Origin of the sequence: Streptomyces sp. NBC_00457, assembly GCF_036014015.1 — a bacterium.
Lineage (GTDB): Bacteria > Actinomycetota > Actinomycetes > Streptomycetales > Streptomycetaceae > Streptomyces.
This window is the reverse complement of sequence record NZ_CP107905.1, coordinates 4,988,407-5,046,077: the sequence shown is the minus strand read 5'-3', so window position 1 is coordinate 5,046,077 and position 57,671 is coordinate 4,988,407. Positions and strand designations below refer to the sequence as shown.

At 68.8% G+C, this 57,671-nt stretch carries 50 protein-coding genes, 1 tRNA gene and 1 pseudogene (2 of these 52 only partly in view); 22 read left to right on the top strand and 30 right to left on the bottom strand.

The features are described 5' to 3' along the window. Positions 1–203 carry the beginning of a hypothetical protein gene (locus tag OG828_RS22845; protein WP_328502160.1) on the bottom strand. It extends 1,789 nt beyond the left edge of the window, so 203 of the gene's 1,992 nt are visible here — the first part of the coding sequence; it begins with the start codon at positions 201–203; the stop codon falls past the left edge of the window. 852 nt (positions 204–1,055) lie between these two features. Here OG828_RS22845 and OG828_RS22840 point away from each other — a divergent pair. The 4 genes from OG828_RS22840 to OG828_RS22825 all read left to right on the top strand — a co-directional run bounded on the left by OG828_RS22840 (position 1,056) and on the right by OG828_RS22825 (position 12,760). After that, entirely contained in the window at positions 1,056–4,592 is a 3,537-nt protein-coding gene (locus tag OG828_RS22840; RefSeq protein WP_328504917.1) for a LamG domain-containing protein, read from the top strand. A 200-nt stretch (positions 4,593–4,792) separates the two neighbouring features. Next, positions 4,793–11,341 (top strand): RHS repeat-associated core domain-containing protein, encoded by a 6,549-nt coding sequence (locus tag OG828_RS22835; protein ID WP_328502159.1) that lies wholly within the window; start codon positions 4,793–4,795, stop codon positions 11,339–11,341. A 108-nt stretch (positions 11,342–11,449) separates the two neighbouring features. After that, complete coding sequence (locus tag OG828_RS22830) at positions 11,450–11,860, top strand: hypothetical protein (protein WP_328502158.1); 411 nt, start codon at positions 11,450–11,452, stop codon at positions 11,858–11,860. A 507-nt stretch (positions 11,861–12,367) separates the two neighbouring features. Then, positions 12,368–12,760 (top strand): hypothetical protein, encoded by a 393-nt coding sequence (locus tag OG828_RS22825; protein ID WP_328502157.1) that lies wholly within the window; start codon positions 12,368–12,370, stop codon positions 12,758–12,760. A gap of 311 nt (positions 12,761–13,071) precedes the next feature. On the opposite strand, the gene OG828_RS22820 is transcribed toward OG828_RS22825, so the two are convergent. From OG828_RS22820 to OG828_RS22790, 7 genes are all read right to left on the bottom strand, one after another. Next, entirely contained in the window at positions 13,072–13,896 is an 825-nt protein-coding gene (locus OG828_RS22820; RefSeq protein ID WP_328502156.1) for a phosphotransferase, read from the bottom strand. Then, complete coding sequence (locus OG828_RS22815; RefSeq protein WP_328502155.1) at positions 13,877–14,785, bottom strand: aldo/keto reductase; 909 nt, start codon at positions 14,783–14,785, stop codon at positions 13,877–13,879. Before OG828_RS22815 ends, OG828_RS22820 begins: the two co-directional genes overlap by 20 nt. Further along, entirely contained in the window at positions 14,782–15,969 is a 1,188-nt protein-coding gene (locus tag OG828_RS22810; protein WP_328502154.1) for a cupin domain-containing protein, read from the bottom strand. The genes OG828_RS22815 and OG828_RS22810 overlap by 4 nt, the downstream gene beginning before the upstream one ends. Before the next feature lie 16 nt (positions 15,970–15,985). Then, positions 15,986–16,132, bottom strand: a complete 147-nt coding sequence (locus OG828_RS22805; RefSeq protein WP_328502153.1) for a hypothetical protein — start codon at positions 16,130–16,132, stop codon at positions 15,986–15,988. Positions 16,133–16,307: 175 nt separating this feature from the next. Continuing rightward, a complete protein-coding gene (locus OG828_RS22800; RefSeq protein ID WP_328502152.1) occupies positions 16,308–16,451 on the bottom strand; it encodes a hypothetical protein in 144 nt (47 codons plus the stop codon). Positions 16,452–16,487: 36 nt separating this feature from the next. Further along, positions 16,488–16,904, bottom strand: coding sequence for a hypothetical protein (locus tag OG828_RS22795; protein WP_328502151.1), 417 nt, complete (start codon positions 16,902–16,904; stop codon positions 16,488–16,490). After that, positions 16,904–17,323 carry a hypothetical protein gene (locus OG828_RS22790; RefSeq protein ID WP_328502150.1) on the bottom strand — a complete coding sequence of 140 codons (420 nt, stop codon included), beginning with the start codon at positions 17,321–17,323 and terminating at the stop codon, positions 16,904–16,906. The genes OG828_RS22795 and OG828_RS22790 overlap by 1 nt, the downstream gene beginning before the upstream one ends. 119 nt (positions 17,324–17,442) lie before the next feature. On the opposite strand from OG828_RS22790, the gene OG828_RS22785 reads away from it, so the two are divergent. The 4 genes and pseudogenes from OG828_RS22785 to OG828_RS22770 form a co-directional block, all read left to right on the top strand. Then, the gene (locus tag OG828_RS22785; RefSeq protein ID WP_328502149.1) at positions 17,443–18,486 is read left to right on the top strand and encodes a helix-turn-helix domain-containing protein; all 1,044 of its coding nucleotides are present in this window, start codon (positions 17,443–17,445) and stop codon (positions 18,484–18,486) included. Next, on the top strand, positions 18,483–19,172 hold the full coding sequence (locus tag OG828_RS22780) for a YdcF family protein (RefSeq protein ID WP_328502148.1): 690 nt from the start codon (positions 18,483–18,485) through the stop codon (positions 19,170–19,172). The genes OG828_RS22785 and OG828_RS22780 overlap by 4 nt, the downstream gene beginning before the upstream one ends. Next, positions 19,114–19,908: a WbqC family protein gene (locus tag OG828_RS22775; RefSeq protein ID WP_328502147.1), complete on the top strand. Its 795-nt coding sequence runs from the start codon at positions 19,114–19,116 to the stop codon at positions 19,906–19,908. The genes OG828_RS22780 and OG828_RS22775 overlap by 59 nt, the downstream gene beginning before the upstream one ends. 30 nt (positions 19,909–19,938) lie before the next feature. After that, positions 19,939–20,379, top strand: a pseudogene (locus OG828_RS22770) (flavoprotein); the annotation flags it as partial. On the opposite strand, the gene OG828_RS22765 reads toward OG828_RS22770, so the two are convergent. From OG828_RS22765 to OG828_RS22745, 5 genes are all read right to left on the bottom strand, one after another. Further along, positions 20,380–22,047 carry a mobilization protein gene (locus OG828_RS22765; protein ID WP_328502146.1) on the bottom strand — a complete coding sequence of 556 codons (1,668 nt, stop codon included), beginning with the start codon at positions 22,045–22,047 and terminating at the stop codon, positions 20,380–20,382. After that, entirely contained in the window at positions 22,044–22,544 is a 501-nt protein-coding gene (locus OG828_RS22760; protein ID WP_328502145.1) for a plasmid mobilization relaxosome protein MobC, read from the bottom strand. Before OG828_RS22760 ends, OG828_RS22765 begins: the two co-directional genes overlap by 4 nt. Before the next feature lie 349 nt (positions 22,545–22,893). Next, a complete protein-coding gene (locus OG828_RS22755; protein ID WP_328502144.1) occupies positions 22,894–24,183 on the bottom strand; it encodes a hypothetical protein in 1,290 nt (429 codons plus the stop codon). Between the two features lie 85 nt (positions 24,184–24,268). Further along, positions 24,269–24,967 (bottom strand): ATP-binding protein, encoded by a 699-nt coding sequence (locus OG828_RS22750; RefSeq protein WP_328504916.1) that lies wholly within the window; start codon positions 24,965–24,967, stop codon positions 24,269–24,271. Next, positions 24,964–25,884 carry a hypothetical protein gene (locus tag OG828_RS22745; RefSeq protein ID WP_328502143.1) on the bottom strand — a complete coding sequence of 307 codons (921 nt, stop codon included), beginning with the start codon at positions 25,882–25,884 and terminating at the stop codon, positions 24,964–24,966. Before OG828_RS22745 ends, OG828_RS22750 begins: the two co-directional genes overlap by 4 nt. Before the next feature lie 503 nt (positions 25,885–26,387). Between OG828_RS22745 and OG828_RS22740 the strand changes: the two genes are divergently transcribed. From OG828_RS22740 to OG828_RS22725, 4 genes are all read left to right on the top strand, one after another. After that, positions 26,388–26,675, top strand: a complete 288-nt coding sequence (locus OG828_RS22740; protein ID WP_328502142.1) for a helix-turn-helix domain-containing protein — start codon at positions 26,388–26,390, stop codon at positions 26,673–26,675. A gap of 44 nt (positions 26,676–26,719) precedes the next feature. Then, positions 26,720–27,085: a helix-turn-helix domain-containing protein gene (locus OG828_RS22735; protein WP_328502141.1), complete on the top strand. Its 366-nt coding sequence runs from the start codon at positions 26,720–26,722 to the stop codon at positions 27,083–27,085. A gap of 39 nt (positions 27,086–27,124) precedes the next feature. After that, positions 27,125–28,642 (top strand): LacI family DNA-binding transcriptional regulator, encoded by a 1,518-nt coding sequence (locus OG828_RS22730; protein WP_328502140.1) that lies wholly within the window; start codon positions 27,125–27,127, stop codon positions 28,640–28,642. Between the two features lie 140 nt (positions 28,643–28,782). Beyond that, positions 28,783–29,400 (top strand): hypothetical protein, encoded by a 618-nt coding sequence (locus tag OG828_RS22725; protein WP_328502139.1) that lies wholly within the window; start codon positions 28,783–28,785, stop codon positions 29,398–29,400. A 340-nt stretch (positions 29,401–29,740) separates the two neighbouring features. On the opposite strand, the gene OG828_RS22720 is transcribed toward OG828_RS22725, so the two are convergent. The 5 genes from OG828_RS22720 to OG828_RS22700 form a co-directional block, all read right to left on the bottom strand. Then, positions 29,741–30,574, bottom strand: coding sequence for a hypothetical protein (locus OG828_RS22720; protein ID WP_328502138.1), 834 nt, complete (start codon positions 30,572–30,574; stop codon positions 29,741–29,743). Between the two features lie 88 nt (positions 30,575–30,662). Continuing rightward, positions 30,663–31,352 carry a DUF488 family protein, N3 subclade gene (locus OG828_RS22715; protein WP_328502137.1) on the bottom strand — a complete coding sequence of 230 codons (690 nt, stop codon included), beginning with the start codon at positions 31,350–31,352 and terminating at the stop codon, positions 30,663–30,665. 243 nt (positions 31,353–31,595) lie between these two features. Next, positions 31,596–31,669, bottom strand: a tRNA-Pro gene (locus OG828_RS22710). A gap of 34 nt (positions 31,670–31,703) precedes the next feature. Next, positions 31,704–32,501, bottom strand: coding sequence for a Pr6Pr family membrane protein (locus OG828_RS22705; RefSeq protein WP_328502136.1), 798 nt, complete (start codon positions 32,499–32,501; stop codon positions 31,704–31,706). Between the two features lie 174 nt (positions 32,502–32,675). Next, positions 32,676–33,602: a metallophosphoesterase gene (locus OG828_RS22700; RefSeq protein WP_328359816.1), complete on the bottom strand. Its 927-nt coding sequence runs from the start codon at positions 33,600–33,602 to the stop codon at positions 32,676–32,678. Positions 33,603–33,717: 115 nt separating this feature from the next. Between OG828_RS22700 and OG828_RS22695 the strand changes: the two genes are divergently transcribed. Further along, positions 33,718–34,182, top strand: a complete 465-nt coding sequence (locus tag OG828_RS22695) for a GatB/YqeY domain-containing protein (RefSeq protein WP_210580705.1) — start codon at positions 33,718–33,720, stop codon at positions 34,180–34,182. Positions 34,183–34,318: 136 nt separating this feature from the next. Here the strand turns inward: OG828_RS22695 and OG828_RS22690 are convergent, their stop codons facing one another. Beyond that, entirely contained in the window at positions 34,319–36,610 is a 2,292-nt protein-coding gene (locus OG828_RS22690) for a transglycosylase domain-containing protein (RefSeq protein ID WP_328502135.1), read from the bottom strand. Positions 36,611–37,141: 531 nt separating this feature from the next. On the opposite strand from OG828_RS22690, the gene wblA reads away from it, so the two are divergent. Then, positions 37,142–37,480 (top strand): transcriptional regulator WblA, encoded by a 339-nt coding sequence (gene wblA / locus OG828_RS22685; protein ID WP_067033339.1) that lies wholly within the window; start codon positions 37,142–37,144, stop codon positions 37,478–37,480. A gap of 23 nt (positions 37,481–37,503) precedes the next feature. On the opposite strand, the gene OG828_RS22680 is transcribed toward wblA, so the two are convergent. Next, on the bottom strand, positions 37,504–38,889 hold the full coding sequence (locus OG828_RS22680) for an ArsA family ATPase (RefSeq protein WP_328359807.1): 1,386 nt from the start codon (positions 38,887–38,889) through the stop codon (positions 37,504–37,506). Then, a complete protein-coding gene (locus OG828_RS22675) occupies positions 38,886–39,863 on the bottom strand; it encodes an ArsA-related P-loop ATPase (RefSeq protein ID WP_328502134.1) in 978 nt (325 codons plus the stop codon). The genes OG828_RS22680 and OG828_RS22675 overlap by 4 nt, the downstream gene beginning before the upstream one ends. Positions 39,864–39,958: 95 nt before the next feature. On the opposite strand from OG828_RS22675, the gene OG828_RS22670 reads away from it, so the two are divergent. The 4 genes from OG828_RS22670 to OG828_RS22655 all read left to right on the top strand — a co-directional run bounded on the left by OG828_RS22670 (position 39,959) and on the right by OG828_RS22655 (position 42,550). Then, positions 39,959–40,117, top strand: a complete 159-nt coding sequence (locus tag OG828_RS22670) for a DUF4177 domain-containing protein (protein WP_003991873.1) — start codon at positions 39,959–39,961, stop codon at positions 40,115–40,117. Further along, entirely contained in the window at positions 40,114–40,578 is a 465-nt protein-coding gene (locus tag OG828_RS22665; RefSeq protein ID WP_328359801.1) for a RidA family protein, read from the top strand. Before OG828_RS22670 ends, OG828_RS22665 begins: the two co-directional genes overlap by 4 nt. A 51-nt stretch (positions 40,579–40,629) precedes the next feature. Continuing rightward, positions 40,630–41,496 carry an NUDIX hydrolase gene (locus tag OG828_RS22660; protein ID WP_328502133.1) on the top strand — a complete coding sequence of 289 codons (867 nt, stop codon included), beginning with the start codon at positions 40,630–40,632 and terminating at the stop codon, positions 41,494–41,496. A gap of 223 nt (positions 41,497–41,719) precedes the next feature. Next, positions 41,720–42,550 (top strand): MBL fold metallo-hydrolase, encoded by an 831-nt coding sequence (locus OG828_RS22655; protein WP_328502132.1) that lies wholly within the window; start codon positions 41,720–41,722, stop codon positions 42,548–42,550. Here OG828_RS22655 and OG828_RS22650 read toward each other — a convergent pair. Together OG828_RS22650 and OG828_RS22645 are read right to left on the bottom strand one after the other, a co-directional pair. Then, on the bottom strand, positions 42,547–43,362 hold the full coding sequence (locus tag OG828_RS22650) for a nucleotidyltransferase domain-containing protein (protein WP_328502131.1): 816 nt from the start codon (positions 43,360–43,362) through the stop codon (positions 42,547–42,549). The genes OG828_RS22655 and OG828_RS22650 overlap by 4 nt on opposite strands. Before the next feature lie 8 nt (positions 43,363–43,370). Further along, a complete protein-coding gene (locus tag OG828_RS22645; RefSeq protein WP_155056914.1) occupies positions 43,371–44,045 on the bottom strand; it encodes a Crp/Fnr family transcriptional regulator in 675 nt (224 codons plus the stop codon). 273 nt (positions 44,046–44,318) lie between these two features. On the opposite strand from OG828_RS22645, the gene nth reads away from it, so the two are divergent. From nth to OG828_RS22630, 3 genes are all read left to right on the top strand, one after another. Continuing rightward, complete coding sequence (gene nth, locus OG828_RS22640) at positions 44,319–45,215, top strand: endonuclease III (protein WP_443062428.1); 897 nt, start codon at positions 44,319–44,321, stop codon at positions 45,213–45,215. A 61-nt stretch (positions 45,216–45,276) separates the two neighbouring features. Beyond that, entirely contained in the window at positions 45,277–45,972 is a 696-nt protein-coding gene (locus OG828_RS22635) for an NUDIX hydrolase (RefSeq protein WP_328359789.1), read from the top strand. Positions 45,973–46,095: 123 nt separating this feature from the next. Then, a complete protein-coding gene (locus OG828_RS22630; protein WP_328359786.1) occupies positions 46,096–47,295 on the top strand; it encodes a MarP family serine protease in 1,200 nt (399 codons plus the stop codon). Positions 47,296–47,307: 12 nt separating this feature from the next. On the opposite strand, the gene OG828_RS22625 is transcribed toward OG828_RS22630, so the two are convergent. The 6 genes from OG828_RS22625 to OG828_RS22600 form a co-directional block, all read right to left on the bottom strand. Continuing rightward, positions 47,308–47,487, bottom strand: coding sequence for a hypothetical protein (locus OG828_RS22625; RefSeq protein ID WP_210580731.1), 180 nt, complete (start codon positions 47,485–47,487; stop codon positions 47,308–47,310). A gap of 129 nt (positions 47,488–47,616) precedes the next feature. After that, the gene (locus OG828_RS22620; protein WP_328502130.1) at positions 47,617–48,546 is read right to left on the bottom strand and encodes an alpha/beta fold hydrolase; all 930 of its coding nucleotides are present in this window, start codon (positions 48,544–48,546) and stop codon (positions 47,617–47,619) included. Further along, on the bottom strand, positions 48,543–49,031 hold the full coding sequence (locus OG828_RS22615) for a phage holin family protein (protein ID WP_328359776.1): 489 nt from the start codon (positions 49,029–49,031) through the stop codon (positions 48,543–48,545). The genes OG828_RS22620 and OG828_RS22615 overlap by 4 nt, the downstream gene beginning before the upstream one ends. Positions 49,032–49,129: 98 nt before the next feature. Further along, a complete protein-coding gene (gene nhaA / locus OG828_RS22610) occupies positions 49,130–50,542 on the bottom strand; it encodes a Na+/H+ antiporter NhaA (protein ID WP_443060168.1) in 1,413 nt (470 codons plus the stop codon). A gap of 216 nt (positions 50,543–50,758) precedes the next feature. Continuing rightward, entirely contained in the window at positions 50,759–52,714 is a 1,956-nt protein-coding gene (acs, locus tag OG828_RS22605; RefSeq protein WP_328502129.1) for an acetate--CoA ligase, read from the bottom strand. A gap of 202 nt (positions 52,715–52,916) precedes the next feature. Then, the gene (locus OG828_RS22600; protein WP_328502128.1) at positions 52,917–55,274 is read right to left on the bottom strand and encodes a bifunctional SulP family inorganic anion transporter/carbonic anhydrase; all 2,358 of its coding nucleotides are present in this window, start codon (positions 55,272–55,274) and stop codon (positions 52,917–52,919) included. A gap of 336 nt (positions 55,275–55,610) precedes the next feature. Between OG828_RS22600 and OG828_RS22595 the strand changes: the two genes are divergently transcribed. Further along, the gene (locus OG828_RS22595; RefSeq protein ID WP_328502127.1) at positions 55,611–56,882 is read left to right on the top strand and encodes a hypothetical protein; all 1,272 of its coding nucleotides are present in this window, start codon (positions 55,611–55,613) and stop codon (positions 56,880–56,882) included. A 6-nt stretch (positions 56,883–56,888) separates the two neighbouring features. On the opposite strand, the gene OG828_RS22590 is transcribed toward OG828_RS22595, so the two are convergent. Then, positions 56,889–57,671, bottom strand: the 3' portion of a protein-coding gene (locus OG828_RS22590; RefSeq protein WP_328502126.1) for an ATP-binding protein. 198 nt of this gene lie beyond the right edge of the window; the window shows 783 of its 981 coding nt (coding positions 199–981); its start codon lies beyond the right edge, outside the window — the gene reads right to left on this strand; it ends in the stop codon at positions 56,889–56,891.

The window sequence follows — 57,671 nt, the reverse complement described above, 5'->3', positions numbered from 1 at the left end:
AGCGTCTCGATCAGCAGGGACGGATCGCCGCTTCGGTGCCAGGCTCGGGCCGCGGCACTGGGCAGGAGGACCGGACCCTCGCGGGAGAGCAGTCCTGATCGAACGAGTCGTTGTAACTGGGACCGGTTCAGGCCACCGGCCTGGGGCAAGGAGGTGTGTCCGTTCGGAGACACGGCTTGGTTGGCAGTCAACTCCCCGATCACGTCTCGGAGCGTGCCGATCCACTGTGACCGCTTGCCCGGCAACACGGGCATGCCTATGGTTCGTTCCGCCCACGCCCGAGGGCGTATCAGGTGTCCCATAGCCGCCGACAGTACACCTGACGTGGCGTCAGTGTGCCGGTTGCTAGGAATCATGTTGACGGATATGGGCCATTCTGTTTACGGCATCGGACCGATGCTGGGGCCGGGGGCAGGGGCAGGAACGCCGGCCGAAGAGCGGCATCTGTCGGCCGATCCCCGCCGGAGGCATCGCCGTTGACCGCGTCCTGAGCACTGCGGACACCCGATCCAAAGCCCCGGCCGCATGCACACCTAGGCTGCGGTTGCTGGCGACTGGTGATCAGAGCAGTGTGGCGACGTAGCTGGTCCTGAGGCTTTGGGGTGGCCGTCGTGTGGCGTCTCAACCGCAACTTGCACTCATGGCCTGGAAGTTGACGGCTACTAGGGCGGGCACCTTGCTGGATGCGGTGAAACCCTAAGGGGTGTCAGAAAATCTCCAGCCTCGCTGGCACGTGCTGCCAGCAAGACGGAACCCAGCGCCATGTGATGTGCGACACCATTGACCAGCCCGTTCGGTCAACACATGATCCTCACAGCTTCTTTGTAATGAAGAATTAAGGGGTGGGTGGGGGCGTGTTTACGCGAAGACGGCAGCGCGGCTGGCGTCAGGTGGTGCGGAGTGGGGCGGTAGCCGTCACGCTCCTGGGGGGTGCGGTTCCGGTGACCGGGGTCGGGGCGACTCCGTCCTTCGCCGGTGACGGGGCGGCCTCGGTAGCGGCTGACAGGACTGCGGAGTCGGAGGCGAGTGCGCTCGCGGCCGAGACCGGTGAACGCGTGGCGGTGGACGCGGCGATTACCGAGTCGTCCCAGGTCTTCGCCAACCCGGACGGCACCTTCACACAGGAGATGAACGCGGCTCCAGTCCGTGCCAGGAAAGACGACGGCAGTTGGGCCCCCGTCGACACCACCCTCGTGCGCGAGGCCGACGGCGCTGTGCGGGCGAAGAACACGACGGCCGATCTCACGTTCTCGGGCGGTGGCAGCGGGAACGGACTGGTCACGCTGGAGGATGAGGGGCACAAGCTGCAACTCGGCTGGCCCACCGCGCTTCCTGAGCCCCGGCTCGACGGCGGCACCGCCACCTACCCCGGCGTCCTCCCGGACGTTGACCTGGAACTGACCGCGCTGAGTTCCGGCTATACCTCGGTCCTCGTGGTCAAGACCGCTGAGGCGGCAAAGAACCCGGCGCTCGCGACGATCAGGATGACCGTCTCCGGCGGCGGCATGAACATCGCCCCGACGGCCGACGGTGGTTTCGTCGCGCGCGACGGCGACGGCACCCCGGTCTTCGAGAGCCCGGCGGGGCGCATGTGGGACTCGGCCGGTGACACCCCGGCCAACGTCACCACGCAACTCGTCCGCACTGCTTCTTCAGCAGAGGCGGATGCCGACGCTGAGCCAGAGGCCACGGAGGGGGTCCCGCTGCCTGCCGCCGAAGGTGAGCCGGCCCCGTCGGAAGGCCCCGGCAGCGGGGACGCGGCGGCCGAGATCCCGCTCAAGGTCACCGGCACCACCCTGGAGATCACGCCCGATCCGGCCCTGCTCCACGGCGAGGACACCGTCTTCCCGCTCTACATCGACCCGCCGACCAAGGGCATCGCGCTCGGCGACTGGACGGCGCTGGCCTCCAACGGCACCAAGTACTGGGAGTTCGACGGGGACAAGGGAGTCGGGCGCTGCTCCAACTACGCCGGCTACCTCTGCTCCAACAGCCCGTACACCCAGCGCATGTACTTCGAGTACCCGCTGTCGTCGATCCACGGCAAGAAGGTCCTGGACGCGACCATGGAGGTGTATCAGGAATGGACGTTCACCTGCGATCCGCGCTGGTACGACTTGAGCCGCGTGGACAAGAGCATCTCCTCCAGCACCACGTGGTCGTCCCGCCCCAACGGGGTGGATCTGATGGGCGACCGGAACGTGGCCTACGGGCGGGGCGGACTGTGCACCCCGCCGCAGCCGGCGAACTGGGTGCGCTTCAGCGACAACGTGGGCGAGGAGACCAATGAGAACCTGACGACCACCGTCGCGTCGCACGCCGCCAACAAGGAATCGCAGATCACCTTCTCGCTGAGTGCGCACGATGAGTCCAACGCCGCCGCGTGGGCGCGGTTCCGCAACGACGCCAAGCTGTCAGTGACCTACGTGTCCTACCCGTCCAAGCCGACCTCGTACGGTGTCCAGCAGGGCACCACCGGGCGGGCCTGCAACGCCTCCACACAGCCCTTCGCGACCAGTTACACCTCGCCGAAGATGCTGGCCACGGTGCAGTCGGCCGACGGCTCCAGCTCCCAACTGCGCGCCATGTTCGAGGTTTGGAAGGCCGACGGCTCCAGCCGTGTCTGGTACGAAGCCTCGCCGGACGGCGCCTGGGTGGCCGACAACGCCTCCCGCACCGCGTCGACCAACGTCCTGCCGGCGCAGACGGACTACAGGATGCGCGTCAAGACGCAGGCCTACTACAAGACGGACCGGGGCGTCAGCGGTGTCCTGGACTCGTCCTGGTCGTCCTGGTGCTACTTCCGGGTCGACACCGACTCGCCGCCGCCTCCGGTGGTGTCCAGCGCGGACGGCGTCTACAAGCCGGCCGAGACCGACCCGGCTGCGGGTGGAGTGGGTACGGCGGGCAAGTTCACGTTCACCCCGGCGGACACCAACGCCACAACGGCTGGCATCCAGTCGGACGTCGTCAGCTACAAGTTCAAGCTGAACAGCGGCGCGGTGTCCCCTCCGATCCCCGTCGCCAAGGGGGCTGCCACCACTCAGACGATCACGCCGAACCAGGCCGGCGAGAACACCATCCAGGTCTGGGGCTACGACGCGGCCGGCCACAGCTCGCTCACCGGCTACTACAGCTTCCTGGTGAAGGGCGCCGAGATGCCCTCGGGGATCTGGCACCTCGACAACGCCCTCACTGACGCCACCACCGCGACCCAGCACCCGCTGACCTCCTCGGGTGCCACCTGGGACACCCTGACCCGCAACGGCTCCGGCGCGGCGAAGCTCAACGGCACGAGCGCGTACCTATCAAGTTCCGGCGCGGTCCTGGACACCACAAAGTCCTTCACCGTCTCGGCCTGGGCGCGTCTGCAGAAGAAGGACGTCAACTACACCCTCCTGTCCCAGGCGGGCACGAACGCTTCCGGGTTCCAGCTGTACTACTCGACGGCCTACAACGCCTGGGTCTTCAACCGGCACCAGACGGACGTCACCAGTCCCGCGATCACCCGCTCGATCGGCACCAAGCCGCCGGTACTGAACGCCTGGACCCACCTCGCGGGCGTCTACGACGCGGCCGCACAGACAATCCAGCTCTACGTAAACGGCGTCCCGCAGGGCGAGCCGGTGCCGTTCACGGTGACCCCGTGGAAGGCGTCCGGCGGCCTGCAGGTCGGCCGGTTGTGGGCCTCGGCGACCGGCAAGGAGAACTTCGCCGGCACCATCGACGAGGTTAAGGTCTGGTCCCGCGCTCTCGCGGACACCGAAGTCGCCCACGACGCCTGGCTGGAGGACGAGGACATCAGCGACGGCACCGCCGGCGACCCGGTCCCGACGCTCGTGGCCAAGTGGGACGCCACGGACATGGCCAACGCGACTGGCACCACGGTGAAGGACACCAGCGGCTTCGGCCGGAACCTCACCCTCAACGGGGCCGCGCTCACCCAGTTCAGCACCGGCGACCCGGAGATCGGCGAAGAGGTCACGACCACGCAGACAATGACCCTGAACGGCACCAGCGCGTACGCCACCGCCACAGGCCCGGTCGTCGACGACTCCGGTTCGTTCACCGCGACCGCCTGGGTCACGCTGGACCCCGCCAAACTCGCCGACACCAGCAAGTCGTACGCGGTGCAGGTATTCGGTCAGTCGGGGACGAGCCAGTCCTCCTGGGGCGTCTGGTACGAGCAGCCGACCGGCAGCACCCAGGGGCGGTGGACGTTCGGTCGTCCCAACAAGGACGGCACCGGGGCGGTCTGGACCGAGAGCGAGTCCACCGCATTCACCACGGCCCAACTGGACGTACCGGTCATGCTCTCGGTCGTCTACGACGCCCAGGCGGCAGCCGACCCGGACGACACCTCCAAGCTCGGCGCGCTCAGGCTCTACGTCGACAGCGCTCTGATGGGCGACGAGGACGGCGTGCCGTACTTCGCCCCCTGGCAGGGCGGCGGAGCGTTCGAGATCGGCCGGGCGAAGATCAACGGCGCCGCCGCGCGCTACTTCCCCGGAAAGATCGACAGCGTTCGCGTCTGGGCCGGAGCCACCTCCACCGACACGATCGCCAACCGGCGCAACACCGAGCAGCAGTAGGAGCGAGGCGGGGTAGGGCGGGCCTTCTGGCCCGCCCTACCCCGCCCTACCCCACCCTGCCTTCTTCCGCTCTGGTCCGTTCTGCTCGAACGCGCCGTGTGTCTGCGCGGACGCGCCATCGAGATCCGGCGTTTCGGGCACCGATGCCGCTGCCCGGGCGCTTCCTGCCCATTTCCATTTCCGAGAACCGGGAAAACACCGTGTCTTCAAGACCCTTCCGCAAGCGGTTGCCAGGGGCGGTCGTTCGCCGCTGGCTCGGCCGTGGCGCGGTCGTCGCCTCCCTTTCCCTCCTGCCACAAGTCGTGGTTCCTTCGGGTTACGACTTCGCCGCGCAGGCCCAATCCCCGGCTGCTCGCAAGAAGTTGGAGGACCGGCCCGAGGCGAAGATCGACAAGGTGGGCGTGCTCAGACCGGGCACATCCAAGGCCCCGAAGGACAAGGCCGCACCGGCCTCCCACAAGACCCGTGAGCGGCTGAAGAAGGCCGCGTGGCCGAAGGCCGGGAAGGCCACCGCCGACGTCCCGGCCATCGGCGGGGCGTCTGTCACCGTCGGGGGGCTCGGCGTGAGCTTGGCCCAGAAGCCCGGAGCACCGGCGGCCAAGTCATCGAAGAACAAGGCAAAGGCCACCGGCCCGGCCGAGAAGGTGGCTCTCAACCTCCACTCCCCGTCGGCCGCGAAGAAGGCGGGTGTCAACGGCGTCCTGCTCACCGTCGACCCGGCGAGTGCCGCATCCGGGCGCTACGGCGGTGATTCGGACAAGCTCCGGGTCTCCTTGGACTACTCCTCCTTCAACGATGTCTACGGTGGCAACTTCGGCCCCCGTCTGCGCCTGGTGAAGCTCCCGGCGTGTGCCCTGACCACCCCGGCGAAGAAGTCCTGCCGCACCCAGACCCCGGTGACGAGCGCGGACAACGACACGGAGTCCCAGACCCTGACGGGCACCGTCTCCGCCCGCACCGTGAAGGCCGGCACCCCGATGCTGCTGGCAGCGGCAGCCGACAGCTCGGGAGGCGGAAGCGACTACAGCGCCACCTCGCTGTCGCCGACCGCGACCTGGGAGGCCGGCGGCAGCACGGGTGACTTCAACTGGAACTACCCGCTGCGGGTTCCCCCGGCGACGGCCGGCCCGTCCCCGAGCCTGTCCATCTCCTACAACTCCGGCTCGGTGGACGGCCGCACGGCTGGTGAGAACAACCAGACCTCCGTGATCGGCGAAGGATTCTCGATCACCGAGTCCTACATCGAGCGCAAGTACGGCTCCTGCAAGGACGACGGCCAGTCCGGCAAAGGCGACCTGTGCTGGAAGTACGCCAACGCCACCCTGGTCCTCAACGGCAAGGCCGTCGAGCTGGTCAACGCCTGTGCCGACAAGACTGCCTGCGACAGCGCCGCCCTGTCTCAGGCGTCCGGCGGGACGTGGAAGCTGAAGAACGAGGACGGCACCCGCGTCGAGCACCTGACCGGCGCCACCGGCAACGGCGACGACAACACCGAGTACTGGAAGGTCACGGACGCGTCCGGCAACCAGTACTTCTTCGGCAAGCACCGCCTGCCCGGCTGGAGCGACAAGGGGACCACCGACACCGCCGACGACGACCCGGCCACCAACTCCACCTGGAATGTCGCGGTCTACGGCGACGACTCCGGTGAACCCTGTTACAAGTCCACTGGCTTCGCCGACTCCTCCTGCAACCAGGCATGGCGTTGGAACCTGGACTACGTCGTGGACACGCACGGCAACGCGTCCGCCTACTGGTACAGCAAGGAGATCAACTACTACTCCAAGAACGCTGACACCACGGTCAATGGCACCGCTTACGCCCGGGGCGGCTACCTCAACCGCATTGACTACGGCCTGCGCAGCGACCTGATCTACACCAAGCCCGCCGCTCAGCAGGTCCGCTTCACCTATGCCGAGCGCTGCGTCGTCTCGGGCGGCTGCTCCAGCCTGACGGCGGACACCAAGGCCAACTGGCCCGACGTGCCCTTCGACATGATCTGCGCGGCCAACACCAAGTGCACCACCCAGATCGGCCCGGCCTTCTTCACCCGCAAGCGCCTCACCGACATCACCACCTCGGTATGGACCGGCACTGGCACCACCCGGCGGGACGTGGACACCTGGCACCTGGAGCAGAGCTTCCCCGACACCGGTGACGCCTCCTCGCCGAGCCTGTGGCTGAAGTCCATCCAGAACACCGGCAAGGCTAACAGCACCACGGCCGCCATGCCGCCGATCGTCTTCGGCGGCATCCAGAGGTCCAACCACGTCGAGGGCAGCGGCCCGGACACCCTGCGCTACATCAAGTGGCGCGTGCGCACCATCAAGTCCGAGACCGGCTCGACCATCACGGTCAACTACTCCGACCCGGACTGCATCTGGGGCACCAGCATGCCGGCGAACATCGACAAGAACACCCGCCGCTGCTACCCGGTGAAGTGGTCCCAGTCCGGGGCGACCCCGGTCACCGACTGGTTCCACAAGTACGTGGTCACCTCGACCTTCCAGGACGACCCCTACGGCCACGGCGACACCAACGAGAAGTACTACGCCTACGAGAACGCCGGTTGGGGTTACGCCGACGACGAGGGTCTGACCAAGCCGTCCAACCGCACCTGGTCGCAGTGGCGCGGCTACGCCAAGGTCGTGGAGACCTCCGGTAACTCCGAGGGCCCGCGCTCCAAGAAGTCCACCCTCTACATGCGTGGTCTCAACGGTGAGAAGGAACTCGACGGCACCGCCCGCGTCGAGAAGGTCACCGACTCCACCGGCACCGCCATCGACGACTCCCGCCAGTACGCCGGCTTCGTCCGCGAGACCATCGCCTACAACGGCACCGAGGAAATCAGCGGCACCATCAACACCCCCTGGTCTCACAAGACCGGCAGTCACACCTACAGCTGGGGCACCACCGACTCCTGGATCGTCCAGGCCGGTGAGACCGTCACCCGCCAAAAGACGTCCACCGGTACTCGCACGGTCAAGCAGAAGACGACGTACGACACCAAGTACGGTATGCCGATCACCGTCGAGGACAGCGGCGACGCCGCCAAGACCGGCGATGAGTCGTGCGTGCGGACCAGCTACGCCCGCAACACATCAGCCTGGCTGGTGAACGCGGTCTCGCGTACCGAGACCTACTCGGTACCCTGCGCGACCATCCCGGCGGTCCCGGACGACGTCGTCTCCGACATCACCACCGCCTACGACGGCCAAGCGGTCGGGGTGGCGCCCACCAAGGGCGAGATGACCGCCTCCTACCGGGTCGCCAGCTACGACGTGGTGGACAAGGCCCCCGTCTACCAGCAGGTCTCCAGCTCCACCTACGACAAGTTGGGCCGCCCGCTCACGGCGACCAATGCCCTCAACCGCACGATCAAGACCACCTATGTCCCCGACGACACCGGCTACGGCCCGCTGACGTCCAAGACCACCACCGACCCCAAGCTCTACACCTCCACCACCGACGTGGACCCGGCCTGGGGCACGGCCACCAAGACCGCCGACGCCAACGGCAACATCACCGAGTGGTCCTTCGACGCGCTGGGCCGCCTGCGGTCGGTCTGGAAGCCGGACCGCTCGCGCACGCTCGGCGACGCCGCCAGCATCGTCTACGCCTACAGCATCAACAACGACAAGGAGACCTGGGTCCGCACCGACGCCCTCAAGGCGGACGGGCAGACCTACAACAGCTCCTACGAGATCTTCGACGGCCTGCTGCGGTCCCGCCAGAAGCAGGTCCCCGCGCCGAACGGCGGCCGGGTGATCTCCGAAACCCTCTACGACGACCGCGGCCTGGCGTACATCTCCAACACTCAGGTCCACGACAACCTCGCCCCCTCAGGCACCCTGGCCAACACCTACCCCGGCTCCGTCCCCGCCTCCACCGAGACGGTTTTCGACGCCGCCGGCCGCGCCACCGAATCGATCTTCCGGGTCTACGACCAGGAGAAATGGCGCACCAAGACCGACGAGCAGAGCGACCGCACCGCCGTCACCGCCGCCGCGGGCGGCACCGGCACACTGACGATCGTCGACGCCCGCGGCCGAGTCACCGAGCGCCGCGAGTACAGCGGCCCCGTCCCGACCGGCACCGACTTCACCCGCACCCAGTACGAGTACACGCCGGGCGGTCAGCTCAAGAAGATGACCGGTCCGGACGGGGCGGTGTGGACGTACGGCTACGACCTGCGCGGCCGCAAGATCACCTCCACCGATCCCGACAAGGGCAAAACCGACACCACCTACAACGACGTCGACCAGCCGCTGACGGTCACCACGACCCTCGACGGCGTCTCCCGCAACCTGATCACCGACTACGACGAACTCGGCCGCAAGACCGGCACCTGGGACGGGGTGAAGGACAACGCCCACCAGCTGACCAAGTTCACCTACGACTCCCTGGCCAAGGGACAGCCGACCGCCTCGATCCGATATGTGGGCGGCACCACCGGCAAGATCTACTCCCAGGTCGTCACCGGCTACGACGCGCTCGGTCGCCCCAAGGGCACCAAGACCGTCATCGCCGCCACCGACGCCCTGGTTGCCGACGGCGGTGCGCCGCAGACGTTCACCACCTCCACCACCTACAACATCGACGGCACCGTCCAGTCCACCTCGATGCCAGCGGTGGCCGGTCTGCCCGCCGAGGCCGTGACCAACAGCTACAACGGCCTCGGCCTGCTCACCGGCACCGACGGCATGACGGACTACATCCAGAACATCGGCTACTCCCCGTACGGCGAGATCGAGGAGACCCGCCTCGGCACCTCCACGGGCGCCAAGCAGCTCCAGATCCTCAACCGCTACGAGGACGGCACTCGCCGCCTGTCCAACACCCACACCGTCGACCAGACCAACACCGGCAACACCAGCGACGTCGACTACTTCTACGACGCCACTGGCAACGTCAAGTCGATCACCGACAAGGCCAACGGCAAGGACACCCAGTGCTTCGCCTACGACGGCTACCGCCGCCTGACCGAAGCCTGGACCCCGTCCTCCAACGACTGCGCCACCGCCCGCTCGGCGACCGCCCTCGGCGGCCCGGCCCCGTATTGGACCAGCTGGACCTACAAGCCCGGCGGCCTGCGCGACACCCAGATCGAGCACAAGGCCACTGACACCACGACCGCCTACGGCTACCCCGCCGTCAACGCCAACGGCACCGGCCAGCCCCACACCATGACCTCGGTCACGGTCAACGGCGGCACCGCCAAGTCGTACACCCACGACGAGCAGGGCAACACCACCAAGCGCTACAGCTCCACCGGCACCGCGCAGAGCCTCACCTGGGACATCGAAGGAGAACTCACCCGCCTCACCGAAGGCACCAAGACCACCGACTACCTCTACGACGCCAACGGTGAACTCCTGATCCGCCGCGGCCCCGTCAAGACCGTCCTCTACCTGGCCGGTCAGGAACTCCACTACGACACTGCCGCCAAGAAGTTCACCGCCCAGCGCTACTACCCGGCAGGCGACGCCACCGCCGTCCGCACCGAGACCGGCCTGTCCTGGATGGTCGACGACCACCACGGCACCGCCTCGATGACGGTGGACGCCACATCCCAGGCCGTCACCCGCCGCTACACCAAGCCCTTCGGTGAGGCACGCGGCACGACACCGCCGGCCTGGCCCGACGACAAGGGCTACCTCGGCAAACCCGCCGACGCCGACACCGGACTCACCCACATCGGCGCCCGCGAGTACGACCCAGCCACGGGACGATTCCTCTCCGTCGATCCGGTCCTCGCCCCCGACGACCACGAGTCCCTCAACGGCTACGCCTACGCCAACAACACCCCCGTCACGCTCGCCGACCCCACAGGCCTCCGTCCTGACGGAATGTGCGGCGGTGCCTCAAGCTCCTGCAACGGCGGCACCGAAACCTGGACCAAGAGCAGCAGCGGCTGGAATTGGTCGTATACGAAGACCTACTCCCAGACGTTCACGTACCAGAAGGCAGGCGGCGGTACCGGAAGCGGCACCATGACCGTCACTGTCCGCACAGACGGGGGCCACAAGTCGGCGGAGATTGTCTTTAAGAAGGGGCCTGACCCGAAGCCCGAGAAGAAGGAAGGGGTCTTCCACGGCTGGGCGATGGGCACCAACCCGAATTACGACCCGACCGTGAGCGACGACATCGACCGGGGCAAGCTCTCCACCTTTCAGAAGATCCTTCTCGGTGCTGTCACGGTCGTAGGACTAGGAGTAGCCGTTGCTCCTGTGGTCGCCGCCCTAGCCCCGGGATGCCTGGCCACAGCGCCCGTGTGTGCCGCCACGATCGCGGAAATGGCCACCGGCGGCGCCTCCGGCGGAAGCCTGGCGGTGGGTACCGGAGTCTCCTTCACCTGGGCCGGCAGCAAGGTCCGGTACAGCGAGACTGCCACGGCCATCGGTGACGACGCCAACACGATCCAGAATTTCCTGAGGTCGACCGGCGCCAAGGGGCACGACGTGATTGTCCACGGAGACGAGGCGGGCAATTTCCGGGTGGACGGCCTGATTACCCACCCCCAACAGATAGCCCAGCTCGTCAGAGAGAATCCGCATTACAACGGCGGCCCAATTCAGATCGTCTCCTGCCATGCTGGCTGCGGTTCCGCCCGAGAGCTCGCGGAAGCCATGGGAGTAAAAGTCACAGGCGCGAGCAAGCACCAGGTGGACCTCGACCCCCTCGCAGGCACTGTGAGGGAGTGGCCGGACGGTTCCCAGGGCAATCCGGTCCCCTGGGGTATGCGGTAGGCAGTAGGATGTGATGAGCAATATTGTGATGTCGCTCCACCCTTCGGCGGTGAGACGGGCCACTGTCTCCCCGCCGAAGGGGTCACGCCTACTGTCGGGAAATCTCGCATGACGAACATCACACCCCTGGGGATATTCGGCAGGATCGCAAGCCAGTCCGCCTTTTCGGGAAATGCCGATGAGCTCCGGCGGCTGGCGGGTGTGATTCCCGAGGGGGAACGGGGAAGGATCGCCGAATACCTTCGCTCCGGCACGCCCATCATTGCTCTGATGGGATTCTCGGAGGATATCCTGGGTAAGAAGTTCTCCCGGTCCGGCGGCACCGCCATCATGAGTGACGGCCGGTTCTTCTGGAGGCTCGATGCGGCTGACTATGTGGAGCACTACGGGATCGAGCTGCCGGAAGAGTTCATTTCTCACGGTAATTCTCGGCAGTGGGTCCCTCCCGTCCTTTCCCGGGAAGAGGTGGTGTCCGTTGACCGGCACCTCTGCCATTTGAAGGAAATCGGGGTGCTGTGACCTTTCCCGGCGCCTGGGGCTGGCAGGGCTTCGCTGAGTGGGCCACGCACCCACATGGGATGGCCTATTCGTGGATTATGGCAAATCGATGCTTTCGGAAGTAGAGGGCCGCTTGGTTGCAGAGGGATTTCTCCAGGCAAGCCGAAAGGCCGGCGAACCTGAACTGGCGATTGACTGGAATAGGGTGCGGGTGAAGGAGGGGTTCTCATTGCTCCGTACAATTCATCTCAATTCTTGACCAGTAGAAAAGTCGAGCATCAATTGCTGGACTGCTGGCCAATTTTGGTCGATCTCTCCTCAGGGCGAGCCCGCTTCGGCGAATTGGAGGAGCGGGCCTTCTGGAAGGGATCTTAGTAGCCATCTTTTCTGCTGGCCCGTCGAGTGGCGGGCCAGCAGGAAATGGGATCGAATTCCAGGTGATTTGGCAGCCGATCTGTCGCGCCTGAATCCTGTGGACCGCCCGTCCAGACCGAACCACGGAAATTTCGGAGGTTAAAGGTGCGTGTGGTGTGGTCGTCCAAGTCACTGGAGTCTGGGCGGTGCCAACCAGGCGAGAGAGGCTCGGAACTGCGCGATCTGACGGGCGACTTCAACGAACTGCGCTCCCGGGGACAGGGTCATCTGGAATTCCGGTTGACGGACAGCGAATTTCCTCAATTGACTCTGAGTTTCCGAGATGATCACGCCATCATTCATCTCTTCACCTCTGAAGAAACTGTGTCTCTTCTCGCCGGGGATGGCACCGTCCCACCGGATGCGACAGCGGACGTCCCAATCATGGATGAACTATCAGTTTTCACGGGTGAATTCGTCCTGAGTGTCGATCGCGCGTGGGATATTGTGCAGAATTTTGTTCGGACAGGGGTGTTTGAGGAGCTTGGGGAGTGGTGCGAGTTGTAGCGAAAGGGCGGACGAGGGCAGATATCCGCCTCTGGCGTAAGCGCGGCGGTGGTGGGGGTTTGGGTTGATAGAGCGGCTCGCACTACCCGACTGCGCAGTAGGTACTGCACCCTCGGAGCGGTCGCCAGCGCCCGGGTTGACTCCGGGCGCTGGGGGCCGCTTTCTGCGCTCACGCCCGTCCGCTACACACCGAAGCAATTGTGGAGTGCGGCGAACTGCCGCGCCTGACCCCGCGGAACGGCACAACGCCACGGTCCCTGAGCGCCCCTCTGCTTCCTGACGGAGCGGGAATGCTCTTGAGTGCTGCTTGGTCAACCGAGTTCTGCCGCCAGGGCGCGCAATGCGGGGACAAGCTCGGGATGGTCCCCGCGCGAAGCCGACTGCAGCACCTCGGTGATGACGATGATCTGTGCGACGCGTCCGGGCTCTGTCTTGAGCACGGGAAAGGTGTCACGGATGCGGTGGGCGAATGCGGGGACAAGGAGCGAGTACGCCAACAACGTGGCGGCGTCGTAGCCGACTGGTGCCAGGCCGAAGCCTTCCCAGTCGAGGAGATAGGGCGTGGCGGCGGTGAGGTTGGCGGTGTGCAGGTCGCCGTGGGCCGTCGTCCAGTCCGTGATCCGAGGGCCGGGGATGTGGAGGAAGCGGGGGACGGTGCGATCAACCCACTCCTGCCGTACGGCCACGCGGTCGGTGGGGGTGCTGCTGACGTACTCCAGGTCTGCGCGCAGCGACTCCCACCACCTGGCCAGGGGGTTCGGATCTGTGCGCGGCACTGGGTCGGTGGAGACAACAGGTTCGGCAACGTACTGGTGCACCTCAGCCCGGTACGCGTAGCCGTTGCTCCTCGACTGCGTGCTGTCGTACAGCAGCGGTTTGCAGACGCGCCCGTCGAAGAGCGCGGCGGCATCGCGGTTGCCCTCCCAGATCTTTCCAGTGGCCTTGTCTTCCGGGGCCGAGAGCAGCCGGAGCCAGCAGGCTCTGTCATCCGGGTACTGGGCGCGGGCGCTGAGGGTTCGGCCGTGCCAGCCCCAGACTTCGGGGCCCGTGACCGTAGCGCCCAGCGTTTCCGCTGATCGCGCGAAGGCCCGGCGCATGCGCTGCTGGTCCGAGGGGTCAGTCGGGGGCGAGTACATCCAGCACCTTTCGCAGCGTGGGGGCTGGGATGGCAGGTGTCCGCAGGGCTTCTTGTGCCTCGGCCCAGTGTGCCGGGGTGGAGGCGGAGAGCAGAATTCGTGTCACCCCCGGGCAGGAGGCTGTTGCGAGGAGGCATGCCTGGGCGGTGGTGAGTTCGGGGTTCAGCAGTGCGGCGAGTTCGCGCGTGGCCAGGTTCGGCAGTTCCCCGCCGAATAGGGGCGCCGAGGCGTACACCTGCCATCCGAGTTCGGCGGCCTGCGCAACGGGGCCTTCCCCGTCCAGGGCTTGTGCGAAGGCGGTGGCGGTGACGAGGGATACGGGTAGCTGGACGGCTCGCAGGTGGTGTTGCTCTGTGCCGGCCACCTCGGTGGCCAGCTGGTGCAGGGCCGGGACGCTCAGAGCACCGGTGTCGAAACCATCCCAGGTGGCGACGCCGTACGCGGTCAGGGCGCCGGCTGCCGCTTCTGCTTCGAGGGCGGTGAAGGCGTGGCGCAGGCCATCGCGCGGGTCACCGTCGGTGCGTTCGGGGTTGTGCGCGAAGACGAGGTCGAGGCGGTCGCGGCCGAGTTCGGCTCGGTTGCGGGCGCACTGCCAGTGGACGTACGGGAGGCTTAGGCAATGTCCGCGCTCCGCGTCACCGGACGTGATGGCCCCGTCGTCAACGGCGTCCTCAGCGGTCTGAGTGGTGAGGAATCCGACCTTCGTGGACACCGGGACCGGGTGCCGAGCGAGGGCCGGCGCCAGCAGCGGCTGGGCCTGCCCGTCGAGGTAGGTGGGCGCGGTGTCGATCCACGCTGTCGCAGGATCTGTGGCTACGCGGGCCACGGCGTCGCTCAGCGCGGAGGGCCGAATGCGGTAGGTGCCCAGGCCCAGGACTGTCTTCGTCATCGCTCTTTCCTCTCCACGGTGATCGCTTGGCCGACCATCAGTTCGGAGACGACGGCCGCCACATCCGCGACGGACATTCCGGCTGCCTCAGCCAGCTCGTCGAGGGAGACGGCGGTAGGCGCGGCCGACATCAGCCGTTGGAGCAGCGGCATGGTCTGCTTCGCCATCTCCCACTCGTTGTCGCAGGCCCGGAAGACCACCCCGTCCTCGTTGGGCTCCAAAAGCGCCCGGGCGGTCGTGAGCCTGACGCGGAGGTTCGGGACTGCGGGGACGCTGGTGAGGTGGGGGAGACTTGGCCGCAGGCGGGTGAGGTCGGTTCCGTCGCGCATTGCCGCATACCGGCCGATGAGCTCTGGGTCTTCCAGGGCGGAGGTGACCTCGTTGCGCAGCCGCTCCAGATAGATCACCTGCGCGGCGGCGGTCGCGTGTACGGGCAGGTCTTCGCGGAGGACGTCGTGGCGGCGCAGGTCGTCAGCGAGCCAGGACAGGAGTTGGGCGCCGGTGGTGGTCTGGACGCCGAAGGTGAGGTGGAGCGAGTACTCGCCTTCGGAGGCGGCCACCGAGTGCCACCAGCCGCGCGGCAGATACAGCATGTCCCCAGGACGAAGCACGAGTTCCAGGACTGGCTTCTCCGGCGGAGGTTCGGGCTCGTCCGTGTCCTTGTACATAGGGGCGGTACGCGTAGGGCCGTACAGCTTCCAGCGTTTGGCGCCGTCGATCTGGGTGACGACGACGTCGTGGTCGTCCCAGTGCACGCCGAAGCCCTCGCGTGCGGTCCAGGAGGCGTACAGGTTGGCCTGCACCCCCGTGCGCAGCCACCGTTCCAGCTCCATGGCCGCGCGGGCGACGGGTGGGTGCAGTTCGTCGACGGCATCGATGACCAGGGAGGCGCCCTCGGCGAGCCGTGCGTGCAACTCCGCGGGGTGCAGGCGCTGCCAGACGGTGTGCCGGCGGGTGGTGACCGGCGCGGTGTAGCGGTGGGCCGGCAGCATCTCGCCGTCCGCGGACAGGCGGAAACGAGGTGGCTCCAGGCGGTGGGTGGCCAGGATGGTGTTGACGTCGTCCCAAGTGATCAGCTTGTCCGGGGCCTGGATGGCTGCGGGGACGTGGCGGTAGCGGCGGTGGAGCACCTGGGCCAGGAACTCGTCCTGGCCCAGGCGGGCCGCCAGATTCAGCGGCGACAACGCGTTTCCTCCCGGATCAGTCGTTGCCGTCGGTGCGGCCGGTGCTGCCGCCGTCGGACGGAGTGACGCCGCGCTCGCGTGCGGCCTGGATCCGGCGGCGTGCCTTGACCAGTCCGGCCTGGGGCGGCCCGGTCGTCGGGGCGGTGGCGGTGTTGTTCTGCATTGCTCCTCCAGTGGTCGGGGATGAAGTGGCCTTGCGGACCCGCCCCGGACGGCGCTCGACCTGTCCAAGGTCGTGGGCGGTTGGTCAGCCCGGGGTGGGGCTTTTGGCCCGTCCCTGCCGGGGCTTCTCGGGGCGGGGACCTTTCCGATTAGCTACGTTCGGCAGGGACGGGGACTCAGGGGCTGGCCTGGGGGGTGGAGACCGCGACGCCGATCACGAAGCCGCACGAGGCGGAGATCAGCACGATCAGCAGCGGGCCTGTGTAACGCGCCGGCCGGTTCACTGCCCGGCCCGTCACGGCTTCCACGACGTCTGCCACGTCCGGGTGATGCCTCCGACACGACTGCGTGGATGTTCACCGGCTCACCTCTTCCAGAGACGCTCCGATATACGGGTGCTGGAGGGCGGCGTGGAGGGTGGCGGCGTCGGTGAGGGTGTCGTCGTCGGGGAGTTCGCACCAGCCGCCGAACCAGTCGTCGATCAACTCCAGGCCGGGCGCGACGAGCCATGAGTTGATGGATAGGTGCCGTACCGGTAGGTCGCTCCAGCTGCCGGAGGTGCCGGTCCGGATGGCGTAGTAGAGGCGTTCGTTGGGCCCGTCGTACAGCACCGGGCCGATTGCCGCTCCAGTGGCCCGCAGGTGGGCCAGGGCCAGGAAACCCATCTCTGCGGGGGTTCGTACGAGGTCCCAGCTGTCGCCGACTCGGAGCAGGCGCAGTCCGGGCACGTCGTTGACCATGGGGGCGCTGCGCAGCGCGTCGCGAACGGACATCAGGTATCTCCCAGGCGCTGGAGGTCGGCAGTCGCTCCGAGGGAGAGCGCGGAGGCCGTCGTCGGCCTGGTAGTGGAGCGGACCACGATCAGACGGGTGCTCGACGCTGCTATCTGCCGCTTCCGCTCGCCGGCAACGCGCTTCGGGCCGAGGTGGCCGGGGGCGGGAACGACGGCGCCATAGGTCTCGGGTAGTTCCAGCGCGTCCAGGAGGCCAACGAATGCGGGGGAACGGACGGGCACCGCCGCGTCGCGGTCGGTGAATACGCCGCACAGGGCCAGCTCATGCTGTCGGCAGTACTCGGTGAGGCAGCCGACGAGCGCCGCGTGGCGGGCCAGACCGCCGGTCACGTGGCGCAAGTAGCCGAAGACCTGAGGGAAGGCGACGGAGCGGCGTTCGGTGATGAGTTCGTCGTCCATGCCCACAGCGTCGACCGCTGCGAACGGCCTTGAAATGACCTGCTGTTGTACTTCCGTTGCACTTCCCGCCCCATGTCGTCACCGAGAGTGCTTCCATACGAGACGGAGGGAGGTCATCCGTGGTCAGCGTGCAGCAATGGACCGGTCGGGAGGCGAGCGCCCTGCGCGCCGCGCTGCGCATGAGCACGCGCGCTTTCGCCGAGCACCTCGGTGTCGCGCTGCGCACGGTGGCCAAGTGGGAGAGCCTCGGCGCCGAAACCCAGCCCCGGCCGGACACGCAGGCCATTCTCGACACCGCCCTCGCCCGTGCGGACTCCGCCGCCCATTCCAGGTTCGAGGCGCTGCTGTTCCCCGAGCGGAAGAGCACGCGACCGGCGGACTACGAGACCTGGACCGAAGACATTGAGCGCGCTGTCGTCTGCGTCAGCCGCCAGAACTTCCCCTTCGCCGCCACGCTGTTGAACCGCTGGCTGGGAAGCCACGACCCGCATCGCCTGGACGACAAGGGCCTCTACCTCTACGGCCGTTCCCTCGTCCTTCTCGGCGACCTTCAGCGTGACCAGGGCGCGATTCTCGGCCCACTCTCCGCCCGGCACTCGTACCTGACCGCCCGCGGCATGTTCTCCGAGCTCGACATCCCGCGCCGCGTGGCCCAAATCGACCTCTCACTCGCCGTGGTCCAGGAGATGTCCGGCCAGCTGGAGGTCTCGGCCCGCCAGTACGAACTCCTCGCCGCCGACGAGCGCTTGAGCCCGCGCGACCGCGCCAGGGCTCGACTCTGGGTAGGAACGGCCCTGAGCAAGGAGGGCGACAACGAGTACGCCACCAACGCGATGACGGCCGCCACTCGTGCCTTCGAGGATCTGGGCGAGCCAGAGGACTGGTCGGTCGCCCACCAGAAGCTGGCCCTGGCCCACCGAGGTGCCGGCGACCTGAAACAGGCCCTGCACTACATCGACATCGCACGCACCACCGGCACGGTCGACTCCCCGATGCAGCGGGTGAGGCTGGACACCGCGTACGGGCACATCCTTCTGTCGGATGCGGCGACCCGGAATGATGGGCTGTCCGTCCTCGATCAGGCGGCACAGGTGGCCCGCCAGTACAGGCTGAGCCACCAGCTGCGCAGTATCGAGGGCATCCGAATGGGCCAGCAGGGATGAGCCAGGGAGTGCCAGTGCCGGAGCACGAGCAGCGCCAGATCACCGACGAGCAGTTCCACGACGCGACGCTGATCTGGGACTACCACCAGATGGCCCACGAGCAGCGGCCCTGCTCGGCGGCGATCGGCCTGGGCAGCCACGACCTCGGCGTGGCCACCACGGCCGCCGATCTCTACCGCGATGGCCTCTTCCCGGTCGTGGTGTTCAGCGGCGGCAACAGTCCCACCACCCGCGCTCGCTTCCCGCGCGGCGAGGCCGTGCACTACCGCGAGCACGCGCTGAGCCTGGGGGTGCCGGACGAGGCGATCCTGGTTGAGCCGAAGGCCGCCAACACCGGCCAGAACATCACCTTCTCCCGCGAGCTGCTGGCCGAGTCCGGCATTGCGGTCGAGTCGCTGCTGCTCATCTCCAAGCCGTACATGGAGCGCCGCTCGTATGCGACCTGCCGCAAGCTGTGGCCCGAGGTCGAGGTTGTGTGCGCCTCCGAGCCGCTGGAGTTGGACGACTACATCAAGTCGATCGGCGACGAGAAGCTCGTCGTCGACATGCTCGTCGGCGACCTGCAACGGGTGATCGAGTACCCGAAGCTCGGCTTCGCCGTCGAGCAGGACGTACCAGGGGATGTGTATGACGCTTACGAGCGCCTTCTGGCCGCCGGCTTCGACAGCCGCCTCATCAGCACCTGAGCCACCCCGCGCCGATGCGTCGGGCGGGCTGTGCGCGATCCACCAACCGAACCTGTTCCCACGGCTGTCCACGCTGGCGAAGCTGTTCTCCGCCGACCAGTGGATCGTCCTGGACGACGTGCAGTTCGCTCGTCGTGACTACCAGCACCGTGCCCGTCTCGCTGCCTTGGACGATCCATCCCGACAGCAGTGGCTCACGCTCCCGACGCACCTTCCCCACGGGCGCCCGACGCTGATCAGCCAGGCCCGGCTCGTTGATCCTCGTCGCTCGCGCCGGACGGTCCAACTGCTCGTCCGCCAGTACTACGGCCGTAGCCCCTACTGGGGTGCTGTGTCCGAGGTCCTGGACGCGCTCGACGACTCGGACCGTGTAGCCGACCTTGCGAGAGCATCGACGATAGCCCTGCTCAGGGTTGTCGGCTGGTCGGGGAAGGTGCGGGACAGCAGTGAGATCCCGACCCGGCAAGGCCGCTCTGAGCGCCTCGCCGACCTTGCGGCAGCCACCGGCAGTACCCACTATTTGTGCGGCACCGGTGGTCTGCGCTACCTCGACGCCGTTCCCTTCAGCGCCCACGGCATTCCTGTGCTGCCTTTCCACACCCCTGTGGATGACCTGCTCTGGCGGTGGGCCCGTCGATCCAGCAGCCTGTGGGCCTTGAGCAAGATCGGGCCCGATGCGCTGGCAGAGCAGCTCGGCGCCCAACGAGCGGCTCACCATCCTGGAGCCCACGCGTGACCGAACCGACCACAAGCGACAGGACAATGGAACTGGGACGTCGGGGGCGCCGCCACCCCGCGGGGGCTGGGCTTCCTCGACACCGAGGCGATCGAAGCCCAGACCTGCTACCCGATCCGCTCGGCCTGGCGTACGCCGGGCGACGCCCGCCCCCTGCGGACGCGATCGCTGTCGCGCCTGCCACCTTCAACACGGTCAGCAAGTGGGCCGTCGGCATCTCCGACACCCTCGCCCTGGGCATCCTGTGCGAGGCGTACGGCATGGGCATTCCCACCACCGTCCCTGCAGTACCTGAACTCGGCCCAGGCCGCGCACCCCGCGTACCGCCGGAGCCTGGGCGAGCTGCGCGAGATGGGCGTGCTGATCGGCTCGTACGAGCCTCACCGGCCCAAGGCCGGCGGTGGCGCGGACCGATACCGCTGGGAGGAGGCATTGGAGCTCCTCGCCCCTGTGGTGTCCGTGGCGACGTGATCAGCGCTGGTGCCCCTTGACCTCCGGAGCGAGTGGGGGCGAGGTCGGGCGTTGTGCGCGGGCGTTGGCTGCCTGGGCCTGAGGGCCCGGTACGTGGCGCTCGCCGAGGCGACGAATCCGCCAGGACAAGGCGCGAGCGGGACTGCGGGCATCCTCCAACGTGCGTTGACCAACGGCCTGGTCGAGGAGCGCGGACACGTTGTGACCCGCGGCCTCCGCCTCGGCGAGCACGGTGGTCAGGGCATCCCAGGCTCGGTCGTTGAGGATGCGTTCGGCGTGCTCGGGAACCACCTGTTGCAGGTGGTAGGCGTAGCGGTGCTTGGTCTGCGCCCCCGGCGCTCGGGCGGTGAGGCGGGCCAGGATCGGTTCGGTGATCTGCGCGTGAGCCGTCATCAGGTGGACCAGGGCGTGTTCGGCTGCGGCCTCCTGCTGGGCGTGCCGGCGGGTGCGGTGCCAGTGCACGGCGTAGGCGACCGCGGTGAGCGCCACGTCGACCAGCATCGCCAGTCCGGCACCGTCGCCGTGCCGCACGGGGTCGTTCCAGATCATCTGGACACTGCGCCGCAGGGCGCGGGCGCTGGAGTGGTCGGCGGCGACGCGGGAGCGAGTCGCCCGTTCGAACGCCATGGCGGCCTGTTCCAGCTCGGCCCGTGCTGCTGTCTGGGCTGTGACGGGCAGCAGGTCGAGCACTCCGCCGAGCGCGGCCAGCTGGCCCTGGGCCACGCCGTCCTCGCTGTGGGTGAGGTGGTGGAGGATCCGTTCGGTGGCGGCCGTGGCTTGGTTCCATGGGCTGCCCGGCGGGACGGTGACCGGTCCGGGAGCGGTCACCGTGAGCCGTTTGCGGACCTGCGGGAGGGACAGGTCGCCCGAGAGGGTGGAACCGGCGTACCAGACGGGTTCGCCCTGCTTGTTGACGTCGCCGGGCAGGCTGACGCTGTAGCCGGTCACGTCTCCGGACGGTTCGGTCTTGGGCCGCACCGCCACGCCGGATGCCTCCAGGAGTGCGAAGAACTCGGTCTCCGTGGAGGCGGCGGCGATCGCGCGGCGCACGCGCCGACGCAGGATCTCGCGGGAGGTGGCGTCCTGGCCCAGGCGTTTGGCCTTGAAGTGCTCCTTGCTGGTGGGGCGCTTGGCGGCGGTGCCGTCGCCCGGATTCAACCGCCGCAGCCCGTAGTCGACTTCGATCTGGCGGGCTTCGCGCTGGACGGCTCGGATGTCGTAGTCCTGCTTGGGGCGGCGTCCGTCCTGGCGGACGAGGGTTGCGGCGATGTGGATGTGGTCCTCGGCGTGCCGTACGGCCACCCAGCGGCAGGCTTCGGTGTCCCCGGTGGGGGCGATGCCGGCGGCGGCCACGACCCGGCGGGCGATCTCGGCCCACTGGGCGTCCGACAGGATCGGATCCTCCGGGGCGGCGCGGACCGGGCAGTGCCAGACCGTGGTCTGGGGAGCCCGGCGGCCGAGCATGGCCACCGGTTGGTCGAGCTGCGTGTAGAGCTGCTTCTCCACCTTCTTCGGGTCGCGGTGGGGGCTGCGGCCAGGGTCGGGGGCGAAGTCGTTCCAGGACGCGACCAGGTGGGGGTCGACGTGCTCGTTGGCGGTGCCCTTGCCGAAGAGGTAGGCGATCAGGCGGCGGGTGCTGCCCTTGCCGGTGATGATCTTCGGTATCACCGGCCCTGCCTTCCCTCGGTGACCTGGGCGATGGCTGTGTCCACGTCACCGATCGATGCTTCGACGCGGGCCAGAAGCCGGTGGACGACGTCGGGCTCGGGCCAGGCGCCGTCCTTGTGGAGGTGCCAGGTGAGCTGGTTGAGGTTGTTGCCGAGCCAGGCGAGCTGCTGGTTGGCGGCCATAAGCACCTGCACCATGGCGCGGTAGTCGGCGATCGCCGCCGTGGGGTCCTCGGCGCGGGCCGCGGCGAGCGACGCCTCGGCGACGTAGCCGCCGATCTGCATACGGCTGAGCGCGGCAGCGTGGGCGAGGTCGGTGAACTCGCTGTCGCTGTAACGGGGGTGGACGCGGCGCTCGCGCAGGCGCGGCTGACGCAGACGGCGGTGCGGCGTCGGCGTCTGCGCGGCGTGTGGCGAGGGTTTGGTGGCTCCCGTCTCGGTCGGCTCCCCCGGGCCGGCCGATCCCGGTGCCCCCTCGTCGCCGGGTGCCTCCGCCACCCCAGGGGAGGAGGCCGGGTAAGGACTCCTTACCCGACAACTTGCTGCCGCTGTGTGGCTGATGGTGTCAGTGTGGCTCTGGTGCTCGGCGGGTTGTTCGTTGTGCTGGTCGTGCAAGGAAGGTGTCTCCATGGCGTTGTGCGGTGTGTGGTCGTAGAGCCCGGGAAGCAGCGCTGTTCATCGTCCGGAGAGAGTGGTGAGAGGCGCCTCGGCGTGGATGACTGGGCTGTTGGCGTAACCGAGTTGAAGCGCCGCAGTGTGGTGCGAGAGCGGCGGCGAACTTCAGCTGGCGGAGCGCCCGGCATTGGCGGGCGGCATTCCGCCAACGCCGGGTGTTCCGCCGTGGCGTTTATCGGGCAGTGGCGGTGTTGTTGGCGGATTCGAGTTCCGCCGTGGCGGCCCTGGCGACTTCCTTGGCGCGGTCTTTCTGGATCGTGTAGCCCCGGGCCCTGACCTTGTCCTCCAGGGTGGTGCGGGGGACCGTGCCGAGTTCGGCGCCGATGGCGCGGGCCGTTGCCCACAGCACCTCGTCGGGAACGGTGGTCTTGCGCCCGCTGGGCTTGGGATTCGCCTTGGACGGTGGCGGCGGAGCGATGGCGGTTTTTGCCTCGGGCTCAAGTACGTCGGCCTTGGCGGAAGGTGCGATGGTGGCGCTGTCCGGTCCTTCTTGGCGGGCCTGGCGGCTCGGCTCGTCTGCCCGTTCCGCTCCCGTACTCTGCGGACGGGCGGGCGTGGCGTCGCCCGACGTGCTGGCGGTAGGGGCGGGCCAGCGCGCGGGCAGGGTGATGGTGGCCAGGGCGAGGGCCTGTTGGCGGGTGGCGAGCTTGCGCAGGAGCAGCTCGTCCTGGCGTTCGTCGCGGTCGACGTCGGCTTGCTCCAGCGCCTGGTACAGGCGGCGGGTGAGGCGCCGGCCTCGCCACTTGGTGCGCTTGTCGGGCGGCATGATCTCTGCCCGGAGAATCAGGGTGACGGCCCGGTCGAGGGCGCGGTCGCGGATGATCCGGGCGGCGTCCGCGTCCCGGTCGGCGATTCCCAGGCGGGCCAGCAGCCGTTCCCGCATCTGCCGGGCGAGGACGGCGGCCAGGCTGTGGGAGTCGGCGTGCGGGCTGCGGTTGCGCAGTTCGATGCCCATGGCCAGGTGCCACAGCATCGCCGCCAGGACCGGGCCGACGAAGGCCCGCACGGTGCCGCCCACCGGGCCGGACTCGGCGTAGGCGGGCACGATCTGCACGCCGGTGATCACCCAGGTGAGGGTGCCGGGCACCCCGGGCGCCTGCTTCGGGCCGTTGAGGTTCTGCCGGGCCATCAGCGCGGTGGCGAACAGAGCCAGCTCGGCGGCGGCGAACATCGCGGCGCGCTCGATGGCGCTGCCCATGTCGAGGTAGTCGGCGGCGAAGCGCCAGCTGGTGTCCGCGCTGTAGGCGGTGCAGCCGATCGCGGCGATGGCGGCGACCGGGATCGCGGCGGTGCTACGGCGTTGTCCAGCGCTCCGCTTTCGTCGATACAGCTGCAGGGACCATGCGGCGGACAGTGCGACGACGATCAGGGCCGCGATGGCCGCAGGCGCAGGGAGCCAGTGCGGCAAGGCGGGCATGCCGATGTCGTTGGCGTTGATGAGTGTGGTGGTGCCAGGTGTCATGCAGAGGCTCTCCAAGGGGCCCGCGCGTTCGAGGGCATGCGGAAGCGCGGACGGGCGGGGGCGGTGAGGAGGGAGCACGCGCCGTTCAGGCGGTGGGCGCGGTGCGGCGTCGGTCAGGGCCGGTGAGGATGACGCGTTCGGTCATCTCGGCGAGGCGGGAGGCGACGCGGTCGCCGAGCGCGGTACGCAGCTCGGCGGTGGGGAGGTTGGTGGTGATGAGGGTGGGGAGCATGTGCTCATATCGGTGGTTGATCAGCCGGTAGGTGAGCTCCTCGGTCCATTCGCTGGTCTTGGCCGCGCCGAGGTCGTCCAGGAGCAGCAGTGGGCAGCGGGCCAGCGTCTGCAGTTCCCGTTCGCCGTCGTGGCCGGCGCGGGGACGGAGCCGCGCGTGCAGGTCGGCGGAGGTAGTGGCCTCCCAGCGCAGGCGGACGCCTCGGGTGAGGAGGGCGCGGACGGCGCCGTACGCCTGGTGGGTCTTGCCCGTGCCGGTGGGGCCAGCGATCAGTAGTGACGGGCCCTCGGCGATGCCCGGACCGACAGGCCCGGGACGTCCTGCACCGGCGATCTGATCGGCCCAGGCGGCGATCTGGGGGTGGTCGGCCATGGCGCGGCGGTAGCGCGCGGGGATGCGGGCGTCCGCCAGCTCCAGGGCGGTGATGGGTTCGGGTGCTGGCTCCTCGGCAGCGGCGGCGGTGGGGTCGATGCCGCGGCTGGCCAGGATGGTGTTGAGCCGGTTGGCGAGCGGGCCGACGTGGTGGGGCTCGCGGGTGAGGGTGGCGGTCAGAGTTCACCTCCGTAGGCGGCGTCGGCATCGGTGGGGTTCGTCCACGGCCTGTGGACAACCGCCGCCGTGGGTGTGGCGTTCATGGCCTCATGGACGACGCTCGGCAGGGTGCGGGGGTGCAGTCCCTTGGCCCGGTGCCGTTCGAGCCCGGCTCGGATGTGGGCGGGGGCGATGCCCTCGCCGAGCAGCTTGTGCACCTCCCGGCCGAGATGGCCCAGGATGTCCTTGGGCGGGCGGTGGGCACAGGCGGCGGCGTACTCGGCGATGAGTTGCTTGGCCGAGACGGTGTCGGGTGCGGGGGCGCTTGCGCCCCCCGAAGGGGTATCTCCTAGATCCATGATCCTAGGTCCTAGATCCGGACAGTGAGGCTTCACCGACGGCTCCTGGAGTCCTCCGTGAGCCCTCAGGGAGGACTCCGTGAAACCGCCCTGACCTGCGGATTCGTCATCGGCACCGGGATTCAGTGCGGGCTCACGCATCTCGCGGGCATCTTCACGGAGGGTTCCGTGAGGCGGCAGTGAGGGCTCCGTGAAGCCGACCCCTGCGGCGCCCGACGCGGCTCCGGCTGGAGTGTCGTGGTGCGGGCAGGCGGGAAGGCGGCTCTTGCTCGGCCGGTTGATTTTCTGATGCCGGCTCCAGGTGACGATGTGCAGGTATCGCTTGTCGTCGGGCCCCTTGTAGCGGCAGATCAGCCCGGCGTCGGCGAGCTGGGCGAGGTCCGTCTCGACATCGGCTGGGGTGTGCTCCGGGCGCAGGACCCACAGCTGGCCCGCGACGATCGCGGCGTGGTCGCGATGGCGGCCCTGGTCGTCGGCCTGAGTGAGCAGGCCGAGGAAGGTGCGTTCCGCGGTCAGGGAGACGGCGGCCAAGGACTCGGAGACGAAGGCTTCGGGCTTGATGGTGCGGATTCGTGCCAAGAGCGGGGCGGTCCTCACTCGGTGGCCTGTGGGCGGACACCACGGCTCACCGTCGATAGGGGCGGGATTCGAACGGAAGGGTCGGGCTGTTGGCGCGGAGTGCGCTGCGAACCGACTGCCGTTCCGGCGGGTGTCGTCAACATAGCCACACCCAGGTCTCGCAAGTCCAGCCCGATCCGGCGCAATCTCTCACGGCAGAAAGGCCGCAGGAAATCAGGCTGGTAACGGGCGGGAGCAAAACCGTAGGGCACGATCGCCGGTTGACCAAATAGTTGCCCCGTCGACCGAGCCAGAAGCATCACATCGGGAAGCCGTTGACGCGCTTGCGACGGCGAAGCTACAACACAACACCCCACGTCAGAAGTGCATCGAGACGTCTGCGCGAGGTCGCGCGACATCAGAGTGGGGACTGGAATTTCGCCCTGCTCGCTGACCAAGCGGGCGCAACATAGCCGACGATCGCCGGTTAACCAAACCGGCGAATGCACGCTACAACTGGAGCTATGGCAGCACGTTCTCTGGAAATGGGTCCGGCAGGAATACGGACCGCTCACACCATCGAAATCCTCCGTACCGAACGCGGTCTCGCCCAGCGTCAGTTGGCCGACCGTGTCACGGCCCTTGGCCGTCCGATGTCCAACACGATGCTGTCCCGAATCGAACGTGCCCAGCGGCGCTGCGACGTCGACGACCTCGTCGCGATCGCCGAAGCCCTTCTCGTCTCGCCCCTCGTGCTCTTGCAGGGGCCGAGCGCTCTGGAAGTGGCGAGCCCAGCACCGCTGACCAAGTAAGCCCACCACCACGTAAGGACCCCGCCCTCTTGGACCACCCCGCGATGCCCGCTGCCCTTGCGCGCCTCCCTCGCCGCGCCGAAGGCGAAGCCCGCTTGCCCCGCCTCTACCGCCCCGAGGAGATCGCCGAGACCCTCGGCTGCTCCGCCTGGTGGGTCAAGGACCGCGCACGCCGCCGCCTGATCCCGCACACGCGGGTCGGCCGCTCCTACCGCTTCACCGCGGACCACCTCGCCGAGATCATCCGCATCCACGAGGAGACGCCGGCGCAGGCAGCACCGCGCAGCCCGTCACAAATACCCCATGCCGGGCGGACCACAGCACCTCAGCGTGCCGTCCGTCAGTCCGGCGTCTCGCCACGTCTTCGAGCCCGACCGCCCCGAAGGTCCCAGTACGGCACCGCCGCCTAGCACGACGCACCAGCCACAGGAAAGGAGAGGGCGAAAGGCGTGGGCTTCGCCGAGAAGCGCGGCAGCTACTGGCGCGGCAGGTACAAGGTCAGCGAAGGCAAGTACGGCACCGTCGTCGACCCGACGGGCGCGGTGGTCAAGTTCGCCACCAAGCGGGAGGCCAAGCATGCCGCCGATGAAGAAGAGGCCAAGGTCCGACGCGGCACCTGGCGAGACCCGGCGGCCGGGCAGGAGACCTTCGGCGAATACGCCAGCCGCTGGTACGACGCCCAGGACCTGGCCGCGTCCACCATGCAGAACTACCGGCGCCACATCGAGGAGCACCTGCTCCCCGAGTTCGAGGGCAAGGCCCTTGCCGGCATCCTCCGCTCGGACGTGGACACCTGGGAGAAGCGCGAGAAGGCCGCCTACGCGGCATCCAGCGTCAAGACGTGGCGCTCGACACTCCACCTCATCCTGGAAGACGCCGTGGACGAGGGCCTCATCGCCTCCAACCCCGCAGCGAAGCGGCGCGGGCGCGGCAAACGCGCCGGCCGCTCCCGCGACCGCGGCCCCGAGAAGGTCATCACCGACCCGCTCGGTCTGCTCCTCATCGCCGAACGCGCAGCCCTGCTGTCCGGCCGCGACGACGAGTTCGTCGCCGTGATCCTCAAGGGCTACACGGGGATGCGGTGGGGCGAAATCGTCGGCCTGGAGACCGAGTTCGCCCGGCCCGGCGCCATACGCGTGGAACACCAGCTGTACGAGCTGGACTGGGGCGAGCTGATCCGCTGCCCGCCCAAGGACGACAGCTACCGCACCATCGACGCGATGGACTGGCTGTCGGCCCTGGTCGCCGACCACATTGCCCGTACGAGGCCAACGCCGTGCCTCTGCCACGGCAAGCGTTATGTCTTCCGCGGCCAGGGCACCGCCCGCACTGGCGGACACACCGGTGCCAAGCTCGTGGATGTCGCCCGCCGCGCAGGCGTCTCCACCGGCACGGTGTCCAACGTGCTCAACCACCCCGAACGCGTACAGGAGGACACCCGCGCCCGCGTCGAACTCGCCATCGTCGAGCTGAACTTCGTCCGCGGCGGCACCCCGACGGAGAATGCCGCCCACTGGCGCCGCAATGGCTTCGCCACGTGGCTGTTCGCGCCTGCCACCTCCGGCTGGTACCCGAAGAAGGCACCTCAGGAGGCCCGCCCGGTCCCGCTGCTCGGCGAGCCCTGGCCGGGTGTCCCAGTGCGTGGCCGCAACGCCCACGGCCGGGCCAACACCTGCTGGCTGCCCATCGCCAAGGGGCTCACCCCGCATGGCCTGCGGCACTCCCACCGCACGCACATGGAGGACCTCGGCACCGAGAAGGTGCTGATGGACGAGCGCATGGGCCACATCGACGGCTCGGTCTCGGCGCGCTACGCCCACGTGACCCCTGGCATGCGTGAGCGTCTCAAGGCCGGCCTGACCGTGCAGTGGGAAGCAGCGCTCGACGTCCGTCGAGACCTGAACCCGCGCTCGCCGGTCGCCGTACTCGATCGGCTGCTGCGCGCTCGTGCCACGACGATGGCCTGATGGTCGGGAGACGGGCTCCGGTTACCTCGAATGGAGCCCGTCTGACGCGCGACGTGTGCGGATCGGTGGCCTCGGTACTGGTACTGGTATGGCGTCGGCGAATTGCCCCGAATTGGTGGGACGGTGCTGGGCTGGGGCGTATGCTGCGCATGGCAGATCGCGCCTGCCCGCTCCGAGTCATGGTGGCCCACGTCCATCGTGGCGGCGAAGACAAGGTTCCCCGAATCGCGCAGCAGCGTTCCGCCAGGTCATCCAAGTATCCGCTGCGGGGTGGACGTGGGGCGTCCCGCCAGATGGAGCGCACGATGACCAGGAACCGTCGCCACAAGGCTGAGATTCACGCCCACCAGACAGCCAGCGGAACGGCGTATCTGGAGGCCCGACGACAGATCACTGCCTTGGCCGAGGTGATGCAGCAGCATCCGCGGCTCAACTCCTTCGGCATCGGCGTCTTCGATCCCCTTCGCAAGACGGCCGAGCAGCGCCGGACCGACCTCGCTGCCGGCCGCGAGGAGTTGGCTGGAGGCGTGGCCATGGTGATGGAGACGGCCGCGTGGCTGCGCGAGAACATCACGCCGATCAGGACCCCTGCCGCCAGCAGCTACAGCGTGAAACACGTGATGGAGCGGGCAACCGGCAGGTACGTCACCAATGGCGAGTTCATCGCCGCCGCTCTCGTCGCCGGCTACACCTTCAAGTACGCGCAGCCGAATGTGCTGTTCGGCATGAGCGCCCGGGACCTGAAGCGGATGAACTGAGCACCCCAGCAGGGATCCCTCCGGCCGTCTGAACGGGCCTCAAAGGGGCTTGCTTTCCATGGGTGCTTCGTCGTGTGCACAGGACTTTCGAAGTCCTGTGCACACGACAGCTTTAGCCAGTGCGCCGACAGCAACGGCCGAAAGACATGCTGTTCCCAGGACGAGTGGCTCGCCTCGTGGAAGATCAGGTGCCCTTCGAGTTCACCGCCAGCCACGGGCGTTCTTCGGCCGGGAGCCCCGCTTGAAGAAGGTGCCCCGATTTCTGAAGCAGTCGGGGGTGTCAGAAGTGAGCGACGCGCAGCAAAACAGCAAGTCCGCCTGAATCTCCCGCAGGAGCGCGTCACTCACCGAACAGACTGTCCTGTACGTACTCGACGACCTTCCGCTCCGGGTAGAAGACGGCCAGCAGCATGAAGGTCTTGGGATGGGCCGCGATGTTGCCGACAAAGAAGTGGACGGCCCGGTTCGGGGCGCACATCCGGTCGTACCAAGTGTCGCGCAGTGCCTCACGGACCCCACGCTCGCCGTACTTGCGCAGGAACTTGCGGTACGACTGGCCGGCCTCCCAGTCCTTCAGCCCCATGTCGTGGGTCGGACAGTCGTCGTCGGCGCAGCGGAAGCTGTAGCGGAAGTCGAGCGGCACCCACTCCAGCGGATTCAGCTCCTGCTCGAACAGGTCCAGTTGGTCGGCAAAGGCGGCCTTGGAGATGGACCAGGGCTCGGCGGGGTCCAGCCGGAAGCGGGTGATCTCGGCGGGTTGGAAGACGCCGAGGGACGTTCCTCGCTTCTCCTGATCCCGTTTGATGGCGCAGAGCGACGGGGCGACCAGCGGTTCCACATGCCGGTACCGCTTCTTCCAGCCGCCGTCGGACGGTACCTCACCCACGATCTCCAACGTGTCGAGGTCGGGCCGGAAGCTCTCTGGGCGGGAGTCTCGCTCCGGGCGGTGCGGTTCGACGTCGACTTCGATGATCGAGTACTTGGAGAACTGGGCTTCCTCGCTCAGGAGTCGGAAGGGCACCGGGAAGAGCCGTACGTGCTGCGGCTCGCCCTGGTCCAGGCGTATGCCGGCCACGCAGCTGGTCTCGCGGTACTTGTTGGACAGCTCTGGATACGTCTTGACCGTGATCATGATCCGTGCGCGTTGCCGTTTCCCGAATGCCGACGACGCCATGGCATGCCCCCTCCATCGGTCTCCCCGATCCGATTGGAAGAGAGGCATGCACCGCTGGCAAGGGCGCGTGCGAAAGCCGGGGACGAAGTCAGGCCAGGGGATCCACCGGCACTGAGACCCGGCTGCGAACCGTTTCCAGGACGACCTGCCGGTGGCAGCGGCTCTCGTCCTTCTCGAAGCACAGCACCGCGACTCGCGACGACCGGGCGTGTTCCGCGAGGCGATCGAGGTCGGACTGCGCCTCCTCGGACCGCAGCAGGCCGCGGAAGCGCGCTCGGCCCACTTCGACGCGGCCGTCCCAGAAGGGCTCCCGGTTGTCCTTGGGATTCCCCAGGCCACGCAGGTGCGTGTACTCGATGCCGGCTTCGGCTAGAGCCTCCCCGAGGCGGGTCTTGCTGAAGCCCTTCTTGCGGCTGATCGGGGTGAGCCGTACGTCCGCCACGACACTGATGCGGCTCTCGACGAGCGAGGCGACGAACGACTCGATGTCCCGCCCTTCGTATCCGGCTGACCAGAGACCGGGCGTGACGGGCGCGACCTGGGTCGCCCGGAACAGATCATCGAGAGAGACCGCAAGAGCCTCGGCCACTGCGCCAACGGTCAGGAAACCTGGCTGGATCGCTCCCTCGCTCTCCAGGCGGCCCAGCGTCCCGACGGCGATGCCTGCCTCCTCCGCCAGCCGTTCCCGCGTCCACCCACGGTCTTCCCTTAACGCACGTACCCGCTGGGCGAGCGCACGGGCGTGGTCGTGGGGAGACGCTGAGCGATGACCTGCCATGTGCGGTGTTCCTAACGACCGTTGGGGCGGCCCGCCGCGGTGTTCCTGGTCAGCTACGAGCCCTGGATTCGCGAACGCGCAGGTCCGAGGGCGCTCGAGCGCCGCTCTTCCTGCGGCACTGGAGACTGCTCCTGGGAGAAGGCGACCAAGATCTTCTCCCAGATTTCTCCCAAGCGATCTCCAGGAACCACTCAGGGGCCCGACCCGCGCTGCGGATCAGGCCCCTGACCTGGTACTTCACTGTCGGGGTGGCGGGATTTGAACCCACGACCTCTTCGTCCCGAACGAAGCGCGCTGCCAAGCTGCGCTACACCCCGATCGTCGCTGCTCGTGGCGGCGACGTCGTTTACTTTAGCCCACTGGTGGCTGGAGACGAAATCCGGTTTTCGTGCGGTGGCGGGGGCGATGGCGGAGGGGGTTCGGGCGGATGTGGTCGAGGGCTGTCAGGAGGACGGCCAGGGCGTAGATGGCGAGGCCGAGGAGGAGGGCGTTGCCGAGGACGCTCTTGTAGCCGTGGTGGCCGACGTCGAGGAAGGGGTAGAGGTAGCGGGCCGGCGTGCCGGGCACGATCAGCTCGCCCCGGGTGAGGGAGAACGCCAGGTAGGCGAGCGGGTAGAGGAGCCACGTCGCCGCCTGGCGCAGGTGCAGGTGGCCGGGTGCCGTCAGCAGCAGCCAGTCCAGGACCGCCGCGATCGGCGTCGCCGTGTGCAGTACCTGGTTGGTGATCGCCTGTATGCCCGTCGGTGCCGCCATCTCGTCGGTCATTGAGAACGGGCTCGCGGCGTTCGCCAGCAGCAGGTGGTGGACGAGGCCGGTGACCGCGACGTAGAGGAGTGCCGCGCCGGTCAGGGCCGACGGCAGCGGGCGGCGGGCGGTCCAGGAGCGGCGGGCCGCGAGGGTGAGGACCAGGGCCAGCAGGATGTTGCTCTGGATCGTGAAGTAGCTCAGCACCCGGAGCGGGCTGCCCAGGGCCAGGTCGATGGCTACGGCTCCGGCCGCGATCAGGGCGACCAGCAGCCGGAACACGGCGGCCACCGGGCGCCGTACGGGAGGCACCACCGCTGTGGCGGGGACGTGCGAGGGCAGCAGCGCGGGCACTCCGGGAATCGCGGGCAGGTCCGGGATGTCCCTGGGTATCGGGGCGGTCATGCCCTCACGCTAAGGAGCGTGGGCAAAACGGGCGATATGGGTGGGCTATGTGGGTTACTCGGTCATCGCCGCCGTCACCGCTGCTGCTCCCGTCCTACTCCTGCCTGCTGCTCCCGTCCTGCTCCCGCCTCCCGCACCCTGCTCCCGCCTCCTGCCTCCTGCCTCCTGCCCGTCCTACTCCCGCCCCACCAGCGTCAACAACGTCGCCTCCGGCGGGCACGCGAACCGTACCGGCGCGTACCTGCTCGTCCCGCACCCCGCCGACACATGCAGATACGCCGTACGGCCCTCCGCCTGATGCGTGGACAGCCCCTTCACCCGCTCCGTGTCCAGGTCGCAGTTGGTGACCAGGGCGCCGTAGAAGGGGATGCACAGCTGGCCGCCGTGTGTGTGGCCCGCGAGGATCAGGGGATAGCCGTCCGCCGCGAACGCGTCCAGCGCGCGCAGATACGGTGCGTGCACCACGCCCATCGAGAAGTCGGCGTCGCCGGAGGGGCCGCCGGCCACCCGCTCGTACCGGTCCCGCTTGATGTGCGGGTCGTCCAGTCCCGTCAGCTCGACCGCCGCGCCCTCGATCTTCAGCGTGCCGCGCGTGTTCGTCAGGTTCAGCCAGCCCGCCGCGTCGAAGCCGTCCCGGATGTCCTCCCACGGGTTGTGGACGGCGCCCACGACCGGCGGGTTGCCGTTGAGGCCGTGCTTGCCCCGGAGCTTCTCGGTCAAGTACCGGCCGGGGTTGCGGAGGGTGGGGCCGTAGTAGTCGTTGGAGCCGAAGACGTACGCGCCCGGGAACTCCATCAGCGGGCCCAGCGCGTCCAGCACCTCGGGGACGCCCTCCGGGTCGGACAGGTTGTCACCCGTGTTGAGGATGAAGTCGGGGCGCAGACCGGCCAGCGAGCGCAGCCAGCGCTGCTTCTTGCGCTGTCCCCTCACCATGTGGATGTCGGAGACCTGGAGCATGCGCAGCGGCCGCATCCCGGCAGGCAGGACCGGGACGGTCACCCGCCTCAGACGGAAGGAGCGGGTCTCGACACCCGCCGCATAGACCAGACCGGCGGCACCAGCCGCCGCGATTCCCAGGGGGACTCCGTATCGCGCGCGCATACAACCATCGTGTCAGACCGCGGCGGTTCCCTGCGCCGAGCCCTCGGCCGACCGCGCCCGCCCTCCCGCTAAATCGACGGGCGTCGGTCGTCCCGTACCTGCGACAATCAAACGCATGACCAACCTCAAGTCGAAGCTCCAGGATGACCTCAACACCGCGATCAAGGCGCGCGACGAGCTCCGCTCCTCGACGCTCCGGCTGACGCTCTCCGCGATCACCAAGGAGGAGGTCGCGGGCAAGGAGAAGCGCGAGCTCTCCGACGACGAGGTGCAGAAGGTGATCACCCGCGAGGCGAAGAAGCGGCGCGAGGCCGCCGACGCCTTCGCGCAGGGCGGTCGCCCCGAGCAGGCCGAGCGGGAGAAGGCGGAGGGCGAGGTGCTCGCCGCGTACCTGCCCAAGCAGCTCGGCGACGCGGAGCTGGAGCAGATCGTCGCGCAGGCCGTCGAGGAGGCCAGGGCGGCGGGCGCCGAGGGGCCGCGCGCCATGGGCGCCGTGATGAAGATCGTGAACCCGAAGGTCGCCGGGCAGGCGGAGGGCGGCCGGGTCGCCGCCGCGGTCAAGAAGCTGCTCGCGGGCTGACGGGACGGGGCTGACAGCAGCCGCTCCTGCGGCGACAGGTCGACAGCCGTCCCGGCGGCCTTACGACAATGGGGGCGCCCCTTCGAAAAAGGGGCGCCCCCATTGTCGTAAGGGAACTGCCGGAACAACCGACCCGTCAGGGCCAGTTCCCCCCATTGCCGTTCCCGTTGTTCCCGCCGTCCTGCCCCTCGAAGAGGTTCTCCGGGATGGAGAAGGAAGGCGTCGGTTCGGCGTCGCCGCCGCCGTTGCCGCCACCGATCAGACCGCCGATGAGGCCGCCGTTCTCGTCGCCGTTGTCACCGTCTTCGTTGCCGTTCCCATCACCGTCGCCGTCGCCGTCCCCGCGGCCCGTGTCGGCCTCAGGGATGTCGACGAGGTTGAACGGGGGCGCTTCCTTGTCCGCCAGCGCGCCGGTCATCATGTCCCGCCAGATGGGGCCGGGGACCTCACCACCGAACACCTTGTCGTGCTTGACGCCGCCGATGCTGATGTCGGTCATCCGCCGGTCATGCGCGGGGTCGCCGACCCAGACGGCACCGGCCATGTTGGGCGTGTAGCCCACGAACCAGGCGGCGTAACGCTCGTCCGTCGTACCGGTCTTACCGGCGCTCGGGCGGCTGCCGAGTCCGGCCTGGGTACCCGTACCGTCCTCGACCACGCCTTTCAGCAGCGTGTTGATGGTGTCGGCCGTGTTCTCGGACATGGCGCGCGAGCAGGTCGACTTCGGGACGTCGAGCGACTTGGTTTTTCCACCGATCCGCTGGCTGATGGACTCGATGGCGACCGGTGTGCAGTACATCCCGCGCGAGGCGAAGGTCGCGTAACCGGCGGCCATGGTCAGCGGGGACATCTCCTGGGTGCCCAGCGCGATCGCCGGACCCTGGTCCATCTTCGAGCCGTCCGCCCTCTGGACGCCCATCTTCTTGGCCATCTCGACCACCGGGCAGGTGCCGATGTCGGCGATCATCTCCACGTAGTAGGTGTTGACGGACTTCGCCGTCGCTTCCTCCATGGAGTACGGGCCCACCTCGGTCTCGTTCTCGTTGGTGAGCTTGACCGGGTCGGGCCCGTCGTTGCGGTAGACCTTGCCGTCGCACTGCTGGATCGGGCTCGGGTAGTTCATCTCGTACGGCGCCGCATACGTCTTGTTCGCCGGCATACCGCCCTCAAGCGCGGCCGCCGCAACGATCGGCTTGAACGTCGAACCGGGCTGATAGCCCGCGCCGCCGCCCATCGCCCGGTTCACGGAGAGGTTGATCTGCGTCTCGTTCTTGCCGAAGCCGTACGGGCGCGACTGGCCCATCGCCAGGATCTTGCCGGTGCCCGGCTCGACGATGGTGGCGGCGGTCGCCACTTCGTCGGTCTTGTACACGTGATCCTTGATCGACTGCTGGGCCGACTCCTGGGCCTGCGGGTCGAGCGTCGTACGGATCGTCAGACCACCCTGGTTCCAGATCTTCGCCCGGGCCTCCTTGGTCTTGCCGAAGGTCTTGTCGCTCAGGAACACCTCGCGCACGTAGTCGCAGAAGAAGCCGGCGCCCTTGACCGCCGTGATGCACCCGTTCTTCGGCTTGCTGACCTTCAGCCCCAGCGGTGCCTCCTTGGCCTTGTCGGCCTCCGCCTGGGAGACGTCGCCGACGTCGGCCATGCGCTGGAGCACGGTGTTGCGCCGCTTGGTGGCCTCGGCCTCGTCGTTGACCGGGTCGTACCGGCTGGGGGACTGGACGATGCCGGCGAGGAGGGCCGACTCCTGGAGGTTGAGGTCCTTGGCGGACTTGGAGAAGTACCGCCGGGCGGCCGCCTCGACGCCGTACGCCTGCTGACCGAAGAACGTGATGTTCAGGTAGTTCTCGAGGATCTTCTTCTTGCCGAGCTCCTCCTCGACCTGGATCGCGTACTGGAGCTCCTGAATCTTGCGGCCGAGGGTCTGCTGGGTGGCCTGGGCGACCTTCGTCGGGTCGTCGCCGGCCTCCTCCACGAAGACGTTCTTCACGTACTGCTGGGTGAGCGTGGACGCGCCCTCGGCGACGCCGCCGCTCTGCGCGTTCCGGTTCAGCGCGCGCAGGACGCCCTTCAGGTCGACCGCGCCGTGCTGGTAGAAGCGCGAGTCCTCGATCGCGACGATCGCCTTCTGCATGTACGGCGAGATGCCCTTGAGGTCGACCACCGTGCGGTCACGGGAGTAGACCGTGGCCATCTGGTCGCCGTTGGCGTCGAGGATGGTGGTGCGCTGGCTCAGCGGTGGCTGCTTGAGGTTGGCCGGGATCTTGTCGAACCCCTCGACCGATTCCTTCGCGGCCAGCCCCAGCGCGCCGAACGCCGGCAGCGCGATGCCGGCCAGCACGGCTCCCGCGAGCACACTGACACCGAGGAACTTTGCGGCCTCCTGCGTGGGCGACAGCCCACCACCCGAGCGCTTCTTTCGCATGAGGGCAGCCTAATCCGTACTTGAGTCCGATCCGAGGGACCGGTGGGTCCCGAGAGGTTCGAACCCGTCACATACAGGGGTACACACAAGTGTCCCGAGCCCGTCCGGATCACGGCATGGCAACGCCGACCGCCTACCTTCTCATTCGCCGGACACGCCGACAGGCCTTGGCCTAAGCTGCTCTCAACTGTCACAGCAGTGAGGTCACGTATCAATACGTCCGGCGACCCCGAATCGTTCCGGAAGTAGCCCAACTTTTTTGTAGGCGCGTGCCCGAATCCGCCTTGTGTGTCACTCGGCGTCCGTTGTGACTCAGGAGAACTGTCCCGGTTTGCCGGGATGATCACGCATGTCGCCACCTCACTCCCCCGGGTGATCTGCCGCTTACCCATAGTCCGTTCGGGCCATTCAAGATTGGGCCCGCTGGGGGTGTTGCGCTGTGCCCACCTTCCGTAACGTCCTCAACTGGCGGCGGTGAATATGCCGCTGCCGCCGTGGGGGAGCCTCGATTCGGGAGAGGACGGCGCCGGTATGGGCTGGGTAACCGACTGGAGTGCGCAGGCGGCCTGTCGCACTACCGATCCGGACGAACTGTTCGTTCAAGGAGCAGCGCAGAACAGGGCCAAGGCGGTGTGCACCGGATGTCCGGTGCGGACCGAGTGCCTTGCCGACGCGCTGGACAACCGCGTCGAGTTCGGCGTGTGGGGAGGAATGACCGAGCGGGAGCGCCGCGCACTGCTGCGCAGGCGGCCCACCGTGACCTCCTGGCGCCGACTGCTGGAGACCGCGCGGACGGAGTACGAGCGGGGGGCCGGCATCCTGCCCCTCGACGACGACGAGGTGTACGAGAACTACGCGGCCGTGAGCTGAGGCCACCCCTTCAGGGGGGTCCCTCAGTCACTGCTCGGCAGCTCCGGCCGGTTGGCCGCGAGCCGGTTCCCGATGTCCCGCAGCCCCGCGAGGTCGTGTACGTCGCCGGGCAGCGCGGCCACTTCGGCCATCGCCACCTCGGGGTGGAGTGCGGTGAAGCGATCACGTGTGCGCTGCTCGCGGGAGAGCAGCCGCATACGCTCGGCGTGCAGCCTCAACAGGCCTGCGGTGAGCTGGTCGACGGAGCGCTCCGGGTCCTGGTCGGCGGTATCGGCGGGGGAGCCTTCGGCCGGCGCTGGTGTTGCGGGAGCGGGAGATTCTGAACTGCCGTACGTGTCGGGAGAGTTACGAAGTCCAGCTTTCCCGCCCTCCTGATCGACAATGCGGGGCTCTTCAAGATTTTCCGCGGCGGGGTCACCCACGGGCTCGCCCACGAGATCAAGATTTTCCGCGGCGGCGAGCGCCCGCTCGGCCGACAGCCGGGTGGCGCCGCTGCCGTGGACCCGGTTGAGCACCAGGCCCGCCAGCGGCATGTCCTCTGCGGCCAGCCGCTCCACGAAGTACGCCGCCTCCCGCAGCGCGTCCCGCTCTGGCGCCGCGACCACCAGGAACGCCGTCCCGGGCGCCTGCAGCAGCTTGAACGTCGCGTCCGCGCGCGTACGGAAGCCACCGAAGGTCGTGTCCATCGCGGCCACGAACGTCTGTACGTCCTTCAGGAGCTGTCCGCCGAGCAGCTTGCCGAGAGTGCCGGTCATCATCGACATGCCGACGTTCAGGAACTTCATCCCGGCGCGGCCGCCCAGCTTCGCCGGCGCCGTCAGCAGCCGGATCAGGCGGCCGTCCAGGAAGGAGCCGAGCCGCTTGGGCGCGTCCAGGAAGTCCAGCGCGGAACGGGACGGGGGCGTGTCGACGACGATCAGATCCCACTCGTCCTTCGCCCGCAGCTGCCCCAGCTTCTCCATCGCCATGTACTCCTGCGTGCCCGCGAAGCCCGCCGAGAGCGACTGGTAGAAGGGGTTGCCCAGGATCGCGGCCGCCCGCTCGGGGTCCGCGTGCGCCTCGACGATCTCGTCGAAGGTGCGCTTCATGTCCAGCATCATGGCGTGCAGCTCACCCTCGCCGTCCACGCCCTTCACCCGGCGCGGCACGTTGTCGAGGGAGTCGATGCCCATGGACTGGGCGAGCCGGCGGGCCGGGTCGATGGTGAGGACGACCACCTTCCGGCCGCGCTCGGCGGCACGCAGCCCCAGCGCCGCCGCCGTGGTCGTCTTGCCGACCCCGCCCGAGCCGCAGCACACCACGATGCGGGTCTTCGGATCGTCGATCAGCGGATCGACGTCGAGCATGCGCGCGGGGGAGAGGTGGTGGCGGGCGGTGTCGTGCGTGTGGGCCGAGTGGTCCGGACTCATGACATCCCCTGTTCCCGCAACTCCGTGGCAAGTTCGTACAGGCCCGCCAGGTCCATGCCCTCGGCGAGCAGCGGCAGTTCGTGCAGCGGCAGGCCCAGTTCGCTCAGGACGGCCCGCTGTTCGTGCTCCAACGCGTGCCGCTCGGCGTACTCCTCGGCCTGCGCCAGCAGCGGATCGACCAGCTTCTCGGCGTTTCCGCCGCGCCGCGCGCCGCCGAGTCCGGCCGCGGACAGCGACCTGGCGACCGAGGTCCGCGGCACGGCTCGTACGAGATCCAGATCGGCCGCGTCCAGCACCTCGGGCCGCACCATGTTGACCATGATCCGCCCTACCGGCAGCCGCGCTCCCCGCAGCTCGGAGATCCCGTCCACGGTCTCCTGTACGGGCATCTCCTCGAGCAGCGTCACCAGGTGGACGGCCGTCTCCTTGGACTTCAGCACCCGCATCACGGCCTGCGCCTGATTGTGTATCGGGCCGATCTTCGCGAGCCCGGCCACCTCGTCGTTGACGTTCAGGAAGCGGGTGATGCGTCCGGTGGGCGGCGCGTCCATGACGACGTAGTCGTAGACGAACCGCCCGGCCTTGTCCTTCCTGCGCACGGCCTCGCATGCCTTGCCGGTCAGGAGTACGTCCCTCAGGCCCGGGGCGATGGTGGTGGCGAAGTCGATGGCGCCGAGCTTTTTCAGGGCCCGGCCCGCGCCGCCCAGCTTGTAGAACATCTGGAGGTAGTCCAGCAGGGCCAGTTCGGGGTCGATGGCGAGTGCGTACACCTCCCCGCCCCCGGGAGCGACGGCGATCTTGCGCTCCTCGTAAGGCAGCGCCTCCGCCTCGAAGAGCTGTGCGATGCCCTGCCGGCCCTCGACCTCGACGAGAAGCGTGCGCTTCCCCTCGGTGGCGAGGGCCAACGCGAGTGCGGCGGCCACCGTGGTCTTACCGGTTCCGCCCTTGCCGCTGACGACCTGGAGCCTGCTCACATATTCGAGCCTAACCAAACGGCCACCGGAGTACGCCGGAGGCTGTGGACAACGTGCGCGCGAGGGCTCGCGCGGCAGCGGATACAGTCGGCCCCATGACCAAGTGGGAATACGCAACCGTGCCGCTGCTCGTCCACGCCACGAAGCAGATTCTGGACACCTGGGGCGAGGACGGCTGGGAGCTCGTCCAGGTCGTGCCCGGGCCGAACAACCCCGAGCAGCTGGTGGCCTACCTGAAGCGGGAGAAGCAGTGAGCGCGGTCGAGACCAAGCTGGCCGAGCTCGGCCTGACCCTGCCGGAGGTCGTCCCGCCGCTCGCCGCGTACCAGCCGGCCGTGCTCAGTGGTGTGTACGTCTACACCGCCGGCCAGCTCCCGATGGTGGACGGCAAGCTTCCGGTCACCGGCAAGGTGGGTGCGGAGGTCACGCCCGAGGAGGCCAAGGAGCTCGCCCGCACGTGCGCGCTGAACGCCCTCGCCGCGGTCAAGTCCGTCGTGGGTGACCTGGACCGCATCGCGCGCGTGGTGAAGGTCGTCGGCTTCGTCGCCTCGGCCTCGGACTTCACCGGCCAGCCGGGCGTCCTCAACGGCGCGAGTGAACTCCTTGGCGCGGTCCTGGGCGACAAGGGCGTGCACGCGCGCAGTGCGGTGGGCGTGGCGGTGCTGCCGCTGGACGCGCCGGTGGAGGTCGAGGTCCAGGTGGAGCTGGTGCCGTAACGGCACCGGGTACATCTCGAACATCAGCCCACCCCGGGATACCCTCCGCCCATGGCAAACGGGCAGTGGTATCCCCAGGAGTGGCCGGCCCTGATCCGCGCCCTCGCGGAAGGAACCCTCACCCCGGTCACCCCGCGGCGCGCGGCCACCGTCATGCTCCTGAAGGACACCGACGCCGGCCCTGTCGTCCACATGCTGCGCAGACGCGCCTCCATGGCCTTCGCCGGAGGCGCGTACGCCTATCCGGGCGGCGGTGTCGACCCGCGGGACGACGACCACCACATCCGCTGGGCGGGCCCCACGCGCGCGTGGTGGGCGGACAGACTCGGCGTCGACGAGACCACGGAGGCCCAGGCGATCGTCTGCGCGGCGGTACGGGAGACGTACGAGGAGGCAGGCGTCCTTCTCGCGGGCCCCACCCCCGACTCGGTCGTCGGTGACACCACCGGCGACGACTGGGAGGCGGACCGTGCCGCCCTGGTCGCCCGGGATCTGTCGTTCGCGGAGTTTCTGGAGCGCCGTGGCCTGGTCCTGCGCTCGGATCTGCTGGGCGCCTGGACCCGCTGGATCACCCCGGAGTTCGAACCCCGCCGCTATGACACCTGGTTCTTCGTGGCGGCCCTGCCTGAGGGCCAGCGCACCCGGAACGTCTCCACGGAGGCCGACCGCACGGTGTGGACGGCACCGGCCGACGCCGCCGCGTCGTACGACAAGGGCGAGCTGCTGATGATGCCGCCCACCATCGCGACCCTGCGTCAGCTGTCCCCGTACGCCACGGCCGCCGCGGCGCTCGCCGCCGCGCCCGACCGTGACATGACCCCTGTCCTGGCCAAGGCCCGCCTCCAGGACGACGAGATCGTGCTGTCCTGGCCGGGCCACGACGAGTTCACGAAGCACATCCCCACGGGCGGGCCCTGAAGCATGACGCCCGCCGCAGCCCCACCCCTGAACCGGACCGCCGCCCCGCACGCCCCGGAGGATCCCCTCACATGACGGACGCAGCCGCCCTCCCCGGCCAGCCGAGGGGTGGGGACCCCGTTTCTCGTGCGCCCCTCGCACTGCTCCGCAGGCTTCGGGGCGCTGCGCCGGTCTCCGACCGGCGACCTGACGTGCTGCCCAGCCTGACGGGAGGAACCTCCGCATGACCGACGCAGCCGCCCTCCCCGGCCAGCCGAGGGGTGGGGTTCTCTCGGGACCCGCCACCCCACGGGCCGTCAACGTCCTTGCGCCCAATGCCTCGGCGATGACCCTGGACGGCACCAATACGTGGATCCTGTCGGAGCCCGACTCCGAACTGGCCGTGGTGGTCGATCCGGGTCCACTGGACGAGAGCCATCTGCGCACCGTCCTGGACGCCGCCGAGAAGGCCGGCAAGCGCATCGCTCTGACGCTGCTGACGCACGGTCACCCCGATCACGCCGAAGGCGCCGCCCGTTTCGCCGAGCTGACGGGCACGAACGTGCGGGCCCTGGACCCGGCGCTGCGGCTGGGCGAAGAGGGGCTGGCGGCTGGGGACGCGGTGACGGTCGGCGGCCTGGAGCTGAGGGTCGTACCGACGCCCGGGCACACCTCGGACTCCCTGTGCTTCCATCTCCCGGCCGACCGGGCGGTCGTGACCGGCGACACGATCCTGGGCCGCGGTACGACGGTGGTGGCGCATCCCGACGGCCGCCTGGGCGACTATCTGGACTCCCTGCGACGGCTCAGGTCCCTCACCGTCGACGACGGCGTCCACACCGTCCTGCCGGGCCATGGACCGGTCCTGGAGGACGCCCAGGGCGCCGTGGAGTTCTATCTCGCCCACCGTGCCCACCGTCTCGCCCAGATCGAGACGGCCGTGGAGAACGGCCACCGCACGCCGTCGGAGGTCGTCGCCCATGTGTACGCGGACGTGGACCGGTCCCTGTGGCCCGCGGCGGAGTTGTCGGTACGGGCCCAGCTGGACTACCTGGAGGAGCACGGCCTCATCTAGGGGTTGGGCCGGGGCGCTTTGACGCCGTGCACGCGCGCGTACTCCTCGGCGAGCCACGGCCCGAGGTCGTCGACGTACGACGTGAGGATGTCCGGGTCGCCGGTCGGCTCGCGGCCGAGGACGGCGGCGGCCCGCATCTGCTCCCCGCGCGCGGGGTAGTACGCGGCGAACGCCTCGGCCATTTCGGCCAGATCGCTCGTCCAGCCGTTCCAGCGCGGCATGACGAGCGTGAAGCCGGTGCGGACGAGGCGGCGGGACATGAAGCGTACGAGGGGCCGCCGGGCCTCGTCGGCGGAGTCCGCCGCGGCGATCCGCTCGTGCCAGCGGGGGAGGAGCAGGGCCAGGTCGCCGTTGGTCTCGCGGGCGAGCAGCGAGTCGGGCCGGTAGCGCGGCAGGTACTCGGCGAGATCCTCGCCGAGCAGCGGCGTGCACAGGCACGCGACGAACCACCCCAGGTCGTACCGCTCCGGCTCGCTCAGTACCTGTGCCCGGCTGACCAGCAGGATCCCGACCCCGTCGACCTGCCCGAACTCCTTGTCGACCGCCTCACCCAGCGTCCGCGCGCCCTCCCGGTCCGCCACGCCGGGCTCCTCGCGCAGCACGGCGAGCAGATCCAGATCGCTGCGCCCCACGCGCGCGGTGCCGCGCGGAATCGACCCGTAGAGGTACGCGCTGTCCAGCCGCGCGCCGAAGAGATCGAGCACGCGGTCCCGGGCGGTGGCTACGACGGGACGGAAGGCGGGCGGGACCTGCCCGAGAGAGCCCTCACGCTCGATGAAGCCGAGGGAGTCGAGCCCCCTTGACGTCGTCAACGACGTGGCTACCGCGAGCGCTTGGCGAGCCGCTCCACGTCCAGCAGGATCACCGCGCGTGCCTCGAGGCGGAGCCATCCGCGCTGGGCGAAGTCGGCGAGCGCCTTGTTGACCGTCTCGCGGGAGGCGCCGACCAGCTGGGCCAGCTCCTCCTGCGTGAGGTCGTGGACGACGTGGATGCCCTCCTCGGACTGCACGCCGAAGCGGCGGGAGAGGTCCAGCAGGGCGCGCGCGACACGGCCGGGGACGTCGGAGAAGACCAGGTCGGACATCTGGTCGTTGGTCTTGCGCAGCCGGCGGGCGACGGCGCGCAGCAGTGCGGTGGCCACCTCGGGGCGGGCGTTCAGCCAGGGCTGGAGGTCGCCGTGGCCCAGGCCCAGCAGCTTGACCTCGGTCAGCGCGGTGGCGGTCGCCGTGCGCGGGCCCGGGTCGAAGAGCGACAGTTCGCCGATGAGCTCGCCGGGGCCGACGACGGCCAGCATGTTCTCGCGGCCGTCGGGCGAGGTGCGGTGGAGCTTGACCTTGCCCTCGGTGACGACGTAGAGCCGGTCGCCCGGGTCGCCCTCGTGGAACAGGGAGTCGCCACGTGCGAGGGTCACCTCACTCATGGAGGCGCGCAGCTCCGCGGACTGCTCGTCATCGAGCGCCGCGAAGAGCGGATTGCGCCGCAGAACGTCGTCCACGAGTTCTCTCCTTGTCGACCTGCTCAGGGGATCACTCCCCCACGTACCAGGGGACCGTGCTCCCCATTTTGCCGGACGGTCCAAACAGTGTGATCTGTCACAAGGATGCCGCACAGGTCTGCGGAGGTACGCGGCAGGGGTCCAATCGGGGGCCGATCTTCCGGGTCCGGGGCGGATGTCAGTGCCGGGCTTTAGGCTGGCCGGGTGTCCAAATCGCCGGTGAGAGCACAGGCCAAGGGGGCTGGACGGGTGGTTGTACGTCGGGATTCTGCTGTGGGCGAACAGATCCCCACCGGCGGAAAGAAAGCGGCAAAAGTGACAAAGAAGCCTGTGAAAAACACGGCTCCGGTGAAGAAGGCGGCTTCGACGCCCACGGAGGCTTCGAAGCCTCCGAAGGACGAGTCCCGCACCGCCCTCGTCCGCCGGGCCCGCCGGATCAACCGCGAGCTCGCCGAGGTCTATCCGTACGCCCACCCGGAGCTGGACTTCGAGAACCCCTTCCAACTGCTGGTGGCCACCGTGCTGTCCGCCCAGACCACCGACCTCCGCGTCAACCAGACCACCCCGGCGCTCTTCACCAAGTACCCGACGCCCGAGGACCTGGCCGCCGCCGACCCCGAGGAGGTCGAGGAGATCCTCCGCCCGACCGGCTTCTTCCGGGCCAAGACCAAGTCGGTGATGGGGCTGTCGAAGGCCCTCGTGGCCGACTTCGGCGGCGAGGTCCCCGGCAGGCTCGAAGACCTCGTGAAGCTGCCCGGCGTGGGCCGCAAGACCGCGTTCGTCGTGCTCGGCAACGCCTTCGGCCGCCCCGGCCTCACCGTGGACACGCACTTCCAGCGGTTGGTGCGGCGCTGGCGGTGGACCGAGGCGACCGAGCCGGACAAGATCGAGGCCGCTGTCGCCGCGCTCTTCCCCAAGAGCGACTGGACGATGCTCTCGCACCACGTGATCTTCCACGGCCGGCGGATCTGCCACGCCCGCAAGCCCGCCTGCGGCGCCTGCCCCATCGCCCCGCTCTGCCCGGCGTACGGCGAGGGCGAGACGGACCCGGAGAAGGCGAAGAAGCTGCTCAAGTACGAGAAGGGCGGCTTCCCGGGCCAGCGTCTGAAGCCTCCGCAGGCGTATCTGGACGCGGGCGGCAAGCCGGCGCCGCCGCTGGGGGCCGGATGAGCCCTCAGGAACGATCTCGGTGCCGTCCCGCGTTGGGCAGTGCAGGACGACGGGGGTGGCGATGACGCGCGCAAGCGATACACAGGGCGGCCCGGTGGCGCTCAGCAAGGAGGGCCTGCCCGGCTGGCTCGATCCGGTGGTGCACGCGGTGGAGACGGTGCAGCCGCTCCAGCTGAGCCGCTTCCTGCCGCCGGAGAACGGCGCGGGGCGGCAGTCCGCCGTACTGATCCTGTTCGGTGAGGGCGAGCGCGGTCCCGAACTGCTGCTGATGGAGCGGGCGAGTTCGCTGCGCTCGCACGCCGGGCAGCCGTCCTTCCCGGGCGGTGCCCTCGACCCGGAAGACGGCGACCCGAAGGCCGACGGGCCGCTGCGGGCCGCTCTCCGCGAGGCCGAGGAGGAGACCGGCCTCGACCCGGCCGGCGTCCAGCTCTTCGGCGTGCTGCCCAAGCTGTACATCCCGGTCAGCAGCTTCGTCGTCACCCCGGTGCTGGGCTGGTGGCGCGAGCCGACCCCGGTCGGGGTGGTCGATCCGAACGAGACCGCGCGCGTCTTCACCGTTCCCGTGGCGGATCTCACGGATCCCGCCCACCGCGCCACCACCGTTCACCCCAGCGGCCACCGAGGTCCGGCTTTTCTGGTCGAATCCGCCCTGGTGTGGGGGTTCACGGCGGGGATCATCGACCGCCTGCTGCACTACGCGGGCTGGGAGCGGCCATGGGACCGCGAGAAGCAAGTCCCGCTCGACTGGCGCTCATGACAAGGTGGGCGCCGTGTTGTGTCTACCCGGGGGGAACGCTGTGTTCGATCGCCGCTGCGCGGCAGGGCGGACCTCCGAAGCCGACCGTGGGGACCGCGAAGTGACGAGGCGAGGCTAGAAGCGGTGAACGTGCTGGACATCCTGTTGCTGGTCGCCGCCGTGTGGTTCGCGATCGTCGGCTATCGCCAGGGCTTCGTCGTCGGCATCCTGTCGGTGATCGGCTTCCTGGGCGGCGGTCTCGTCGCGGTCTATGTGCTGCCCGTCATCTGGGACGCGCTGACCGACAACTCCGAGGTCGGCACCACCGCCGCCGTCGTCGCGGTCGTCGTCGTCATCGTCTGCGCCTCCGTCGGCCAGGCGCTCACCACCCACCTCGGCAGCAAGCTGCGCCGGTACATCACCTGGTCGCCGGCCCGCGCCCTGGACGCGACCGGCGGCGCGCTCGTCAACGTCGTGGCGATGCTCCTGGTCGCGTGGCTCATCGGCTCCGCCCTCGCGCAGACCACGCTGCCCACGCTGGGCAAGGAGGTCCGCAACTCCAAGGTGCTGCTGGGGGTGTCGGAGGCGCTGCCCACTCAGGCCGACACCTGGTTCGAGGACTTCACCTCGGTCCTCGCGCAGAACGGCTTTCCGCAGGTCTTCAGCCCGTTCTCGAACGAGCCGATCAAGGAGGTCGCGCCTCCGGACCCGGCCCTCGCGGGCAGCGCCGTCGCCGCGCGCGCCCAGCGCTCCATCGTCAAGGTCATGGGCACCGCCGAGAGCTGCGGCAAGGTCCTCGAAGGCACCGGCTTCGTCTTCTCCGACCGCCGGGTCATGACCAACGCGCATGTCGTCGGCGGCGTCGACGAGCCCACCATCCAGATAGGCGGCGAGGGCAGGAAGTACGACGCGACGGTCGTCCTCTACGACTGGGAGCGCGACATCGCCGTACTCGACGTACCCGATCTGGACGCTCCGGCGCTCCAGTTCACCACCGAGGACGCCGGCACCGGGGACAGCGCGATCGTCGCCGGCTTCCCCGAGAACGGGGCGTACGACGTGCGGTCCGCGCGGGTCCGCGGGCGCATCACGGCCAGCGGGGCGGACATCTACCACCGCGGCACCGTCAACCGCGACGTCTACTCCCTGTACGCGACCGTCCGCCAGGGCAACTCCGGCGGCCCGCTGCTCACGCCCGAAGGCCAGGTGTACGGCGTGGTCTTCGCCAAGTCCCTCGACGACGCCGAGACGGGGTACGCGCTCACCGCGGACGAGATCCAGCAGGACATCGCCAAGGGACGCACCGCGAACCAGCGGGTGGACAGCGACGAGTGCGCTCTGTAGGCCGTACGGAGCTCAGTCGCGCGTATGACGCAGCCGTACGGAGACCCAGCGGGCCCGGCGGCGCAGGATGTGCGGGATGCCCACGCGGAGGTCGGTGCCCGGCAGCTGCGGGGTGCCTCGCTGGTGAGAGCTCAAGGCGTTGCCCGAGCGTCGATTGCGTGCTGCGTCACTGTAGTCGTGCGTCCAGCCCATACCCGGACGTGTGCCCCTGCCCCAAGGTCGATAACCGCCCCCACGCCCCCCAATTGGCCTATGCGCCAGGCATTTGGCTGTTCGTAGGACGGTTGTTCCGAACGAGCGACACGGCACGCGTCGACCCGGTCACCGATCGGGTTCGGGATCCTTCAGCCAGTTGACGAGCTCCGCGGAAAACGCGACCGGATCCTCCTCGTGCGGGAAGTGGCCGAGCCCGTCGAACAGGCGCCAGCGGTACGGCGCTTCGACGTATTCTCCGGAGCCGGCCGCGCTGCGGGTTCGCATCACCGGGTCCAGGGAGCCGTGGAGATGGAGCGTCGGTACCCGTACGGGCCGCTTCATCCGCCGGTTGAACTGGACGCCGTCCAGGCGGGCGAGGGACCGCACCATCCACCGGTACGGCTCGATCGAGCAGTGCGCGGTCGACGGGATGCACATCGCGTGTCGGTACGTGTCCACCGCCTTGTCGTCCGGCAGGTTCGGCCCGGACCAGTCCCGCATCAGCCGGGCGACGAGCGCCCCGTCGTCCGCGATGAGCTGCCGCTCCGGGATCCAGGGCCGCTGGAACCCCCAGATGTAGGAGCCCGCGGCCGTCTGCCTGACGTCGGAGAGCATGGCGGCACGCCAGCGCCGCGGATGCGGCATCGAGGTGACCGCGAGGCGCCGTACGAGCTTGGGGCGCATCACGGCCGCCGTCCACGCGATATAGCCGCCCAGGTCGTGCCCGACGAGCGCGGCGTCCGGCTCGCCGAGCGACCGTACGACGCCCGTGACGTCGAGGGCGAGGTTGCCGGGGTCGTAACCCCGGGGCGTACGGTCGCTGCCGCCGACGCCCCGCAGGTCCATCGCGACGGCCCGGAACCCGGCGTCGGCGAGGGCGACCAGCTGGTGCCGCCAGGTCCACCAGAACTGCGGGAAGCCGTGCAGCAACAGCACCAGCGGTCCGTCGCCCATCTCGGCGATGTGGAAGCGCGCGCCATTGGCGGCCACTTCCCTGTGTGTCCAGGGACCGTCCGGCCGTACGACAGAGGCGGGCTGCGCCGAAGGGTCGGTCATGACGACGAGCGTGCCACAGCTTCGATGGCCTCCGGGACCCGGTCCTGCGGCAGTTCGGCACGCGGGTGCGGCTTGGCCTTCTGCAGGACGACCGCCGTCTCCTTCACGGAGGCCGCGACCTTCTGCGGGCCCTTGCCCTTCTTGGCCTTCTTCGCGAACACGACGCCGATCAGCGCCAGGACGAGCGCGATCAGCACGTTCGCCGCGAAGGACAGCAGGAAGCAGATCGCGAGATTCCAGTCGCTCCAGGTCCGGATGCCGTACGCCAGGGCGAAGTTCAGCATCGGCAGCGAGAACACCAGCACGCCGGCGGCCACCGAGAACGCGCCGCCGCTCATCGCCCCGCGCTTGACGTCCTGCTTGAGCTGCGCCTTGGCCAGCGCGATCTCGTCGTGCACCAGCGCGGACATCTCGGTGGTCGCCGAGGCGAACAGCTGGCCGATGCTGCGTTCGGTACCGACCGGGCTGCCGTCGGGTGCGCTCATCGCGGTCTCCCTCTCCTGCCTGACTTCTTTTCGACGGTCATTTTGTACCGTCCCGTCAGATCATGCCGGACCGTCGTCCCCGTCGCCTGCCCCGGTGGTCACTTCGGCATGCCCGTGCCGTTCTCCGCGGTCATCAACTCGGCGATCCGGCGGTGCTCGGCGGCCTTGCGCTCGTAGATGCCGGCCATCCGGAGGTGGTACGCCGGGTCGTCCTCCTCGTAGATGTCCGGGATGCCGTCGAGGTCGTCGTCGCGCTCCTCGTCCGCGCACATCTTGCGGTACTTGGCGTTCCGTACCTTCAGCAGGACGGTCGCCAGAGCCGCCGAGATGAGCGAGCCCATCAGCACCGCGGCCTTGATCTCGCCGGTCAGCGCCGCGTCGCCGTCGAAGGCGAGCTCGCCGATCAGCAGCGAGACGGTGAACCCGATGCCGGCCAGCGAGGCCACCGCGAACACGTCCGGCCAGGCGAGGTCGTCGCTGAGCGAAGCCCTGGTGAAACGTGCCGTCAGCCACGTACCCCCGAAGATGCCGACCGCCTTGCCGACGACCAGACCCAGCACCACGCCGAGCGTCTCCGGCTGGGCGAATACGTCGCCCAGGGCGCCCCCTGAAAGAGAGACACCGGCGCTGAACAGCGCGAACAGCGGCACAGCGAGGCCCGCCGACAGCGGCCGTACGAGATGCTCGATGCGCTCGCCGGGGGAGTGGTCCTCGCCCTCGTGGCGGTGGCAGCGCAGCATCAGGCCCATCGCGACGCCCGCGATCGTGGCGTGGATGCCGCTGTTGTACATCAGCCCCCAGATGACGAGGGCGAGCGGGACGTAGAGGTACCAGCCGCGGACGCCCTTGCGCAGCAGCAGCCAGAAGACGAGCAGGCCGACGACGGCGCCGCCGAGCGCGGCGAAGTCGATGGTGTCGGTGAAGAAGACCGCGATGATCAGGATCGCGAACAGGTCGTCGACGACGGCGAGGGTGAGCAGGAAGGCGCGCAGGGCGCTCGGCAAGGACGTACCGATGACCGCGAGCACCGCCAGCGCGAAGGCGATGTCGGTGGCGGTGGGCACGGCCCAGCCGGCCAGTGAGCCGCCGCCGGTGACGTTGGTGAGGGTGTAGACGAGCGCCGGTACGGCCATCCCGCACAGGGCCGCGACGACGGGCAGCACGGCGGCTTTGGGGTCGCGCAGGTCACCGGCGACCAGCTCGCGCTTGAGCTCGATGCCGGCGACGAAGAAGAAGACCGCGAGCAGTCCGTCGGCCGCCCAGTGCTCGATCGACAGGTTCAGGCCGAGCGCCTCGGGGCCGAGGTGGTAGTGGCTGACGCTCTCGTAGCTGTCGTGCAGCGCGGGGATGTTCGCCCAGATCAGCGCGGCGATCGCGGCGAGGAGCAGCAGCACACCGCCGACCGTCTCGGCGCGCAGCGCGTCCGCCACGAAGGTTCGCTCGGGCAGGGACAGACGTCCGAAAACCTTGCGGGTGCTGGCGTTTTCCCTGTTGCGGGTGGGCGCGGCCACGAGGAGACCTCCGGTCGGTGGGCAGGACGGAACACATGCCGACCAGACTTCCCGGCGCACCTTGATTCGTTGTTACGTTCTTGACGGTTTGCTTAGCTTACCTAAGATGCGGCCGGGCTCGTCGGGGGGATCTTCACGCTAGACGCAAAAGGGGCACCCGGCGCGCTTGTCACCGGGTGCCCCTGAGGGCCTCGCTCAGTCCTCAGTCCTCAGTCCTCAGTCCTCGCTCGGCGCCGCCGGAAGCTTCGCCTGGATGAGGTCCATGACGGTCGAGTCGGTCAGCGTGGTGACATCGCCGAGCTGACGGTTCTCCGCCACGTCCCGCAGCAGGCGGCGCATGATCTTGCCGGAGCGGGTCTTCGGCAGCTCCGCGACCGGCAGGATCCGCTTCGGCTTGGCGATGGGGCCGAGGGCGGCGCTGACGTGTCCCTGCAGGTCGGCGACGAGGCTCTCGGTCTCCGACGCCGTGCCGCGCAGGATCACGAAGGCGACGATGGCCTGGCCGGTCGTCTCGTCGGCCGCACCGACGACGGCCGCCTCGGCGACCGACGGGTGCGAGACCAGCGCCGACTCCACCTCGGTCGTGGAGATGTTGTGCCCGGACACGAGCATGACGTCGTCCACCCGGCCGAGCAGCCAGATGTCACCGTCGTCGTCCTTCTTCGCCCCGTCACCGGCGAAGTACTTGCCCTCGAACCGCGACCAGTACGTGTCGAGGAACCTCTGGTCGTCACCCCAGATGGTGCGCAGCATCGACGGCCACGGCTCGGTGAGCACCAGATAGCCACCGCCGCCGTTGGGCACCTCCCGCGCCTCGTCGTCGACGACGGTCGCGGAGATACCGGGCAGCGGGACCTGAGCGGAACCCGGCTTGGTCTCCGTGACGCCCGGCAGCGGCGAGATCATCATCGCGCCGGTCTCGGTCTGCCACCAGGTGTCCACGATCGGCGTCCGGTCGGCCCCGATGTGCTTGCGGTACCAGATCCAGGCCTCGGGGTTGATGGGCTCACCGACCGAGCCGAGGACACGGAGGGAGGAGAGATCGAACTTCGCGGGGATGTCGTCGCCCCACTTCATGAACGTACGGATCGCGGTCGGCGCCGTGTACAGGATCGTCACCCCGTACTTCTGCACGATCTCCCAGAACCGCCCCTGGTGCGGGGTGTCCGGCGTGCCCTCGTACATCACCTGCGTCGCGCCGTTGGCCAGCGGCCCGTAGACGATGTACGAGTGCCCGGTGACCCAGCCGACGTCGGCCGTGCACCAGTACACGTCCGTCTCCGGCTTGAGGTCGAAGACGGCGTGGTGGGTGTACGCGGCCTGGGTGAGGTAGCCGCCCGAGGTGTGCAGGATGCCCTTCGGCTTACCCGTCGTCCCGGAGGTGTAGAGGATGAACAGCGGCTGCTCGGCCTCGAAGGGTTCCGGTGTGTGCTCGGCGGACTGCCGGTCGACGATCTCGTGCCACCACACGTCCAACTCGTCGTTCCAGGCGACCTCCTGGCCGGTGCGGCGGACCACGAGCACATGCTCGACGTTGCCCGCCTTGGCGACCGCCTCGTCGACGGCCGGCTTCAGCGCGGACGGCTTGCCGCGCCGGTAGCCGCCGTCGGACGTGATGACGACCTTGGCGTCCGCGTCCTGGATACGGGTCGCGAGCGCGTCCGCCGAGAAGCCGCCGAAGACCACCGAGTGCGCGGCGCCGATCCGGGCGCACGCCAGCATCGCGATCGCGGTCTCGGGGATCATCGGCATATAGACGGCGACCCGGTCGCCCTTGCGCACACCCAGCTCCAGCAGGGCGCCCGCGGCTTTGGAGACCTCGTCCTTCAGCTCGGCGTAGGTGATGGCGCGGCTGTCGCCGGGCTCCCCCTCGAAGTGGATGGCGACCCGGTCGCCGTGTCCCGCCTCGACATGCCGGTCGACGCAGTTGTACGCGACGTTCAGCTCGCCGTCCTTGAACCACTTGGCGAACGGCGGGTTCGACCAGTCCAGTGTCTCGGTCGGCTCCTTGGCCCAGGTCAGCCGCCGGGCCTGCGTGGCCCAGAAGCCGAGCCGGTCAGCCTTGGCCTGTTCGTACGCCTCCGCCGTGACATTGGCGTTCGCGGCCAGGTCAGCGGGCGGCGCGAAGCGTCGCTCCTCTTTCAAGAGGTTGGCCAGGCTTTCGTTGCTCACGACATCTCCCTTTCCCAGGGTGTCCGTTGTGTCCCAGGCCACAGCTCATCAGACCGGGGGGCCGGATGACAAGGGTCGACCGGTAATTGGTTTAGACCTATCGGCCCGGTCCCGTAGCGGCTTTCCGGTGGCCGGGTTCATCCCTTCCCACGGACGGTGAAGCCGGCGAGTTCAGATGGTGTAACGCCTCTCACATCCCTGGTCACGCCGATACGTCCGCCGCCCCCACCCAGTCGAACACCTCGCCCCCGTCCGACTCGGAGAGCAGGTACGCCTGCGCCTCGCCCACGTGGAAGTACATCCCGTGCAACTCCAGCGAGCCCTCGCGCAGCGCGCGGCTCACCGACTCGTGGGCGCACAGGTGCTCCAGCTGCTGGACCACATTGGTCAGGCAGAGCTGCTCGACCGCGTCGGCGGGCCGGCGTCCGGCCAGCCGGGCTTGGGGGCGGCTGTCGTCGGCCATCCGCTCCAGGCTGGGTACCCCGTGCCGCAGCCACCGCTTGAGCGGCGTCTGGACGCCACTGGTCTCGGAGGAGAGCAGCGCCTGCATGGCTCCGCAGCCGGAGTGCCCGCACACCGTGATGGACCGCACCTTCAGTACCTCCACCGCGTACTCGATCGCCGCCGCCACCGAGTCGTCCCCGCTCTCCTCACCGGGGGGCGGCACGAGGTTGCCCACATTGCGCACCACGAACAGATCGCCCGGACCACTGGATGTGATCATCGATGTGACCAGCCGTGAGTCGGCGCAGGTGAGGAAGAGCTGCACCGGCTGCTGTCCCTCGCGCGCCAGTCTGGCCAGCTCGCCCCGCACCAGGGGCGCGGTGTTGCGGTGGAACGCGTCGATGCCACGGGCCAGTTCATGGCCGCTGGGCCCGACCTCGACCGTTTCGGCGAGGCCGGTCGGCTGCCCGTCGGGCGTGGCCTTGGATCGCGGGGGTTCGCACTGGTGGTTGCGCCACGGTGTCCAGGGACGGCAACGGCAGCCGGCGTGCTCACCGCTACCGGTGCCGACTGGCTCGGCGATCCTGACCCCGGTGCGACGGCCGGTCACCTCGACGGTGCCGCCGTGCGCGGTGTGCGCGTTCTGCCAGTCCTGCAGTGACTCGTACGCCGCATGGTCCATGAAGGAGCCGTCCAACTCGACGACGGCATGGGCCCCTTCGGGGACGAGATGCAGGGCGCGGCTGAGCCGCGGCACCGCGAGGAACGTCAACTGCCCTCGAACATGGACGTGATGGACTCCTTCCTTCTCTTCGTGCGTGATGCGCGTGCGGGTGAGGCGGTGCAGGGCGACGGCGACGGCCATGGCGATCCCCAGGGCCACGCCCTCCAGGACGCCGAGGAGCACCACGCCGAGTGTGGTGACGGCGTACACCAGCACTTCTCGGTGGCGGGTCACCGTGCGGATGTGGTGCAGGGACACCATCTGGATGCCGACGGCCATCACCAGGGCGGCGAGCGAGGCGAGCGGGATGAGCTCCAGGATCGGGACCATCAGCAGCGCGGCGACTACTACGAAAACGCCGTGCAGCATCGTGGAGTTCCGGCTCACGGCACCGGATCGGACATTCGCCGCGCTGCGCACCGCGACCCCGGTGACCGGCAGTCCGCCGAGCACGCCCGAGACGATATTGGCGGCGCCCTGGCCGCGCAGCTCCCGGTCGAGGTCGGCGCGCGGCACGGGCGGTGACTGAGTCCGGGCGGCGGCCAGCTTGTCCACGGCCACCGCGGACAGCAGGGACTCCACTCCGCCGACCAGGGTGATGGTCAGGACGGCGGCGACGATCCCGAGCACCGGGCCTTCCGGCAGCCCGGCCAGGGCGTGACTGCTCCACGAGGGCAGGTCGACCCGGGGCAGCCGCAACCCGGCGAGAGCGGCCACCGCCGTCGCCGTCGCCACGGCGGCGAGGGGCGCCGGCAGCACTCGTACGACCCGGCCCGCCTGGCCCGGAATCCGCGGCCAGACCAGCAGCACGGCCAGGGTCAGGGCGCTCATGGACAGGGCGGTGGGATGCGGGTCGGCCAGCTGGGAGGGCAGTTCGCGCACGTTGTCGACGACCGAGCTGTGCGGGGTCCCGCCGAGGACGATGTGCAGCTGGGCGACGGCGATGGTGGCGCCGATGCCGGCGAGCATGCCGTGCACGATGGCGGGGCTCACGGCGAGCGCGGAGCGCGCCACGCGCAGGAAGCCCAGGCCGAGTTGGGCGAGACCGGCGAGCACGGTGATGGCGCAGGTCGTACGCCAGCCGTAGCGCTGGATGAGATCGGCGGTGACCACCGTCAGGCCGGCCGCGGGGCCGCTGACCTGGAGTGGAGCGCCGCCGAGGCGTCCGGCGACGAGCCCGCCCACGGCGGCGGCGACCAGTCCGGCCTGAAGGGGCGCGCCGGTGGCGAGGGCGATGCCGAGGGACAGGGGCAGAGCGATCAGGAAGACCGCGATCGAGGCCGACACATCGGCGCCCGCGATGCGGAAGCGGCGCCGGGACGGCGGAGGGTTGTGGGGCTCGTGCTCGGGCCGGGGGGAATCGGATGGGCGGGTGGGGACGCAGGCTGACATGGTTCCCGTCTCCTCCGGGGCAGCGCGGTCGCGGATCTGGTGGTCCTCCGCTCGGTGGCGGGGGGTCGGGTCGCGGCCGTGGGTCACGGCGTGCAGCGGCGGGATGAATCAACGCTCGGTAAATGGATCGTAATGGAGAGTAAAGGGCGAGCATAGTTTTTTCGAGCAAATGGGCTAATGCATAACTCTCATGAGTGAAGCGAGCTTTTTATCGGCTTGTCATATTAATTCCTTCTCTGTCCCGTGCGATCTTGGCGCCACTGTCGGCCCTTCCCGGCACATCACCCGAGTTCGACTCATCAGCGTTGGCCTGAGAGAAGGAAAGGTGGGCGGAGTATGGCCGCCACCCAGAGGATCGCCGCCGGCGCCGTGGCCGCCGCGGCCTGTGCCGCGTCCCTCGCCGGTTGTACGGCGGAGGACACAGGTTCCCAGGGCCCAGAACAAGGAGCTCCCGGCCCACAGAAGCCGGCGGCGGCGCCCAAGAGCGTGGTCCGTCTGATCGGTGACGGCTCCACCGCGTACACCGGAGCCCAGCCGCATCTGGCCAGACCCGAACGTCTGAAGCCCGGTCAGAAACCCCCGCAGTTCGTGGTGTTCTCCTGGGACGGCGCCGGCGAGGACAGCCAGAAGCTGTTCTCCCACTTCCGCCAGGTCGCCAAGAGGAACGACGCGACGATGACGTACTTCCTCAGCGGCGTGTACATGCTGCCCGAGGGAAAGCGAGACCTCTACAGACCGCCGCAGCACGCGCCCGGCCGCTCCGACATCGGCTTCAACGACGACCGCGGCATCGCCGACACCGCCAAGCAGCTGCGCCTGGCATGGCTGGAGGGCAATGAGATCGGCACCCACTTCAACGGCCATTTCTGCGGCCGCGACGGGGTCGGCGAGTGGTCGGTCGAGGAGTGGAAGGACGAGATCGCCCAGGCGAAACGATTCGTGAAGTCCTGGAAGACCAACACCGGCATGAGAAAGGCGGCCCCGCTGCCCTTCGACTACGACAAGGAACTCATCGGCGCCCGCACGCCCTGTCTGGAAGGCCAGGAGAACTTCATGAAGGCGGCCCGCGACCTGGGCTTCCGCTATGACACCAGCGGCGTCAACGACCAGGTCTGGCCGAAGAAGAAGCTGGGCCTGTGGGATCTGTCGATGCAGCTCGTGCCGTTCCCCGGGCACACCTACGAACAGCTGACCATGGACTACAACTTCATGGTCAACCAGTCCGGCACCACCACCCAGGGCGACCCGGACAAGTACGACTACTGGGGCGACCAGATGCGGGACGGCCTGCTCAAGGGCTTCTACCGGGCCTACGACGGCAATCGCGCGCCCCTGATCATCGGCAACCACTTCGAGTCCTGGAACGGCGGCACCTATATGCGGGCCGTCGAGGAGGTCATCGAGGAGGTGTGCACCAAGCCCGAGGTGCGCTGTGTCTCCTTCCGGCAACTGGCCGACTGGCTGGACGCCCAGGACCCCACCACGCTGCGCAAGCTGCGCACCCTGAAGGTCGGCGAGGCCCCGAAGCAGGGCTGGGCGTCCTTCCTGTCCGCCCACCCGGCCCCGGCCCCGAAGGGCGCGCCCGGGGCACCGGCGGGCCGGCGGTAGGAGCCGTCACACGGGGGTGCCGATGCCCTCGCCGAGCACGAATCCGGGGTCGATCTGCGCGGCCAGGTCGACCCCGAGGCGTTCATTGCCCCAGGACTCGGCGTTCTTCAGATGGAAGTGGACCATCTGCTGCGTATAGCGCTCCCAGTCGCGCAGCTCGTACGTCGCATCGGCGGCCGTCCGCAGCAGGCGCAGGGCGCGGCGGCTCGCGTCCTCCAGGAACTCGAACCGGGGTGGCCGGCCCTTCTCCATGGCCCGCACCCAGTCGGAGTACCCCACCGACACCAGCAGGTCGTCCCCGACTTCGGCGCGCAGGAAGTCGAGGTCCTCCTGGCCGTGCACCTTGTTGCCGACGACCGCCAGGGCGACCCCGAAGTCGGCGGCGTACTCCTTGAACTGGCGATAGACGGAGACCCCCCTCCGGGTCGGTTCGGCGACGAGGAACGTGATGTCGAAGCGGGTGAACAGCCCGGAGGCGAAGGAGTCCGAGCCCGCCGTCATGTCGACCACGACATACTCGTCGCGACCGTCCACCAGGTGGTTCAGGCACAGCTCCACCGCTCCGGTCTTGGAGTGGTAGCAGGCGACCCCCAGGTCGGCGTCCGTGAAGGGGCCCGTGACCATCAAACGGACGGCGCCGCCGTCGAGTTCCACCGGCCGGGCGCAGGCGTCGTACACCGGATTGTTCTCGCGGACCCGCAGCAGCCGTGAGCCCTCCCCGGGCGGCGTCGTCTTGGTCATCGTCCCGGCGGAGGTGATGCGGGGGTTGATGCCGCGCAGATAGTCCTT

Coding starts and splice junctions, on each gene's coding strand:
- OG828_RS22830 (WP_328502158.1), top strand. CDS start 11,450: ATGACGAACATCACACCCCTGGGGATATTCGGCAGGATCGCAAGCCAG.
- OG828_RS22820 (WP_328502156.1), bottom strand. CDS start 13,896: ATGTACTCGCCCCCGACTGACCCCTCGGACCAGCAGCGCATGCGCCGG.
- OG828_RS22815 (WP_328502155.1), bottom strand. CDS start 14,785: ATGACGAAGACAGTCCTGGGCCTGGGCACCTACCGCATTCGGCCCTCC.
- OG828_RS22805 (WP_328502153.1), bottom strand. CDS start 16,132: ATGCAGAACAACACCGCCACCGCCCCGACGACCGGGCCGCCCCAGGCC.
- OG828_RS22795 (WP_328502151.1), bottom strand. CDS start 16,904: ATGTCCGTTCGCGACGCGCTGCGCAGCGCCCCCATGGTCAACGACGTG.
- OG828_RS22790 (WP_328502150.1), bottom strand. CDS start 17,323: ATGGACGACGAACTCATCACCGAACGCCGCTCCGTCGCCTTCCCTCAG.
- OG828_RS22780 (WP_328502148.1), top strand. CDS start 18,483: ATGAGCCAGGGAGTGCCAGTGCCGGAGCACGAGCAGCGCCAGATCACC.
- OG828_RS22775 (WP_328502147.1), top strand. CDS start 19,114: ATGACGCTTACGAGCGCCTTCTGGCCGCCGGCTTCGACAGCCGCCTCA.
- OG828_RS22755 (WP_328502144.1), bottom strand. CDS start 24,183: ATGACACCTGGCACCACCACACTCATCAACGCCAACGACATCGGCATG.
- OG828_RS22740 (WP_328502142.1), top strand. CDS start 26,388: ATGGCAGCACGTTCTCTGGAAATGGGTCCGGCAGGAATACGGACCGCT.
- OG828_RS22735 (WP_328502141.1), top strand. CDS start 26,720: ATGCCCGCTGCCCTTGCGCGCCTCCCTCGCCGCGCCGAAGGCGAAGCC.
- OG828_RS22725 (WP_328502139.1), top strand. CDS start 28,783: ATGCTGCGCATGGCAGATCGCGCCTGCCCGCTCCGAGTCATGGTGGCC.
- OG828_RS22720 (WP_328502138.1), bottom strand. CDS start 30,574: ATGGCGTCGTCGGCATTCGGGAAACGGCAACGCGCACGGATCATGATC.
- OG828_RS22715 (WP_328502137.1), bottom strand. CDS start 31,352: ATGGCAGGTCATCGCTCAGCGTCTCCCCACGACCACGCCCGTGCGCTC.
- OG828_RS22705 (WP_328502136.1), bottom strand. CDS start 32,501: ATGACCGCCCCGATACCCAGGGACATCCCGGACCTGCCCGCGATTCCC.
- OG828_RS22700 (WP_328359816.1), bottom strand. CDS start 33,602: ATGCGCGCGCGATACGGAGTCCCCCTGGGAATCGCGGCGGCTGGTGCC.
- OG828_RS22695 (WP_210580705.1), top strand. CDS start 33,718: ATGACCAACCTCAAGTCGAAGCTCCAGGATGACCTCAACACCGCGATC.
- OG828_RS22690 (WP_328502135.1), bottom strand. CDS start 36,610: ATGCGAAAGAAGCGCTCGGGTGGTGGGCTGTCGCCCACGCAGGAGGCC.
- wblA (WP_067033339.1), top strand. CDS start 37,142: ATGGGCTGGGTAACCGACTGGAGTGCGCAGGCGGCCTGTCGCACTACC.
- OG828_RS22680 (WP_328359807.1), bottom strand. CDS start 38,889: ATGAGTCCGGACCACTCGGCCCACACGCACGACACCGCCCGCCACCAC.
- OG828_RS22670 (WP_003991873.1), top strand. CDS start 39,959: ATGACCAAGTGGGAATACGCAACCGTGCCGCTGCTCGTCCACGCCACG.
- OG828_RS22660 (WP_328502133.1), top strand. CDS start 40,630: ATGGCAAACGGGCAGTGGTATCCCCAGGAGTGGCCGGCCCTGATCCGC.
- OG828_RS22655 (WP_328502132.1), top strand. CDS start 41,720: ATGACCGACGCAGCCGCCCTCCCCGGCCAGCCGAGGGGTGGGGTTCTC.
- OG828_RS22635 (WP_328359789.1), top strand. CDS start 45,277: ATGACGCGCGCAAGCGATACACAGGGCGGCCCGGTGGCGCTCAGCAAG.
- OG828_RS22625 (WP_210580731.1), bottom strand. CDS start 47,487: ATGGGCTGGACGCACGACTACAGTGACGCAGCACGCAATCGACGCTCG.
- OG828_RS22620 (WP_328502130.1), bottom strand. CDS start 48,546: ATGACCGACCCTTCGGCGCAGCCCGCCTCTGTCGTACGGCCGGACGGT.
- OG828_RS22615 (WP_328359776.1), bottom strand. CDS start 49,031: ATGAGCGCACCCGACGGCAGCCCGGTCGGTACCGAACGCAGCATCGGC.
- OG828_RS22600 (WP_328502128.1), bottom strand. CDS start 55,274: ATGTCAGCCTGCGTCCCCACCCGCCCATCCGATTCCCCCCGGCCCGAG.
- OG828_RS22595 (WP_328502127.1), top strand. CDS start 55,611: ATGGCCGCCACCCAGAGGATCGCCGCCGGCGCCGTGGCCGCCGCGGCC.